The sequence below is a fragment of the Pseudomonas sp. P97.38 genome, assembly GCF_001269745.1.
Classification (GTDB): domain Bacteria; phylum Pseudomonadota; class Gammaproteobacteria; order Pseudomonadales; family Pseudomonadaceae; genus Aquipseudomonas; species Aquipseudomonas chlororaphis_E.
In genome coordinates, this window is sequence record NZ_LHVJ01000021.1 from 1 (window position 1) to 56,198 (window position 56,198).

Here is a 56,198-nt window from a genome sequence, read left to right on the forward strand (position 1 = left end):
GCTTGCTCGCGAAAGCGGTGTGTCATCCGATACATGTGTTGAATGACACACCGCTTTCGCGAGCAAGCCCGCTCCCACAAGGGGGCAGTGGTGGGTTTGAGGTAATAAAAAGCCCCTGAATCGCACGATTCAGGGGCTTGGGTCAGGCAGTCTTGCCTTCAGGCCGCTTCGATTTTGCGGCGGTTGTGCTCGACCTTTTCTAGGTACTGCTGAAGCTTTTGCTGTTCGGCCGCAGTGGTGAACAGGCCCAGCTTGCTACGACGCCAAAGGATGTCCTGGGCGTCGACGGCCCACTCATCGCTGCATAGGTAGTCGACTTCGCGGGTATAGAGGCCGCCGCCGAGGTGTTCGCCCAGGTCGGCGAGCGTCTGCACGCCTTCCAGCATGCGCCAGGTGCGGCTGCCATAGGTGGTGGCCCAGCGCCGGGCGATGTCGGTGGGCAGCCAGTCGAACTTGTCGCGGATGGCCGAGCACAACGCTTGCGGGGTGGTCATGTTCTCGCCGCCAGGAAGCGTGGCGACGGCGGTCCAGCTCGGGCGCATCTGGGTGAAGTACGGCGCCAGTTGCGCCATGGCCGACTCGGCCAGCTTGCGGTAGGTGGTCAGCTTGCCGCCGAACACCGAGAGCAACGGGGCTTCTTCACCGCCGCCGGAGAGCGCCAGGGTATAGTCCCGGGTCACGGCCGAAGGGTTGTCGGATTCGTCGTTGCACAGCGGACGCACGCCGGAATAGCTGTGCAGGATGTCGTCGCGGCTGATCTGTTTCTTGAAGTGGGCGTTGACCACTTTCAGCAGGTAATCGGTTTCACCTTCAGTGATGGCCACTTTGGCCGGATCGCCGGTGTATTCGCGATCGGTGGTGCCGATCAGGGTGAACTGGTTCAGGTACGGAATGGTGAACACGATGCGTTGGTCTTCGTTTTGAAGAATATGCGCATGTTCGCCTTCATAGAGTTTCGGCACGATCAGGTGGCTGCCCTGGATCAGACGAATGCCGTAGGGCGATTCCATCTTCAGGTCATCGCGAATGAACTTGGCCACCCACGGGCCAGCGGCATTCACCAGTGCCTTGGCGCGAATCGAAAACAGGCTGCCGTCGGCACGTTCCAGGTGCAGGTGCCACAGGCCTTTGCTGCGACGGGCGTTCACACAACGGGTGCGGGTGTGGATATGGGCGCCTTTTTCCCGAGCAGCCATGGCGTTGAGCACTACCAATCGGGCGTCGTCGACCCAGCAGTCGGAGTACTCGAAGCCTTTGGTGATCTCGCTTTTCAGCGCGCTGTCGGCGCCGAATTTCAAGCTCTTGGAGCCGGCGAGCTGTTCACGCTTGCCGAGGTGATCGTAGAGGAACAGGCCGGCGCGAATCATCCAGGCCGGACGCAAGTGCGGGCGGTGGGGCAGCACGAAGCGCATCTGCTTGACGATGTGCGGCGCCTTGGCCAGCAGCACCTCGCGTTCGGCCAGCGCCTCGCGCACCAGGCGGAACTCGTAATGTTCGAGGTAGCGCAGGCCGCCATGAATCAATTTACTGCTGGCCGACGACGTGTGGCTGGCCAGATCGTCCTTTTCGCAAAGGAACACCGAGAGACCGCGACCGGCAGCGTCCGCGGCAATCCCCACGCCGTTGATACCGCCGCCAATGACGGCGACATCGTAAACTTCGGCGAGAGGGGGCGTAGGCAAGGTAGAAGTGGGCATCGGCTGGCCTCGGGCTTTTTTCGTAATTTTTGAATTCGAACATTAATGTTCATTTGCGAAAATACTAGCCCATAAGAGCAGCAACGGCCAGTCGATTTCGATTGAAAAAACTGATCAAGGGAAGCTGAAAGGAAAATTTTCGAACAAAAAGGAGTTAGGCGAAGTGCTTTTGTGGCGAGGGAGTGTGCTCTAGCTCGGCTGCGAAGCAGTCGTAAGACCGGCTGGCGCGGTGTGCCGGAAAGATCGCGTCAGCTCTTCTGGGGCGGCTTCGCCACCCAGCGGGAGCAAGCTCCCTCGCCACAGGTATTTGGGAAGGGGTTAAACCACTTCCAGCCGAATCTTGTGCTGGTTCAGCAGTTGCACCAGGGCTGGCACCGGTTGCTGGTCGGTCACCAGGCAGTCGATGAGGCTGATCGGGCCCAGGCGAACCATGGCATTGCGCCCGAACTTGCTGGAGTCGGCCGCCAGCAGCACTTGCCGGGCGTTGGCGATGATCGCCTGGGACACTCGCACTTCCTGGTAATCGAAATCCAGCAGGCTGCCATCCTCATCGATGCCGCTGATGCCCACCAAGGCGAAATCGACCTTGAACTGGTTGATGAAATCGACGCTGGCCTGGCCCACTACGCCACCGTCTCGTCGCACGTTGCCGCCGGCGACCAGGACTTCGAAATCGTCCTTGGCACTGAGGATCGATGCCACGTGCAGGTTGTTGGTGATGACCTTCAAGTGGTTGTGATTGAGCAGTGCCCGGGCGATGGATTCGGTGGTGGTGCCGATGTTGATGAACAGCGAGGCGTGATCGGGGATCTGGGCGGCAATGGCTTCGGCGATGCGCTGCTTCTCGTCGCGCATCTGGTCGGCGCGCATGGCGTAGGCGGTGTTTTCCACGCTGGAATCGTAGGCGGCGCCGCCGTGGTAGCGGCGCAACAGGTTGGCTTCCGCCAGTTGATTGATGTCACGGCGGATGGTTTGCGGGGTTACAACGAACAACTGCGCCATTTCCTCGATGCTGACGTAGCCGCGTTCGCGGACCAGCTCGAGGATTTGCTGCTGACGGGGAGGCAGATTCATGGGCGTCCTTTGGGCTGCCGAAATATGCCCATGATGCCGCAGGAATCTGCTCCCGACCAGTTCAGACCCAGGTGTTGCTCAGGGTCGGCTTATTCGGCGTCTTCGTGGGGTTCCCAGTCGCGGGTGCGGCTGACCGCTTTCTGCCAGCCAGCGTAGAGTTTTTCCTTCGCCGGTTCGTCCAGTTGCGGTTCGAACTCGCGCTCGATCACTGCCTTGCCGCGCAGCTCTTCCAGGCTGCCCCAGAAACCGCACGCCAGGCCGGCCAGGTAGGCCGCGCCCAAAGCGGTGGTTTCCCGCATCTTCGGACGCTCGACCCGCGTACCCAGAATGTCGGCCTGGAACTGCATCAGGAAGTTGTTCGCCACCGCGCCGCCGTCCACACGCAGGGCCTTGAGACGCTCGCCGGAGTCCTGTTGCATGGCGTCGAGCACATCGCGCGTCTGGTAGGCGATGGACTCCAGCGCCGCACGGATGATGTGATCGACCCGCACGCCCCGGGTCAGGCCAAACAGCGCGCCCCGGGCATAGGGGTCCCAGTACGGCGCGCCCAGGCCGGTGAAGGCTGGCACCAGGTACACGCCGTTGCTGTCCTTGACCTTGTTGGCGAAGTATTCGGTGTCCAGGGCGTCGTTGATGATTTTCAGCTCATCGCGCAACCACTGCACCGTGGAGCCGCCATTGAACACCGCGCCTTCGAGAGCGTAGGCGACCTCGCCGCGTGGGCCGCAACCGATGGTGGTGAGCATGCCGTGATTGGACTTGACCGCCTTGTTCCCGGTGTTCATCAGCAGGAAGCAGCCGGTGCCGTAGGTGTTTTTCGCCTGGCCCGGCTCCACGCACATCTGGCCGAAAAGGGCGGCCTGCTGGTCGCCGGCGATACCGCCGATGGCAATGCCACTCTTGGTGCGGCCATAGATCTCTGAGGACGACTTCACTTCCGGGAGCATTTCCCGGGGGATGTCGAGGATCTCGAGCATCTTCGCATCCCACTCCAGCGTATGGATGTTGAAGAGCATGGTGCGCGAGGCGTTGGTGTAGTCGGTGACGTGGACCTTGCCGCCGGTGAATTTCCAGATGAGCCAGCTGTCGACGGTGCCGAACAGCAATTCACCGTTGCGGGCACGCTCGCGGCTGCCTTCGACGTTGTCCAGGATCCACTTGAGCTTGGTGCCGGAGAAGTACGGGTCGGTCACCAGGCCGGTGGTGTCGCTGATGTATTGCTCGTGGCCGTCGCGCTTGAGCTGCTGGCAGATTTCAGTGCTGCGACGGCATTGCCAGACGACGGCGTTGTAGATCGGCCGGCCGGTGGTCTTGTCCCAGACTACTGTCGTCTCGCGCTGGTTGGTGATGCCGATGGCAGCCACCTGGTCATGGTGCAGGCCGGCCTGGGCCAGGGCTTCGACCATCACGCCGCTCTGGGTGGCGAAGATTTCCATCGGGTCGTGTTCGACCCAGCCGGCCTGGGGGTAATGCTGGGCGAATTCGCGCTGGGCGATGCAGACCACGTTGGCGTCACGGTCGAAAATGATCGCGCGCGAGCTGGTCGTACCCTGGTCGAGGGCAATGATGTAGTTCTTGTTCTGGAGGTCGGTCATGTCGATTGCCTTGGGACGAAAATAAGGGCTGAGGCCATGGCGCACGCTCGAACGGGCAGGAGCGTGCGCCGACTGTTTTCAGGATGTTCTGGGCTTGCCGTCAATGGCCGGTTCTGCATCCTTTATAGCTGTCGTGGTGCTGGGCAGATGGCGGGCAATCAGCCCGCGATAGGCCGCAGCACCCAGGCATGCACCCAACAGCGGTGCAAAAATCGGAACCAGGAAGTATGGGATGTCGCGCCCACCGGTGAGGGAAATTTCACCCCAGCCTGTGACGAAAGTCATCAGTTTAGGGCCGAAGTCCCGAGCCGGGTTCATCGCGAAGCCGGTCAACGGCCCCATCGAACTGCCGATCACCGCAATCAACAGGCCGATCAACAACGGCGCCAGCGGGCCGCGGGGCAAGCCATTGTTATCATCGGTGAGGGACATGATCACCCCCATCAGGATGGCAGTGATGATCATTTCCACCACGAAGGCCTGGCCAGTGGAGAGGGCCGGGTGTGGATAAGTGGAGAATACCGACGCCAGTTCGAGGCTTGCCTCGGTGCCACGGATCATGTGTCGCGACTGTTCGAAATCGAAGAACAGGTTGCTGTACAGCGTGTACACCAGCAACGCGCCGCAGAAGGCGCCGGCGACCTGGCAGATGATATAGAAGGGCAGCTTGCGCTTTTCGAAGTCAGTGAAGAGGCACAGGGCGACGCTGACGGCAGGGTTCAGGTGCGCGCCGGAGATGCCTGCGCTGAGGTAGATCGCCATGCTGACGCCGACGCCCCAGATGATGCTGATTTCCCACAAGCCGAAACTCGCACCCGCGACCTTGAGCGCTGCAACGCAACCGGTCCCGAAGAAGATCAATAGCGCTGTCCCCAGGAATTCGGCCAGGCATTGGCTGGAAAGGGACGGCTGTTGTGAAGCAATGGTCATTCGAACCTCGGTTTTTGTTTTTTTCCGGGCGCGTTCGAGCAAGCTCTACAGCGCGATTTCCGCCGAGGCAGGATGCAGTCCTTGGCCTCGGGTTGTTGCTTGAGACAGGCGTTATGGCTTTCAGTTTCGAAAAAATATAGACAAGAAACGCTGGTGTCAAAGGTCGAAAGTGAACCGTCGGTCACATTTCAACTATTCGTGGCGTGAATGTCTGCTTCTTTGCCAAGCCCTCATCGACAGCGACACTGCGGCCCACAGCCTTTTGGCCAGTGATGGCTTAGAATCCATCCACTCTTTTTGATTTCCCTTTCAGGAGCGGTCATGACCCCCGCGTTGGATCTGTTGAAGAAAGTGCGCGCCGAACATCGTATCCACAGTTATGAACACGACCCCAAGGCAGCGTCCTACGGCCTGGAAGCGGCGGAAAAACTCGGACTGGAGCCGGCCCAAGTGTTCAAGACATTGCTGGCCGCCAGTGAAAAAGGTGAGTTGCTGGTGGCGGTTGTGCCGGTGGCAGGCAGCCTGGACCTGAAAGGCCTGGCCCACGCGGCAGGCGTGAAGAAAGTGGAGATGGCCGACCCGGCGGCGGCACAGCGTTCGACCGGGTATTTGCTTGGCGGCATCAGCCCGCTGGGGCAGAAGAAGCGCTTGCGCACGTTCATCGATACCTCTGCTGAACACTTCGACAGCATCTTCGTCAGTGCCGGCAGGCGCGGGCTGGAAGTGGAGCTGGCGCCTTCGGTGCTGGCAGAACACACCGGGGCGAAGTTCGCCGAGATCGGCCGCGCCTGAATCCAGGATGGGCACAGCGTCCAAGCGGAGGCTAGCCTGCTTGTCAGGGTTGCATGCGGTGTAGGGTGAAAATACTGCTGATCTGTCACTGGATACCACCGTTGCCGCCCTTCATGCTGGCGCATCAATAAAAAGGAGAAGGGCCATGCAGCTTGCGTTTCATCAGGTCGATGCGTTCAGTGACCGCCCGTTTGGCGGCAATCCGGCGATGGTCTATCGGCTCGACGCCTGGCTCGCCGATGATTTGATGCAGAAGATCGCCGCCGAGCACAACCTGGCGGAAACCGCGTTTGTGGTGCGTGAAGGCCAGCAGTGGCATATCCGCTGGTTCACGCCCACCACGGAAGTCCCGCTGTGCGGCCACGCGACGCTGGCCAGTGCCCATGTGCTGTTCGAGGTCTACCACGAAACCGCAGAGCGCCTGGAGTTCACTTGCCGGTCCGGTCCATTGAGCGTCACCCGCGACCAGGGCCGCTTATGGCTGGACTTTCCGGCCATCGTGCCTACCGAGCTGGGCGTGTCCCTGGCGGTCCAGAGCGCGCTGAACGTCGAAGCGGTGGACGTGCTGAGCTCCAACGAGCTGTTCGTCGTGCTGGAGTCGGAGCAGGCGGTGCTCGATTGCAAGCCGGACATGGCCGCGCTGGCAAAATTGCCTTGGCCGGGTGCAATCGTGACTGCGCCGGGCAGCAAGCATGATTTCGTCTCGCGCTATTTCGCCCCGGCGATCGGCATCAACGAAGACCCGGTGACCGGTTCGACCCATTGCAGCCTGATTCCCTACTGGTCCAAGCGCCTGGGCAAGCGAGGGCTGACGGCCTACCAGTGTTCGGCCCGGGGCGGGGCCCTGTTCTGCCGGCTGGAAGGGGAGCGGGTGAGGATTGGCGGCGACGCGAGGTTGGTGGCCAGCGGGACCCTGACACTGGGCTGATCAGAGCGAAGGCGCTTGCGTGGCGAGGGAGCAAACTCCCTTGCCACAAAGCCATCCGGACAATCGATGATCAATGGGCTGCGCTGTACCGCCGCACGCCGCTTTCCACCGCAGGCAGATGCGCCGCCGTGCTGCCCGAGGCCTGGAACAGCACCAGGTGCTCTGCCGCCACGCGGATACCGACGCGGGCACCGACCTGATGGTCGGCATGGCTCGGGAAGATCGACTCCAGTTGGGCGCCCGTCGGCAATTGCAGGCGATACAAGGTCGATGCGCCCAGGAATGTCTTGTCGACGATCTGGGCGGTGAGCGGGCTGTCCGGGGCGTAGACGATGTCGTCCGGTCGCAGCAATGCGTCCACCGCGGCGCCAATCGGCCAGGTGTAGGCCCGGTTACCGCGCAGGATGCCCAGCTCGGTCTGCACCGACTCGGGGCTTTCGAGGCGGCCACGGATGAAGTAACCCTGTCCGATGAAGCTGGCCACGAAGGGCGTCAGGGGTTCGTGATAGAGGTTGTAGGGCGTGTCCCACTGTTCCAGTCGACCTTCCTTGAACACCCCGACATGGTCGCTCACGGCGAACGCTTCTTCCTGATCGTGGGTGACCAGGATCGCGCTGGTGCCGCGGGCCTTGAGGATGTCCCGGACCTCATGGCTGAGCTTGCGTCGCAACTCGCCGTCGAGGTTGGAGAACGGTTCGTCGAGCAACAGCAACTGCGGCTCGGGCGCCAGCGCTCGGGCCAGGGCGACGCGCTGTTGCTGGCCGCCGGAGAGCTCATGGGGAAAACGCCCGCCAAGGTTCTTCAGGTTCACCAGCTCCAGCAGTTCCTCCACTACCCGCGCCTTGTTCGGATGCTTGCGAATGCCAAAGGCAATGTTCTCGCTCACACTCAGATGAGGGAACAACGCATAGTCCTGGAACACCATGCCAATGCGGCGTTTTTCCGGGGCTAGGGTGAAACCGGCGCGGGAGAGGGTTTGCCCGGCCAGTTGGATCTCGCCTTCGTGCACCGGCTCGAAACCGGCAATGGCCCGCAACGTGGTGGTCTTGCCGCAGCCAGACGAACCGAGCAGGCAACCGATGTCACCGGCATTGAGGTGCAGGTTGAGGTTCTGCACAACCCGTTGGCCCTGGTAACCACACGCCAGGTTGTGCAGATTCAGCAGCAGGGGCTGGCTCATGCGTGGCGGTACGCCGGCTCGACCAGGAACTCAAGCAGGGCCTTCTGTGCATGAAGGCGGTTCTCTGCCTGGTCCCAGGCCACCGAGCGCGGGTCGTCCAGCAGGTCGACGCTGATTTCTTCGCCACGGTGGGCCGGCAGGCAATGCATGAACAGCACGTCGGCATCCGCCAGGTCGAGCAGGGCGCGGTTGACCTGCAGTGGCGCGAACAGCTCCAGGCGCTTGGCGGTTTCTTCTTCCTGGCCCATGGAGGTCCAGACGTCGGTGCTCACCAGGTGCGCGCCGGCCACGGCCAGTTTCGGATCACGGACAATTGTCACTCGGTCCCCGGCCTTGGCGACCAGCCTGGCGTCGGGGTCGTAGCCTTCGGGGCAGGCAATGCGCAGTTGGAAGTCGAATTGCATCGCCGCTTCTATATAGCTGTTGCACATGTTGTTGCCATCGCCGATCCAGGCCACTGTCTTGCCCTGGATCGAGCCACGGTGCTCGAGGAAGGTCTGCATGTCGGCCAGCAGTTGGCAGGGGTGCAGGTCATCGGACAGGCCGTTGATCACCGGCACGCGGGAATGGGCCGCGAACTCGGTCAGGGTGCTGTGGGCAAAGGTGCGGATCATCACCGCATCCAGCATGCTCGACATGACGATGGCGCAATCGCTGATGGGTTCGCCACGGCCCAGTTGGGTGTCGCGCGGCGACAGGAAGATCGCCTGGCCGCCGAGTTGGATCATGCCAGCTTCGAAAGAGATGCGGGTGCGGGTCGATGACTTCTCGAAGATCATCCCCAGCACACGGTTTTTCAAGGGCTCGAACAGTACGCCGCGGTTACGCAGGTCCTTGAGCTCCACGCCTCGACGGATCACGCCGAGCAACTCTTCGGGCGTGAAATCCATCAGGGAGAGAAAGTGCCTTGCGCTCATGATTGACTACCTTTTTTTTGTTACTGACCGCAGATGCTCAAAGCCTTGTTCAGGGACAACGGGCGAGACCTGCGGCAAAAGCCGCACGGGGCGACGAAAATAGGGGAAGGCGCGATATTGACATTAAATGTCGCGTCTTACCAATAGGGCTACGGTTTTTGGGGATTCAGCGATGCCATCGCCGAGGTTGCAATGGCGGGTTGGGGGCCGTTTTCCTGACAGCAGCGCCTCTTTGTACACTGCCGTCGCGTTGCTTGGCAATCAAGCGGGGCGGGGCTTGGGCGACCCGCAAGAGGGTTTCGCCGCCCCGGGCAGGTGCCCACCTGCCCACCGGTGGCTGTGAAACATTTCCTAATGCAAGGGCCTGGGTTATAAATGAACCCCGCGTGACACAGGAGCCCCGAAATGGATTCGAAAGAGCAGCAACTGATGGAATTGCTAGGGCTGACGGCACGCACGCTGACGCACCTGACCGCTTCGGTGACGTCCATGTCATTCGAGTTGCTGCGCAGCGAGGATGAGGTAACCAAGGCCGCGGCCCGTCGAATGATCGATCGCATGGCCACCATCAGCGGCGGCATCGATGAACACTGGCGGCTGATTGGCGAGTTGACCGGCGACCCGGTCACCCAGGAGCTGGTGGAAACCGTCGAGGAGATCCAGTTGCTGGCACCGCCGCCTGACCGGTCTTGACGGCACTTCATCGGCGGGCCTGATGCCCGCCAATTCACAGGACGAACGTCGCTGGCGCCGCCGGGGATCACGCGCCATAGTTTTGTTCCCGCGGCCGACAGTGCCCGCTACGAATAAAACAGAGGCTGGCCATGACCAAGACTCTTCACCACCGTGCGTGCCATCTGTGCGAAGCCATTTGTGGCTTGACCCTCGAAACCACCGAAACCGAAGGCCAGGGCCTGGCGATCACCTCGATCAAGGGGGATGCGCTGGACAGCTTCAGCCGGGGTCATATCTGCCCCAAGGCGGTGGCCCTGCAGGATATCCAGAATGATCCGGACCGCTTGCGCCAGCCCATGCAGCGGGTCGGCAACGAATGGCAGCCCATTGCCTGGGACGCGGCCTTCGCCCTGGTCGCCGAGCGCCTGGCGGACATCCAGGCACGTCATGGCCAGAACGCGGTGGCGGTCTACCAGGGCAACCCCAGCGTGCACAATTACGGGCTGATGACCCACAGCAACTATTTCCTCGGCCTGTTGAAGACCCGCAGCCGTTTCTCGGCGACGTCGGTAGACCAATTGCCCCATCACTTGACCAGCCACCTGATGTACGGCCATGGCTTGCTGATCCCGATCCCGGACATCGACCACACCGATTTCATGCTGATCCTGGGCGGCAACCCGCTGGCGTCCAACGGCAGCATCATGACCGTGCCGGACGTGGAAAAACGCCTCAAGGCCATCCAGGCCCGTGGCGGCAAGGTGGTGGTGGTCGATCCACGCCGCAGCGAGACGGCCGCCATTGCCGACCAACATGTCTTCGTACGCCCCGGTGGCGACGCTGCGTTACTGCTGGGCTTGCTCAATACCTTGTTCGATGAAGGCCTGACCCGCGACAGCCATCTGCCGGTGGACGACCTTCATCGGGTGCGTGAAGCCGTCGAGCGGTTCACGGCGCAAGCGATGAGCCCGCTCTGTGCGGTGCCGGCGGCGCAGATCCGGCAGTTGGCCCGGGACTTCGCCGCCGCGCCATCAGCGGTCTGCTATGGGCGGATGGGCGTTTCGACCCAGGCCTTCGGTACGCTGTGCCAGTGGCTGATCCAGGTGATCAACCTGGTCACCGGCAACCTTGACCGCGTGGGCGGGGCCTTGTGCACCGAGCCTGCGGTGGATCTGGTGGCGACCACGTCGGGCGGGCATTTCAATCGCTGGCAGAGCCGGGTGTCCGGGCGCCCCGAGTACGCCGGGGAGTTGCCGGTGTCAGCCCTGGCCGAAGAGATGCTCACCGAAGGAGAGGGCCAGGTGCGTGCGCTGGTCACCGTGGCCGGCAACCCGGTGTTGTCCACGCCGAACGGGCGTCAACTGGAGCAGGCGCTCGACGGCCTGGAGTTCATGGTCAGCGTCGACTTGTACATCAACGAAACCACGCGGTACGCGGACCTGATCCTGCCCTCGACGTCGGCGCTGGAAAACGACCATTACGACACCACGTTCAATGTGTTCGCGGTGCGCAACGTGACCCGTTTCAACCGGGCGATCCTGCCCAAGCCCGAAGGCGCGTTGCACGATTGGGAAATTTTCGTCGGCCTGGCCAAGGCCTTCGCCGCCAGGACCGGCAAGGAACTCAAGCCCACCCTGCCGCCGGCGCAAATGATCGATTTCGGCTTGCGGGCGGGGGCGTATGGCGATGCGTCGCCACACAAGCTGTCCCTGGCAACGCTGTTCGATCACCCCCATGGCATCGACCTGGGTGCGCTCAAGCCCAACCTGGCGGGACGGCTGAAGACCGAAAACCAGCGCGTGCAGGCCGCGCCGGCCGTGATCCTGGCCGATATCGAGCGCTTTGCCGCCGTGCAGGCACCCGCACCGGACGAGTTGCTGATGATTGGCCGTCGTCATGTGCGCAGCAATAATTCGTGGATGCACAACTTCCATCGGCTGGTCAAAGGCAAGCCCCGTCATCAACTGCTGATGCACCCGGATGACCTGGCCAGCCGCAGCCTGGTCGATGGCCAGCGGGTGAAGGTCAGCTCCCGGGTGGGCACCATCGAAGTGGAAGTCCAGGGCAGCGCGGACATGATGAAAGGCGTGGTCAGCCTGCCACACGGTTGGGGTCATGCCCGGCCAGGCGTGCAGATGAGCATCGCCAGCGGCCAGCCGGGCTCCAGTGCCAACGACCTGACGGATGAGTGCCAGTTGGATGAGTTGTCCGGCAACGCGGCACTCAATGGCGTACCGGTGAAGGTCGCGGCTGCGTGAATTTGTCCCTGGGACAGCGTGCTCGGCTTTCCGTTACAATGCGTCACCGTGTCGACGACTTAAGTCGCAGAAGTTCAAGCCGAGGTGCTCCATGGATATCATCGAAACGATCAAAGACCAGATTGCCAACAACACCGTCCTGCTCTACATGAAAGGCGCGCCGAATGCTCCGCAATGCGGCTTCTCGGCCAAGGCTGCCCAGGCGGTGATGGCATGTGGCGAGAAGTTCGCCTACGTAGACATCCTGCAGAACCCGGAAATTCGTGCCAACCTGCCGAAGTACGCCAACTGGCCTACCTTCCCGCAACTGTGGGTGGGTGGCGAGTTGATTGGCGGCAGCGACATCATGATCGAGATGGCGGCTGACGGTTCGCTGCAGGATACGATCAAGGCCGCTGTGCGAGCCGCTGCGGAGAAGAAGAGCGAAGCCTGATTTACGATGGTCCATGTTTGCCGTACCTATTGTGGTTGGACAAGGACCATGTGGGAGCGGGCTTGCTCGCGAATGCGGAGGATCAGTCAGCGTTTGTTTATCTGATCTGGCGTTTTCGCGAGCAAGCCCGCTCCCACATTGGATTTGGCATGCCTGGGAATCCAGGCAATAAAAAGCCCCGCCTCTCAAAAGAGGGCGGGGCTTTTTAGTGGCTCATTGGCGGGGAACGTTATTCTTCGCCCATCTGCGATTGCAGGTAGTTCTCAAGACCCACTTTATCGATCAGGCCCAACTGGGTTTCCAGCCAGTCGATGTGCTCTTCCTCGGATTCGAGGATGTCTTCCAGCAGTTCGCGGCTACCGAAGTCGCCAACGCTTTCACAATGGGCGATGGCGGCTTTCAGGTCGGCGTGGCCGGTGCGCTCGATGCGCAGGTCGCACTCCAGCATTTCCTGGGTGTGTTCACCGATGTGCAGCTTGCCCAGGTCCTGGACGTTCGGCAGGCCTTCGAGAAACAGGATGCGCTTGATCAGCTTGTCCGCGTGCTTCATCTCGTCGATGGACTCGTGATACTCGTGCTTGCCCAGCTTGTTCAGGCCCCAATCTTCGTACATGCGCGCATGCAGGAAGTATTGGTTGATCGCGACCAGTTCATTGGCAAGGATCTTGTTGAGATGCTGGATGACTGTAATGTCGCCTTTCATGATGAGGCCTGCCCTGTAATAGCTGTGTATGGCGCAGAGTTTGAGCCGCGTATTGACCAGTGTCAAACCTAAGTTATTGAATAATAAATGAAAATTAATCGGAATAAGAATGTTTGTGTTCCGCGTCTTGACGCTAACCAATTGATTTACAGGCATAAAAAAACCGGACATGGTGTCCGGTTCCTTGAAGTGCTGTTTATTACGCGGCGGTAAATTCTACCGGGTAGGGAATGGCGGCTTGTGCCGTCTGCACCTTGGCGAGGGTTTCACGTACCACTTCCTTGGCCAGGCAGGCACATTTGCCGCATTGGCTGGCTACGCCGGTGGCCTGACGGACTTCGCGATAGCTGCAGCAACCTTCGTAGATTGCTTCGCGGATTTGTCCGTCGGTGACGCCAGTGCAGAGGCATACATACATAAGTGAGAACCGTCGCTGGTTGTGACTCAATTGAGACGGATCTTAATGTTAACGAGAATGATTGTCAAAGTGGTTTCTGAAACCCTCGGGCCAGAGCGGTGCCTGCCTGACGAACGGTTCTGCGCGAGGATCATTGCACGATCATGAGGCGAAACATTGATTTTTCAATGTCGCGGAAAAACCGTTGAAGACAGTCCAAATGCCCGGTGTATGATGGTCGGTCCTTGCAAAGCGGGTTCGTGTCACAGGGCTGTCGCCTGAGGGTGACAGGCTGGCCCGGACCTTGTTTTCACGTTACTACACCAGGAGATATCCAATGAGCGTACTCGTAGGCAAACAAGCCCCTGACTTCACCGTTCCAGCCGTCCTCGGCAACGGCGAAATCGTCGACAGCTTCACCCTGTCCTCGGCCATCAAAGGCAAATACGGCCTGGTGTTCTTCTACCCACTGGACTTCACCTTCGTCTGCCCGTCCGAGCTGATCGCGCTGGATCACCGCATGGACGACTTCAAGGCGCGCAACGTCGAAGTGATCGCTGTCTCGATCGACTCGCACTTCACCCACAACGCCTGGCGCAACACCCCGATCAACAATGGCGGTATCGGCCAGGTGAAATACACCATGGCTGCCGACATGAAGCACGAGATCGCCAAGGCCTATGACGTTGAGTCCGAAGGTGGCGTGGCTTTCCGTGGTGCGTTCCTGATCGACGACAAAGGCGTGGTTCGTTCGCAGATCATCAACGACCTGCCGCTGGGCCGTAACATGGAAGAGCTGATCCGTCTGGTCGACGCTCTGCAATTCCACGAAGAGCACGGCGAAGTCTGCCCGGCCAACTGGAAGAAAGGCGACAAGGGCATGACTGCATCGCCTGAAGGCGTTGCCGCTTACCTGGGCGAGCACAGCGACAAGCTGTAAGCGAACCCGGCATAAAAAAACCGGCCCTCGATGGGCCGGTTTTTTTTGGGTGTTCCAAAGCAGAACACGGGCTCCGTGGCGAGGGAGCTTGCTCCCGCTTGAGTGCGTAGCACTCACACAATCCTGGGGCGGCTGCTCCACCCAGCGGGAGCAAGCTCCCTCGCCACAAAGAGCCAGGCGGATAGTCAGTCGTCGAAATCCTGCCAGCCACCCATCTCCTTCCACCGATTGACGATGCCGCAGAACAGCTCGGCGGTCTTCTCGGTGTCGTAGCGGGCCGAGTGGGCCTCGCGGCCATCGAAGTCGATGTCGGCGGCTTGGCAGGCCTTTGCCAGGACGGTCTGGCCGTACGCCAGGCCGGCGAGGGTGGCCGTGTCGAAACTGGAGAACGGGTGGAACGGATTGCGCTTCATGTCCAGGCGCGCGACGGCGGCATTGAGGAAGCCCAGGTCGAAGCTGCTGTTATGCCCCACCAGGATCGCGCGCTTGCAACCGTTGGCCTTCAACGCCTTGCGTACGCCGCGGAAGATGTCGGTCAGGGCCGTTTCTTCGCTGACGGCCATGCGCAACGGGTGATCAAGCTTGATCCCGGTGAACTCCAGGGCCGCCGCTTCGATGTTGGCACCTTCGAACGGTTCGACGCGGAAGAAATAGGTGTGGTCCGGGAACACGAAGCCTTTTTCATCCATGCCGATGGTCGTCGCGGCGATTTCCAGCAGGGCATCGGTGGCGGAGTTGAAGCCGCCGGTCTCTACGTCGACGACAACCGGCAGGTAGCCGCGGAACCGGGCTGCCATCGGGTGGCGGGCACCGCCCGAACCACCATTGCCGTCCAGTTCGTCGTCGAAATGATCTTCACTCACGCGTTTTCCTCCAGCAGGCGCCAGCGCAGTTTTTCACCGGCGCGCAGCGGGATGACGGTCTGCTCGCCGAACGGCAGGCTGACGGGGGCGGTCCATTCGTCGCGGACCAGGGTAATGCGATCGGTGTTCGCCGGCAGGCCGTAGAAGCGCGGGCCGTGCAGGCTGGCGAAGCCTTCGAGCTTGTCCAGCGCATTGCGCTGCTCGAATGCCTCGGCATACATCTCGATGGCAGCGTACGCGGTGTAGCAGCCGGCGCAACCGCAGGCGGCTTCCTTGGCGTGGCGGGCGTGGGGCGCCGAGTCCGTGCCGAGGAAGAACTTGGCGCTGCCGCTGGTGGCGGCGTCGAGCAAGGCTTGCTGATGAGTGTTGCGCTTGAGGATCGGCAGGCAATAGAAGTGCGGCCGGATCCCGCCCACCAGCATGTGGTTGCGGTTGTACAGCAGGTGATGCGCGGTAATGGTCGCGCCCACGTTGGCCGGGGCTTCGTTGACGAACTGCACGGCGTCGCCGGTGGTGATGTGTTCGAACACCACCTTGAGGGTCGGGAAGCGTTCCACGACGCGGCGCATGTGCTCGTCGATGAAGATTTTCTCGCGGTCGAAGACGTCGATGTCGCCGCGGGTCACTTCACCGTGGATCAGCAGCGGCATGCCGACTTCGGCCATGGCCTCCAGCACCGGGAAGATCGTGTCGATGCGGGTGACGCCGGAGTCCGAGTTGGTGGTCGCGCCGGCCGGGTACAGTTTGGCGGCGTGGACAAAGCCACTGGCCTTGGCGTCACGGATCTCTTCGGGCTGGGTGCGGTCGGTGAGGTACAGCACCATCAGCGGTTCGAAGCGGCTGCCAGCCGGGCGCGCCGCGAGGATGCGCTGGCGATAGCCATCGGCCTCGGCGGCGTTGCGCACCGGCGGAACCAGGTTAGGCATGATGATTGCGCGCCCGAAGGTGCGCGCGACATCGGCGACGGTATGGGTCAACACAGCACCATCGCGAAGATGAATATGCCAGTCGTCGGGACGCAGCAGGGTCAGGCGGTCGGACATTGGGGGGCTTCCAGGCGGGTCAAACTCTGGGGAATGCTACCGGAAAAGACCGATTCAGGCACCCGCTATCAAGTTCTGGCGCCGGCGACCGATAGCCCCTACAGGTGTGCCACGAATCCGTGGGGTGCCTGGGACCTGCGTCAGACTCTCAGTAGGTGTCGAACTTTGTAATAAAGCCAGTGGAGCCTCCCGTGCGCCAGCGTTATCTAGCCTTGCTCAGTGTGTTTGCCAGCCTTCCCGCGATGGCGCTCACTTTCCAGACCCGTCTGGAGAGCATTGAGTGGACGGTCGAAGGCGACAAGTTCGAGTGCCGGCTGAGCCAGCCGATCACCGATTTCGGCAGCGGCGAATTCGTGCGCCGGGCGGGCGAACAGGCCACGTTCCGTCTCAAGGCCTACAACCCAATGCTGGGCGGCGGCTCCGCCACCTTGCTGGCGGCGGCCTCACCCTGGCAGCCGGGACGCGGCGACATCAACCTGGGTTCGGTGAGGATCGGCAGCGGCGACGTGCTGTTCAACAGTTCCCAGGTTCAGGCCGGGCGACTGATCAGCGGGCTGATGGAAGGTCGCAGCCCGGTGGTGCGCCGCAACAGCGAGGACGGGCGCGTCTCGGAAGTCCGCTTGCTGCCGGTGCGCTTCAACAAGGCCTTCAATGACTATCAAGGCTGCGTGGCCAAACTGTTGCCAAAGAACTTCGAACAGATCAAGCAGACCCAGATCGCGTTTCCCGGCGAGTCCATCGAGCTCGATGCCCGTGCCAAGGCGCAACTGCAGGTGATGCTCGACTTCATCAAGGCCGATCCGAGCGTCAATCATGTCGAGCTTGACGGTCACTCCGACAACAGCGGCAACCGCCTGACCAACCGTGAACTGTCGCGTCGCCGGGCCCTGGCGGTGCAGGAGTTCTTCAAGGCCAACGGTTTCCAGGAGTCGCAGATCACCGTGCGCTTCCATGGTGAGCGTTATCCTCTGGCGCCCAACACCACCGCCGCCAACCGGGCCAAGAACCGTCGCGTGGTCGTGCAACTGGCGCGTGTAGAGCCTGCCCAGGCACCGACACCAGCACCGGCGCCGGCTGTGCAACCGGCACCTGCGCCACCCGCACCGGCCGCCGCGCCGGCCAAGGTTCCGGCTCCCGCCGCCGCGCCAGCCAAGGCGCCTGCCGGGGCCACTGCGCGCACGTCCTGATCCCTCGTGGTCGTCGCGCGTTCGACATAATCTGTCGCTTCGTCGTCATAAGCTGTCGCGCCCCTGTAAATTATTCGCGCTGGACGTTAGACTTCACGGCTTTCCGTAGAACTCGTGGAGTGATGGCATGGCGGACGTAAACAAGGTCGTTCTGGCGTATTCCGGCGGCCTGGACACTTCGGTGATCCTCAAGTGGCTGCAGGACACTTATAACTGCGAAGTGGTGACCTTCACCGCTGACCTGGGGCAGGGCGAAGAAGTCGAGCCTGCACGCGCCAAGGCTCAGGCCATGGGCGTCAAAGAGATCTACATCGATGACCTGCGCGAAGAGTTCGTCCGCGACTTCGTGTTCCCGATGTTCCGCGCCAACACCGTCTACGAAGGTGAGTACCTGCTGGGTACCTCCATCGCCCGTCCGCTGATCGCCAAGCGCCTGATCGAAATCGCCAACGAAACCGGCGCCGACGCCATTTCCCACGGCGCCACCGGCAAAGGCAACGACCAGGTTCGTTTCGAACTGGGCGCCTACGCCCTCAAGCCAGGCGTTAAAGTCATCGCCCCGTGGCGCGAATGGGACCTGCTGTCCCGTGAAAAGCTGATGGACTACGCCGAGAAGCACGCGATCCCGATCGAGCGTCACGGCAAGAAAAAGTCGCCGTACTCGATGGACGCCAACCTGCTGCACATCTCCTATGAAGGTGGCGTGCTGGAAGACACTTGGACCGAGCACGAAGAAGACATGTGGCGCTGGACCGTCTCCCCGGAGAAGGCCCCGGATACCCCGCAATACCTGGAACTGACCTACCGCAATGGCGATATCGTCGCCTTGGACGGCGTGGAAATGAGCCCGGCCACCGTGCTGGCGACCCTCAACCGCATCGGTGGCGAGCACGGCATCGGCCGTCTGGACATCGTCGAGAACCGCTACGTCGGCATGAAGTCCCGTGGTTGCTACGAAACCCCGGGCGGCACCATCATGCTGCGTGCCCACCGCGCCATCGAATCGATCACCCTGGACCGTGAAGTCGCTCACCTCAAGGATGAGCTGATGCCCAAGTACGCCAGCCTGATCTACACCGGCTACTGGTGGAGCCCTGAGCGTCTGATGCTGCAACAGATGATCGATGCTTCCCAGGTCAACGTGAACGGTGTCGTGCGCCTGAAGCTGTACAAGGGCAATGTGATCGTGACCGGGCGCAAGTCCGACGACTCGCTGTTCGATGCCAACATCGCGACCTTCGAAGAAGACGGCGGTGCCTACAACCAGGCCGACGCGGCCGGCTTCATCAAGCTCAACGCCCTGCGCATGCGCATTGCGGCGAACAAGGGTCGCAAGCTGTTCTGACCCTGCCTGTTTAAAAAAACGGCCTGCCCTGCGCAGGCCGTTTTTTTGTGGGCTCCTTTTTTTGTGCAGGGATTATCCATCCTGCCCGGCCGTGGCCTCGCCTGCGCCCCGGTAAATGACGTAGACGATGATGCGGGTGGCTTGCCTGTCGTGTTTGGACCGTGTGCGTTGCGATTGCCCGCACACCACGCACCCGGGGCGCTGCTGCTTGCGTCTGGGGCGATGACATTGTTTCGGCAACGCCTGGTGTTTGTTTGTCCGGCGCAACATCCGTTTACGCCGGCCGGGTGAATCATCCAGGGTCTTGAGGAAATGTTTGCCCTTGGGAAAGTCGGAAGGTGAATACAACGAGCGGTAGTTGAAGTTCAGCGTGGTGAAAAACAGCAATAACAGATAAAACGGAAAACTGATCAGAAACCAAAGATAGTATTCGCGATCGTCATCATCCAGAAACGGCAGGGAGATAGCCGCAGAGGTTTCCGACAGCGTGGCGAATACAGCGATGAGGGTCATGGGGTTGGTAATGGTCTTCAAGGGTTTGTTCATGTGGTTTGCTCATACAATATGCTCGGTGAGTCAGTTGACGGATAGGGTTATTAATAACTAGTCCAATACCGCGGCGCTGGCAAGGTGTGAATGGACGCTGCCTTTATTTCTGTTTTTTTATATTGAACGCGCCTGGCACTTCGATGCGAGGCTATTTAATCAAGACTTTATCGATCCTATTAGCCACATGCCTCGCACCACCGGCCTGAGGGTGAAAGCGTGGCGTAATACGATTTGTCCACAGGTTAGCGGGAGGTTAAGAAAGGTCGCTTGCGGGCCGTCGAAAAATTCATGACACATTTTTTTTGGGTGAATTTGTAGGATTTTTCTGTATAGCTTGTAGGTTTCGTCTTTCGCTGCGAGCGGCCAGGGGGGGGCGGCATGCCAAGGTAGAAATGACTAGGCTATTGTGCGTGCTCTAAAAATTCGAACAGCGAAGTTGGATTTGCCCATGAATAAAGTGCTGATCGTGGATGATCACCCCGTCATTCGTCTTGCTGTACGTCTGCTGATGGAGCGTCATGGTTATGAAGTTGTGGCCGAAACGGATAACGGCGTCGATGCGTTGCAACTTGCGCGAGAACTTATGCCCGATATCGTCATTCTCGATATCGGTATTCCGAAGTTGGATGGCCTGGAGGTTATTGCCCGCCTGAGCGCCATTCCCTCAGCGATGAAAGTCTTGGTGCTGACGTCCCAGTCGCCTGGGCACTTCTCCATGCGCTGCATGCAGACGGGAGCGGCCGGGTATGTGTGCAAGCAACAGGACCTGACCGAGTTGCTGAGTGCGATCAAGGCCGTATTGTCCGGCTACAGTTATTTTCCCAACCAGGCGCTGCATACCGTGCGCTCCAGCCTGGGTAACGCCAGCGAATCGGACATGGTCGATCGTTTGTCCGGACGGGAAATGATGGTCCTGCAACAACTGGCGCGCGGAAAAACCAATAAGGAAATTGCCGATGGGATGTTTCTGAGCAACAAGACGGTCAGTACCTACAAGACGCGTTTATTGTTGAAGCTCAATGCGCGTTCGCTGGTCGATCTGATCGAGCTGGCGCAACGCAATGGGTTGGTGTGAGTCTGGCGGTCACCCATAGCCAATAAAAAAGCCTCCATCGGGGAGGCTTTTAGGTGTTTGGGAGCAAGCGGTCAAAGGTCAAAGTCGTAATCGGCCAACTGCTTCTGCAAGCGGCGTTCTTCCAGCAGATTATCAATGGTGCGGCGTTTGCTCAGGTTGGTTTTCGCCACTTCCACGACCACGGGTTCCGCGTCGTCGGACTCAACGGCGATGAATTCGTCTTCTACATCCAGTTGTTCTTTGCCAGTACTCATGGGTTCGACTCCAGGCTAAGACTGCCATTGGCGCTCCTTATATCGATAAACCACGGGCGGGTAAAAAAGATTTTTTCAATCGACAGATCAATAAAACCAATAGCGCCTCAATCGTCGGAGGTCTTGTGCTTGTATTCGCATAAATCTTCGATCCGACAGCTACCGCAGCGGGGCTTGCGTGCCAGACACACGTAGCGCCCATGAAGAATGAGCCAGTGGTGGGAATCCAAGAGGAACGCCTTGGGCACGAACTTCATCAGCTTGTTCTCCACTTCCACCACGTTCTTGCCGGGCGCCAACCCGGTGCGGTTGCTGACGCGGAAGATGTGCGTGTCGACCGCCATGGTCAGTTGCCGGAACGCGGTATTGAGCACCACGTTGGCGGTCTTGCGGCCGACGCCCGGAAGCGCTTCCAGGGCTTCGCGGGTCTGCGGGACCTCGCTGCCATGGCGCTCGATCAGCAGGCGACAGGTTTCGATGACGTTCTTGGCCTTGCTGTTGTACAGCCCGATGGTCTTGATGTACTCGGACAGCCCTTCGACGCCCAGGGCGTAGATCGCCTCCGGCGTATTGGCCACCGGAAACAGCTTGGCCGTGGCCTTGTTGACGCCGACATCGGTGGACTGGGCCGACAGAATCACCGCGATCAACAACTCGAACGGCGAGGAGTAGGCCAGTTCGGTTTTCGGTTCCGGGTTGTCTTCGTGAAGGCGACGAAATATTTCCAGGCGTTTGGCGGCGTTCATGGGCGCGGCGTGTCCTTGGTAGGTGAATGGGGTCTGGCGGCCGTCCAGGCCTGGCGGGCCGCCAGCAGCAAGCCGAGCAGGATGAACCCGCCCGGAGCCAGCGCGGCCAGGGGCAGGGCGCTGGCGATCAGCTCGCGCAGGGCGCCCAGGCCGAGCATCCAGAGGCCGAATAGGCCGGCAAGCCTGAGGCGAGCGGACAGACACCGCTCAACGAGGGCGTCTTGTTGTTCCAGCACCACGCCGCTCAAGGCGATCCAGCCCAGGTAAAGGCTCGACACCCGGTACGGTTCCGGCGCCCAGGCCTGGAGCACGAAGCCTGTACAAGCGGCCAGGGTAGCCGCCAGCACGGCACAGGCGAGCACGCGTTCATACGCGCTCAGGCGATGTCGGACACTTCCCATCACCGCACCTTGCGCAACGACGATCAAGGCCCAGGCCAGCCATACCCCCAGCGCACCGGCCAGCGAGTCGCTCGCGCCGATCAACGGGACGAGCAACAGCCCGCGCGTCAGGGCCCATGGCTTATTCATCCACGACCACTCCGGTCAGTTGAGCCTGGTGCTCGTCGAAGTAACGCAGCGTATCGTGAACCGCCTCCAGCACGGCTCGGGAGGTCACGGTCGCGCCGGCCAATTGGTCGAATTGTCCGCCGTCCTTTTTCAGTGCCCAGGCGCTGTCGTCAGTCTGCTGGCGTGATTGGCCGGTGAAGGTTCGCAGCCAGGCATTTGGCCAACCGGCAATGGCCGCGCCCAGTCCGGTTGTTTCGGACTGATGCAGAGTTTTCACCCCCAGCAGGCGGCCTTGCACGTCGATTGCGATCAGCAGTTCGATGCTGCCTTCATACCCCGTTGTCTGGCTGCGTAGCAGCACCGCGCTGGGTTGGCCGGCGCGGGTGGCCCGGTAGGCCTGTAGCAACGAGCTATGGGCCAGGAGCACGGCGGTCGTCATCACCGGCTGCGCCAATGGCTGATTGTCGTAGCGCTCGACTGGCAATACGTCGAGCAGGGCGCGGGTCTGCTGTGCTTGTCGCTGCGCCTCGATGCGCCCGGCCGTGCTCAGGTGCGTGAGGTAAGTGGCGCCGCTGCCGAGGGCAACCAGTGCGATCAGGAGGGCCACGCCGCCGGGGTTGTTCATGCCGGTTGCCGCCGTTGCCGTGCAGCGGCCAGACGCTCCAGCGCGGGGACGCCAAGGTTCATCAGCAACACCGCAAACGCCACGCCGTCGGGGTAGCCGCCCCAGGTGCGTATGGTGTAAGTCAGCAGTCCCACGCCGACCCCGAACAGCAAGCGAGCGAATGGCGCCTTGGCGCCCGAGACCGGTTCGGTCACGATGAAGAACGCCCCGAGCATGGTTGCGCCGGTGAGCAGATGAAACAGCGGCGAGCCATGGGAATCGGAGCCTGAGCCGTTCCAGCCGATCAGGCTGATGAGGAACAGGCTGGCCAGCATGCCCACCGGTGCGTGCCAACTGAACACCCGTTGTTGCAGCAGAAACAGGCCACCGGCCAGGAACGCCAGGTTGACCCATTCAGCGCCCCGGCCACCGAAATGGCCAAACGCCGGGTTGTGGGCGAACAGCTCGTCGATGGTCAGGCTCCGGTTGATTCGCAGGCTGTCCAGCGCGGTCGCCCCGGCCCAGGCGTCGGCTGCGGGCGGTGTGCCGAACACGTGTTGCAGGCCTTCCAGCAAGCCCACGGCGTGAGGCGCAGGCCATTGACTCATGTGGGCAGGAAACGCCACCAAGGCCAGGGCATAACCGAGCATGGCCGGGTTGAACGGGTTGCTGCCGACGCCCCCCCACAGGTGTTTGCCGAAAAGCAGGGCGCAGGCCACCGCCGTGACGGTCAGCCACCAGGGACCGTACGCCGGCAAGGCCAGGGCCAGCAGGGTGGCGCTGACCAGCGCGCTGCCATCGAACAGCTCGGGGGCGAGTGGCCGGCGGCGCAGACGCAGTACTGCGGCTTCGATCGCCAGTGCGGTGAGCCCCGCCAGCGCCAGGTTCAGCAAAATGCCCCAGCCCTGGAACCACAGCAGCGCCAGCGTCCCCGGCAGCGTCGCCAGCAGCACACGCTGCATGGCCTGGCGCAGTCGTTCGTCCATGGGCTCAGGGCTCGACATGGGCGTCCACCTGGCGCTCGGCGTCCTTCACCGCTTGCTCCAGTGCCGACACCTGGTCGTCCGAGGCCGCCGCCGCGCGGGCCTTGCTGAGCTCGGCGCGGCGCATGGCCAATTGGATCTTGGCCCGTTTCAGGTCGGCGTTCGGCGCGGGTGCCGGGGTTGGCGCTGGTGCTGGCGTGGTTTGCGGCGCGGCGCTTTCCAGTTGCATCAGGGCCTGCTCGGCCGCTTCGAACTGGCGCTGCAGCACGATCAGTTGCGATTGTTGCTCGAAGGTCGGCGGGTGGCCGAAGGCCTTCAAGGATTTATTCAATTGCGCCCGACTCATGGCCAGGTCGACCTTGGCCTTCTTCAAGGCGGCATCGGCGTTGGCGGCTTTCTGTGCGCGCACCCGTTCCAGCGCGGCTTGAACCGGGTCGAGCGCCTGGGGTTGAGCCGGGGCCTGGGCGGCGCGTTGGGTGCGGGCCAGGCGTTCGGCCTGGCGCTGCTCTTCTTCACGCCGCAAACGGGCATTGCGTTGCTCGAAGCGCCGCCGGGCATGGTTGCGCTTGGCCGCGCGGGCCTGGTGCTCCTCAAGGCTTGAGGCCAGGCCACCGACAATCGGCAGCACGTTTGCCGTCGGCAGGGGCCGCATCTCGATGCAATCGACCGGGCATGGCGCCACGCACAGGTCGCAGCCGGTGCATTCGTCGATGAGGACGGTGTGCATCAGCTTTGCCGCGCCGACTATCGCGTCCACCGGGCAGGCCTGGATGCACTTGGTGCAGCCGATGCATTCGGCTTCACGGATAAAGGCGATTTGCGCCGGGGCCGCGCCGCGGCTGGTGTCCAATTCCAGCACGGGTACTTTCATCAGCTCGGCCAGGGCCGCGATGGTTTCCTGGCCGCCGGGCGGGCACTTGTTGATCGGCTCGCCCTGGGCAATGCCCTCGGCGTAAGGCTTGCACCCCGGGTGCCCACATTTGCCGCATTGGGTTTGCGGCAGCAGCGCGTCGATACGTTGAATCAGGCTCATGTCTTGACCAGCCCGCGCAATCCAAGAAAGGCCACCGCCATCAGTCCGGCGCTGATCAACTGAATCGGCAACCCGCGAAAGGGCAGGGCAATAGCGTGAGTGAAGGTGCGCTGGCGCAGGTCCTCGAACAGGCCCAGCACCAGCCAGAAGCCCAGCCCGGCGCCCAGGCTCAGGGCGACGGCGTGGCCCAGGCCCTGGTCGTCCTCGCCATTGAGCAGCGTCACGCCGAGGACGCCGGCATTGCCCAGCAGCAATGGCCACAAGCCGTCGAACGGCCATGTCGGCCGCCAACGTGCCAGCCCGCGCAGCAGGGGGGCGATGAGCAATATGCTCAAGGGCAGCCAGACCAGCAGGCGCAACGCCGTCAGTTGGGCCGGCGCCAGCAGCCAGTGATCGAGCAGATAGCCCAGGGTGCCGACCACCAGCATCAGGCACGTCGTCGCCAACCCCAGGGCGTGGACCTGCCGCCTGCCATCGGTCGCCAGCAGTGGATCGACGCCCAGCGGCCAATGCAACACCAGGTTGTTGATCAGGGCCGCGCTGAACAATGTGAGAAGGAGGTCGGTCATGGGCGTATGGGTGAAGGGCCTGTTACACGATGAGGCATTATCCGCCACGCAGGCAGGGTGGGCCAGATATGAAAATCCCACAGCCGCCAGCAAGGCGACTGTGGGATCGGTGCAGCGTGCGGTTGCGTTACTTGATCCGCTGGCCTGGCTTGGCGCCGCTGTCAGGGCTCAGCAGGTAGATTTCCTCGCCGCCGGGGCCCGCCGCCATCACCATGCCTTCGGATACGCCGAAGCGCATTTTGCGCGGCTTGAGGTTGGCGATCATCATCGTCAGCCGGCCTTCGAGCTTGGCTGGGTCCGGATAGGCACTCTTGATGCCGGAGAACACGTTGCGCTGCTCATCGCCGATGTCCAGGGTCAGGCGCAGCAGCTTGTCAGCACCCTCGACGGCTTCGGCCTTGACGATCAGTGCCACGCGCAGGTCCACGGCGGCAAAGGCGTCGAACTCGATTTCCGGCGACAGCGGATCCTTGGCCAGTTCGCCGTTGCCGGTCGGGGCGCCGGTGTCGGTCTGGCTGGCGGCCAGGTCTTCCTTGGAGGCGTCGGTCATGGCTTGCACCTTGGCGGCGTCGATGCGGGTCATCAACGGCTTGAACTCGTTCAGTTGATGGTTGCTCAGCAGGGTCTGGTGATCGTTCCAGGTCAGCGGCGCGACATTGAGGAACGCCTCGGCGTCGGCGGCCAGCAGCGGCAGCACCGGCTTGAGGAAAATCACCAGCTGGCGGAACAGGTTCACGCCCAGGGCGCAGATCGCCTGGACTTCTTCCTGCTTGCCTTCCTGTTTGTTCAGCGACCACGGCGCCTTGTCGGCGATCCAGGCGTTGGCGCGGTCGGCCAGGGCCATGATCTCGCGCATGGCCCGGGCGAAATCGCGGGCCTCATAGGCTTCGGCGATGCTCGGCGCGGCGGCCAGGAACGCTTCGGTCAGCTCCGGTGCCGCATTGCCTGCCACCAGCACGCCGGCATTGCCCTTGTGGATGAAACCGGCGCAGCGGCTGGCGATGTTGACGACTTTGCCCACCAGGTCGGAATTGACCTTCTGCACGAAGTCGTCGAGGTTCAGGTCCAGGTCATCGACGCCACGGCCCAGCTTGGCCGCGTAGTAGTAGCGCAGGTATTCCGGGGACAGGTGGTCCAGGTATGTCCGGGCCTTGATGAAGGTGCCGCGGGACTTGGACATTTTCTGGCCGTTGACGGTCAGGTAGCCATGGACGTTGATGCCGGTCGGCTTGCGGAAACCCGCGCCTTCGAGCATTGCGGGCCAGAACAGGGCGTGGAAGTTGACGATGTCCTTGCCGATGAAGTGGTACAGCTCGGCGGTGGAGTCCTTGCCCCAGAACGCGTCGAAGTCTAGCTCCGGCGTGCGGTTGCACAGGTTCTTGAAGCTGGCCATGTAGCCGATTGGCGCATCCAGCCAGACGTAGAAGTACTTGCCGGGCTCATCCGGGATCTCGAAGCCGAAATACGGCGCATCGCGAGAGATGTCCCACTGTTGCAGGCCGGCGTCGAGCCATTCGGCGATCTTGTTGGCGACGGCGTCCTGCAGGGTGCCGCTGCGGGTCCAGGTTTGCAGCATCTGCTGGAAATCCGGCAGCTTGAAGAAGAAATGCTGGGAGTCCTTGAGCACCGGCGTGGCCCCGGAAATCGCCGACTTCGGGTCTTTCAGGTCAGTGGGTGCATAGGTGGCGCCGCACTTTTCGCAGTTGTCGCCGTACTGGTCCTCGGTGCCGCATTTCGGGCAGGTGCCCTTGATGAAGCGGTCGGCCAGGAACATTTTCTTTTCCGGGTCGAAATACTGGGTGATCGAGCGGGTCGCGATGTGCCCGGCATCACGCAGCTTGAGGTAGACCTGGCTCGACAGCTCGCGGTTTTCCTCGGCGTGCGTGGAGTGGAAGTTGTCGAAGTCCACCAGGAACTCGGCAAAGTCGGCGCTGTGTTCGGCCTGGACGTTGGCGATCAGTTGTTCCGGGGTGATGCCTTCCTTTTCCGCGCGCAGCATGATGGCCGAGCCGTGGGCGTCGTCGGCGCAAACATAGATGCATTGGTTGCCGCGATGCTTCTGGAAGCGCACCCACATATCGGTCTGGATGTACTCCAGCATATGGCCGAGGTGAATCGAACCATTGGCATAGGGCAGGGCGCTGGTGACGAGGATCTTGCGTGGCTCGGACATGGGGCTCGGCTACTTGATGAAACGGAGGTCGGCCACTATAAAGCGCCGGCGGCTTTTTTTCACCCTATGAGCCTGTTTCCGGATGCTGGTAGGGCCTGTGTGGCGAGGGAGCTTGCTCCCGCTGGGTGGCGAAGCCGCCCTTAAAGACGCTGTGTACCCTGACACCGTCAGCCTTGGTGCGACTGCTGCGCAGCCGAGCGGGAGCGAGCTCCCTCGCCACAAGGACATTCACACAGCAGTGTTTGGGTCGCCACAAAAGAATGGGCGGCGTAGGATAGCCGCCTGTTTTTCCAGTCTTGCTATCGGAGTTGCCCATGAGCGCCGTCAATCGCGCAGCGGTGGAAGCCGTCCTTCGCCAGTACACCGACCCCTACCTGAACCAGGACCCGGTCAGCGCCGGATGCGTGCGTGCCATCGATGTCCAGGGCGATCGCGTCCACGTCCAGTTGGAAATCGGCTACGCCGCCGACCTGTTCAAGAAAGGCTGGGCGCAAATGCTGCAGATGGCGATCGAAGGCCTGGATGGCGTGGCGGCCGCCCAAGTCGACATCACCAGCGTGATCGCCGCCCACAAGGCCCAGGCCCAGGTGCCGGGGCTGGCGAACGTCAAGAACGTGATTGCCGTGGCCTCGGGCAAGGGCGGCGTCGGCAAATCCACCACCGCCGCCAACCTGGCCTTGGCGCTGGCCCGTGAAGGGGCCAGGGTCGGGATCCTCGACGCCGATATCTATGGCCCGAGCCAGGGCATCATGTTCGGTATCGCCGAAGGCACCCGACCGCAGGTCAAGGACCAGAAATGGTTCGTGCCGCTCAAGTCCCATGGCGTGGAAGTCATGTCCATGGCGTTCCTGACCGATGACAACACGCCAATGGTCTGGCGCGGGCCGATGGTGTCCGGCGCCTTGCTGCAACTGGTGACGCAGACCGCCTGGGGCGACCTGGATTACCTGGTGATCGACATGCCGCCGGGCACCGGCGATATCCAGCTGACCCTGGCGCAGAAAGTCCCGGTGGCCGGCGCGGTGATCGTCACAACGCCCCAGGACCTGGCCCTGCTGGATGCGCGCAAGGGTGTGGAGATGTTCCGCAAGGTCAACATCCCGGTGCTGGGCGTGGTGGAGAACATGGCCGTGCACATCTGCTCGAACTGTGGGCACGCCGAGCATCTGTTCGGCGAAGGCGGCGGGGAAAAACTGGCGACTCAGTACGGCGTCGAACTGCTGGCCTCGCTGCCGCTGTCGATGCTGATCCGCGAGCAGGCCGACGGCGGCAAGCCCACCGTGAGCGCCGAGCCGGACAGCCAGATCGCCATGGTCTACCAGGAACTGGCTCGCCACGTAGGCGCGCGGATCGTGTTGCAGGAAGCCGCCATGCCGGCGATGCCGAACATCACCGTCAGCGACGACTGATCGCCTGAAAGGCAGAACCCTGTGGGAGCGGGCTTGCTCGCGAATGCGGTATGTCAGTGACACAAAAGTTGACTGATACACCGCATTCGCGAGCGAGCCCGCTCCCACAGGGGGGATGCGTTGCTGTCAGATCCGCAACCCGCCATCCATTTCCAGGATCCGGCCGGTGTAGTAGTCGTTCTCGAAGATGTACGCCGCCGAATGGGCGATTTCCTCGGGCTTGCCCATGCGTTTGAGCGGGATGCCCGAGGTCATTTTTTCCAGGGCCTCGGGTTTCATGCCCAGGGTCATTTCAGTCTCGATGAAACCCGGCGCGATGCCGGCGACACGAATGCCGTAGCGCGCCAGTTCCTTGGCCCAGGTCACGGTGGCGGCGGCCACGCCGGCCTTGGCGGCGGAGTAGTTGGTCTGGCCGACGTTGCCGGCGCGGGAAATCGAGGAAATGTTGATGATCGCGCCGCTGTTCTTCAGCTCGACCATTTTCGCCGCCACTTCGCGGGTGCACAGGAATACGCCGGTGAGGTTGACGTCGATCACGGCTTGCCATTGGGCCAGGCTCATCTTGCTCATTTCGCCGTCCTTGACCTTGAGCAGCAGGCCGTCGCGCAGGATCCCGGCATTGTTGATCAGGCCGTGGATCGCGCCGAAATCCTCGGCCACTCGGGCGACCATGTCGCTTACCTGTTCTTCATTGGCCACGTTGCACAGGTACGCCCGGGCCTCGACGCCTTTGGCCACGCACGCGGCCACGGCCTGGTCGAGTTTCTCCTGATTGAGGTCGACCAGGGCAAGCTTCGCGCCCCTGCCCGCCAGGTACTCGGCCATGGAGCGCCCCAGGCCCTGGCAACCGCCAGTGATAATGATTACTTTGTCAGTGAGTTGCATGTGCGTGTCCCGGGATGGCGGAGGGTTGAGGGAGTTCGGTTGCGGGCCTCTCTTCTGTAGCGGCTGGAGCGCGGCGTAGAGTTGCCCGATGGCACCTGGAAACATAGTCCAGCTGCCTGATCGTATTCAAGACGAATTTAGTCGAAGGAGTCATAAATTGAGCGTTGAAGCTGCCAAGCTTGCCCGAGAGCTGCTGCTCAAGGAATACCGTGGAGTGTTATCCACCCATTCCAAATCCATGCCCGGGTTCCCGTTCGGCTCCGTCGTGCCGTATTGCCTGGATGCGCAGGGCCAGCCGCTGATCCTGATCAGCCGCATTGCCCAGCACACCCACAATCTGCAGAAAGACCCCAAGTGTTCGATGCTGGTGGGCGAGCGGGGGGCGCAAGACGTGCAGGCCGTGGGGCGCCTGACATGCGTGGCACAGGCACGCAAACTTCAGGACAGCGCCGCCATCGAGGCCGCTGCCGAGCGCTATTACCGTTATTTCCCCGAATCGCAGAACTACCACAAGGCCCACGATTTCGACTTCTGGGTGCTCGACCCGGTGCGTCATCGCTACATCGGCGGCTTCGGTGCGATTCATTGGATCGACCAGGTCACCCTGGCCAATCCCTTTGCCGGCCAGGCCGAGGCGAGCATGATCGAACACATGAACGCCGATCACGCCAAGGCCATCGCCCATTACGTGACACTGGCCGGACTGCCGGACTGCGAGCCGGCACAGATGGTCGGCATCGACAGCGAAGGCATGCACCTGCGCATTGGCCAGGGGCTGTACTGGCTGGCGTTTCCCAGTCCTTGCAACACGCCGACACAAGTGCGCGAAGCCTTGGTTTACCTGGCTCACGCCGAGCAATGGCCGAAAAATGCAGAGGCGAACGCTTGAATTCACGAAAGGACGACGTCATTTAGGGTTTGATAGCAAGGCATTCTTGCGTTGAGGAACCTTTTGATGCGCCCTTTTTTGTTGCTCTTTCTGCTGTTCCCGGTGTTGGAGCTGTTCGTATTCGTCAAGGTCAGCGGTGCGGTCGGGTTTTTCCCGGCGCTGCTGCTGGTCATTCTCGGCTCGATGCTCGGCGTGTTCGTGCTGCGCATCGCCGGCCTCGCCACGGCATTGCGTGCCCGTGAAAGCCTGAACCGCGGCGAACTGCCGGCCCAGACCATGCTCGAAGGCCTGATGCTGGCCCTGGGTGGCGGCCTGTTGATCCTGCCAGGCTTCATCAGCGACGTGCTGGGCCTGGTCCTGCTGTTGCCGTTCACCCGGCGCATGCTCGCCAACAAGATGCGCCGGCGTGCCGAGGAGCAGGCGATGCGCCAGCGCGCGTTCGCCGATGACCTCCAGCCCCGTGGCGGTCCGGCCCCACGAGAGCCGGTGGGCCGCGAGCCGACGGTGATCGAAGGTGAATTCGAACACCGCGACTCCAAGTAAACCCTTCAACACGGCGCCTTCGGGCGCCGTGTTCGTTCAGGCGTGGACGTAAAAATTTTTCCACCCGGCCCTTGTAATCGCCTTGCGCGCCCCTATGTATGGGTCACCGCAAGGTTTCCGGTGGCAACACCGGACAGACTTCCGCGGTTCGACTGACGAACCGCAACCGGCTTCGCCGGCTTTGTTAAACCCGCCGGGACTACACCGGCCGATGAAAACCAAAAATTAGGAGAGATCGACAATGAAGCTTCGTCCTCTGCATGACCGCGTCGTCATCCGTCGCAGCGAAGAAGAGAAGAAAACCGCTGGCGGTATCGTCCTGCCAGGTTCGGCTGCTGAAAAAGCCAACCACGGTGAAGTTCTCGCTGTAGGTACCGGCCGCGTGCTGGACAGCGGTGAAGTGCGTGCGCTGGCCGTGAAAGTGGGTGACAAGGTTGTGTTCGGCCCTTACTCCGGCAGCAACACCGTGAAAGTCGACGGCGAAGACCTGTTGGTAATGAGCGAGAACGAGATCCTCGCTGTTATCGAAGGCTGATTTCCCCGCTCATTTTCCCGCTACTACACAGTATTTAAGGAATATCGATCATGGCTGCTAAAGAAGTTAAATTCGGCGATTCCGCCCGCAAGAAAATGCTCACCGGTGTCAACGTCCTGGCTGACGCAGTAAAAGCGACCCTGGGCCCGAAAGGCCGCAACGTGATCATCGAGAAGAGCTTCGGCGCTCCGACCATCACCAAGGACGGCGTTTCCGTAGCCAAGGAAATCGAACTGGAAGACCGTTTCGAGAACATGGGCGCGCAGCTGGTCAAAGACGTTGCCTCCCGTGCCAACGATGACGCCGGCGACGGCACCACCACCGCCACCGTCCTGGCCCAGTCGATCGTCAACGAAGGCCTGAAAGCCGTCGCTGCCGGCATGAACCCGATGGACCTCAAGCGCGGCATCGACAAGGCGACCATCGCCATCGTCAAGGAGCTCAAGGGCCTGTCCAAGCCTTGCGCTGACTTCAAGGCCATCGCTCAGGTAGGCACCATCTCCGCCAACTCCGACAACTCCATCGGCGACATCATTGCCGAAGCCATGGAAAAAGTCGGTAAAGAAGGCGTGATCACCGTTGAAGAAGGCTCGGGCCTGGAAAACGAACTGTCGGTCGTCGAAGGCATGCAGTTCGACCGCGGCTACCTGTCGCCGTACTTCGTCAACAAGCCGGACACCATGGTGGCCGAGCTGGACGGCCCGCTGATCCTGCTGGTCGACAAGAAGATCTCCAACATCCGCGAAATGCTGCCGGTGCTGGAAGCCGTTGCCAAGGCTGGCCGTCCTCTGCTGATCGTGGCCGAAGACGTTGAAGGCGAAGCCCTGGCGACCCTGGTCGTGAACAACATGCGTGGCATCGTCAAGGTTGCTGCGGTCAAGGCCCCTGGCTTCGGCGACCGCCGCAAGGCCATGCTGCAGGACATCGCCGTCCTGACCGGCGGTACCGTGATCTCCGAAGAGATCGGCCTGAGCCTGGAAAGCACCACCCTGGAGCACCTGGGTAACGCCAAGCGCGTCACCCTGTCCAAGGAAAACACCATCATCGTCGACGGTGCTGGCGTTCAAGGCGACATCGAAGCGCGCATCAGCCAGATCCGTGCCCAGGTTGCCGAAACCTCCTCGGACTACGACCGTGAAAAACTGCAAGAGCGCCTGGCCAAGCTGTCCGGCGGTGTTGCGGTGATCAAGGTTGGCGCCGGTTCCGAAGTTGAAATGAAAGAGAAGAAAGCCCGCGTTGAAGACGCCCTGCACGCTACCCGTGCAGCCGTTGAAGAAGGCGTGGTACCTGGCGGTGGTGTTGCGCTGATCCGCGCACTGGAAGCCCTGACCGAACTCAAGGGCGACAACGCCGACCAGAACGTGGGTATCGCTGTTCTGCGTCGCGCTGTTGAAGCGCCGCTGCGTCAGATCGTTGCCAACTCCGGCGACGAGCCAAGCGTCGTGGTCGACAAGGTCAAGAACGGCCAAGGCAGCTTCGGCTACAACGCTGCGTCGGGCGAGTACGGCGACATGATCGAAATGGGTATCCTGGACCCAACCAAGGTCACCCGTTCGGCCCTGCAGGCAGCAGCTTCCATCGGCGGTCTGATCCTGACCACCGAAGCGGCCGTGGCTGACGCACCGAAGAAAGAAGGTGCAGCTGCCGGCGGTATGCCAGACATGGGTGGCATGGGTGGCATGGGCGGCATGATGTAAGCCAGCCTTACCCTGTAGCGAAAAACCCCGCCTGCGAAAGCAGGCGGGGTTTTTTATTGCCGCTTATTGGGGGGCGAGCGTTACGCCGCTTTCGCGAGCAAGCCCGCTCCCACAGGTGATCTTGGGCGATCACCGGATTTGCGCCCACCCTGGTTCCCTGTGGGAGCGGGGCTTGCTCGCGAAGGGCCATCAGCCCCAGCATCGTTATCGCAGGCTCGCCCCTCTGAAAGATCCTCAGCCCCGGGCGGGGGCGGGCAGGGCTACGCGATCCGTCATGGCGGCGGGTCGGTAAAGAATGAAGTAGTAGCAGCCCAGGCAAATCAGCCAGCAGAACACCGCGGTCCAGACGTTGTGGGAAAAGAAGTGCGCCCCCTGCATCATCCTGCCGAGGGAAAACACCGTGCCCAGGCCGAGGGCCAGGACGAACGCGCGCCGGGCCAGGCGTGGCCGGCGGTCGCGCAGGACGAAGAACAGGGCAAACAGAGTAAAGCCGGTCGCGGCATGGCCGCCGGGCCAGCATCGGCCAGGCTTGTCGGTGGCCGGTCGCGGGCTCAGCAATTCGCTGTAGGTTTCCTTGCCGCCGAACTCCTTGAGGCTCCAGGGGCATTGCACGGCCGTCACGGCCTTCATCGGTGTGACGAACGACGTGGCCAGCGCCAGGGACAGGACCAGGCAGCCGAGTTCGCGTTTGAGTGGCTTGAGCCGGTCGACGAAAAAAGCGCTCAGGAAGCCGATAATGGCCAACACCGAAAAGGCGATGACCGCCTGCTTGGCGCGGTCGTGAAGGATGTTCTCCAGGAAGTAACTGTGGCGACCGATGAAGTTACCTGCGCTCGGATCGTAGAACATATGGGCCAGGTCCATGTCCAGATCGGTCCATTCCAGCAAAATCAGAATAACCGCTGTAACAGCGGGAATCCCCAGGTACAGCCAAAGGTTCAGTGGACGAGGAGCAAAGCGTGGAACGCTTGATGACATGACAGATCCTGCACAAAGAAAAGCGCCCCGGAACTTCAGTCCAGGGCAGTTCGGTTAACGTTCGCTGACTTGCTCGCCACCCTCCCTGGGTGCTTTCCAGCCAAGCAGCTGTTGCTTGAAGCCATAACTGGCGGTTTGGTAATAGGTCATCGCACGGCTGATCAACGGGTCGTCACCGGTCACCCGGGATTCGCGACTTTCGGCCAGGGCGTCGTCATGTCGGCGCAGGCCTTGGCGCGGACTGAGGATCGCCAGGTCCTTGCCGTCGAACAGGCCCAGATGCTGGTAATTGCCCAGGACGACGCGCGGTGGTAGCGGATTCTCCTGGAGCAGGTTACGCCCGAAGAACGTCGATTGGTAATCCAGGTTCAGCAACCCGAGCAGGGTTGGCGCAAGATCGATCTGACTGGCGAGCTGGTTGCTTTCCCGTGGTTCGATCAGCTTGGGTGCGTAGATGAACAACGGGATCTGGTAGTTGCGGATCGGCAGGTCTTCCTTGCCGGCACTGCCGGCCGTGTGATCAGCCACGAACACGAAGATCGTGTTATCGAACCACGGCTTTTGCCGGGCCTGCTCCAGAAACTGACCGATGGCGTAATCGGTGTACTTGACCGCCCCATCACGACCGTTGCCGGACTTGATGTCGATGCGGTTGTCCGGATAGGTATAGGGACGGTGATTGGAGGTGGTCATCAACTGCAACAGAAAGGGCTGGTGCCGGGCGTAATTGGCATCTGCCAGTTTCAAGGTTTGTGTGTACAGATCCTCATCGGCCATGCCCCAGGCATTCTTGAAGTGGATCTCGGACTCATCGACGCTGGTTTGATCGACGACACGATAGCCGTTGCCGCTGAAAAAGGCATTCATGTTATCGAAGTAGCCACGCCCACCGTAGACGAAGACGCTGTCGTAGCCGACCGCGCTCAGTTGCTGGCCCAGGCTGGCAAAGCCGCTTTCCCGGCCGATGCGCTTGACGATCGAACGCCCTGGGGTGGGTGGAATCGCCAGGGTGATGGCCTCCAGGCCGCGGTCGGTGCGGGTGCCGGTGGCGTAGAAGTTGTTGAAGTACAGGCTGTGCTTGCGCAGGGCATCCAGATTGGGTGTGAGGTTGCGGTTATCGCCATTGCTGCCCAGGTATTTGGCGCTGAGGCTTTCGATGGTCACCAGCACGATGTTCGGTGTGCGGGGCTGGCCGGGGTTGTCGATGATTCGCCGGATATCCAGAGGGTCTTGTGCGATGAACTGTGAACCGGGTTCGTTCAGTTCCGCGCGAATCTGCTGGGCCGCAGTCGCCGCAGGCAAGTGGCTGTAGAACTGTTCGTAGTCCAGTTCGTTGTTGCGGAACGCCGCGAAGAACTGATAGGGGCCGTTGCTCGCCAGTTCGTTCTGATAGGCATTGCCGCCCTGGGCGCGTGGTGCGTCCTGGCTGAGCCCTTGCAGGCTCAAGCCGGCGATCACCAGCAGGGCCGATGCGTTGAACAATCGCCCGCGCAAGGGCGGCAAAGGGGCGTCCAACGCGGCCTTGAGCGATTTGCGCAAGACCAGGCTCAAGCCCAGGGCGAGCACGGCGAGTACCGACAGCAACGTGCCGATCGGGTACGACTCCAGCACGTTGTTGAGCACCTCATCGGAATAGACCAGGTAGTCCACGGCGATAAAGTTGAAGCGCACGCCGAACTCATCCCAGAACAGCCATTCGGCCACCGAGGTGAACAACATGACGAATATGCTGACCGTCAGCAGCCCCTGAAGAAACCAGTGATGAGCGCGGCGGCGCCACAGGGAGGGCGGGCAGAGCAAAAGGTACAATCCCATCGGCAGGATCGCATAGGCGAGAAAACCCAGGTCATACAGCAGGCCAACGCCGAATATGGAAAACGCACCGCCTCCGGCCTCATCCAGGTGGGTCAGCAACAAAACGATTCGGGTCAGGAGAAACACCACCAGCCATGTACTGGCGATCAGCAGCAAATAGCGCATGGGCGCCATTTTAATAAAGTCCATTTACTACATTCCTTATATATCAATCCGATAGCGCGAGAGTCTTGCTCCTTCACTGTAGTCAGGTTGTGAATCGATAGTGAAAAACTCATTATTAATTTCATTGCGCCAAGAGCGTTGACTTACACCGCGTCCAGCCCTAGCCCTGAGTGGCTATTGGCCGTAAGCTGCGCGGGCCAAGACGGCCGTTCCCCGTATACGCAGAGGTGCCCATGCGAATTCTATTGGTCGAAGACAACCGCGACATCCTGGCCAACCTGGCCGACTACCTGGGGCTCAAGGGCTACACCGTCGATTGTGCCCAGGACGGTCTGTCGGGGTTGCACCTGGCGGCGACCGAGCACTACGACCTGATCGTGCTCGACATCATGCTGCCGGGCATCGACGGCTACACCTTGTGCAAGCGCCTGCGTGAAGACGCGCGCCGCGACACGCCGGTGATCATGCTCACCGCCCGGGACCAGTTGGACGATCGCCTGCAAGGCTTCAAGTCCGGAGCCGACGATTATCTGATCAAGCCTTTTGCCCTGTCGGAACTGGCGGCGCGGATCGAGGCGGTCATGCGCCGGGCCCAGGGCGGTGGACGGCGGGCGTTGCAGGTCGGTGACCTGAGCTATGACCTCGATACCCTGGAAGTGACCCGCGAAGGCAAGCTGCTCAAGCTCAACCCGGTCGGCCTGAAGCTGCTGGCGGTGCTGATGCAGAAAAGCCCCCATGTGTTGCGCCGGGAAATCCTCGAAGAAGCGCTCTGGGGAGATGATTGCCCGGACAGCGACAGCCTGCGCAGCCATGTCCATCAACTGCGCCAGGTGATCGACAAACCGTTCGAAAAACCCTTGCTGCACACTGTGCACGGCGTCGGTTATCGCTTGGCCGAGGGCCGCGATGGAGTTTAAGCAAAGCCTTGCCCAGCGGATCATCATCGCCTTTGCGTTGATGAGCGCACTGGTGGCGGGGGCGTTCGCCATGGGGATCGTGGCGACGGTCCACCTGGTTGAAGAAAAACTGATTTCCGCCGGGCTCGGTGGCGACCTGCAACGCCTGTTGCTGATGGACAGCGTCTCGGACTGGAACCATCGGCCGGAACCCGACCAGTTGTTCTATTTCAGCGGCGGTCCGGGGGATTTCGAGCTGCCCAAGGACCTGCGCCATCTGGAGCGCGGGTTCCACGAAGTGTTTCGCGAACAGTTGTCCTATCACGCCATGGTCGAGATCGTGGATGGCCGCCACTACGTCCTGCTCCAGGACCAGAGCGACTTCGAAGAGCGCGAACGGGTGCTGTTCGCCGTGGTGCTGGTGGGCTTTGTGCTCAGCCTGGCGCTGGCGGTGTTCCTGGGGTGGGTCCTGGCCCGTCGGGTGATGGCGCCCGTGGTGCGTCTGGCCCGGCAAGTGCGGCACCGCGACCAGTTGCTTGGGCTGGCCCCACCGCTGGCGCCGGATTACGCGGCCGATGAAGTGGGCGAACTGGCCGTGGCGTTCGACGCCACGCTGGGCCAACTGCGCCAGGCCTTGACTCGCGAGCGTTTGTTCACCAGTGATGTGAGCCACGAGTTGCGTACCCCGTTGATGGTCCTGGCGACCTCGTGCGAACTGTTGCTGGAAAACCCGGCGCTGGATCAGCGCGGTCGCACCCAGGTCGAGCGGATCAACCGCGCCAGTGAGGAAATGCGTGAGTTGGTCCAGACCTTCCTGATGCTCGCCAGGGCTCGGCGCGAAGACAACGGCATGTCCCCTCGGGCGACCCTCGCGCAGGTGGCCGAGAACCTTCTCGGGGTGTGGCGCGCGCCCATCGAATCCAAGGGCCTGACGCTGATCTTCGAACCGGGGCAGACCCTTGAGACGCTCTACAACGCCACCTTCCTGACCGCCGTGATGGGAAACCTGCTGCGCAACGCCCTGCACTACACCGACCAGGGGTTTATCCGTCTTTCGCTGACCGCCACCGGTTTCGTGGTGGAGGACAGCGGCGTGGGCATCCCCGAAGAGAAGCGCGAGGCGATGTTCGAGCCGTTCGTGCGCGGTAACGAGCAGCGCGGCGAGGGCTTGGGGCTGGGGCTGTCGTTGGTGCAGCGGATCTGCGAAAACCAGGGCTGGACCGTGAGCCTCAGCACGATGGAGCCTAACGGCTGCCGTTTTGAAGTGCAGTTGAACCCGACGGGATAAGGGGGCTTGTGGACAAATCTTGTAACTATTGGTGGCATCAACATGACTTTGTTTTCACAAAGAGATGACATGCCGATTCATAAGGTGGGGCCCATGTGTAATGGAGGCCCCCTCAATGTCCAAACCCATCAAGCTGGATTTTTCCGAGAAATACGACGAGCAGCATGCTCGCAAATACTTCCATAAGCATCGCAGCGGCATAAGCCGTCGCTTGTCCAACCAGCGGGATCAACAGCTGGCTCGCCGAGCGTTGGCGCTTGTCGGCGATCCGGGGCTGGTGTTGGACCTGCCTTGCGGTGCCGGGCGTTTCTGGTCTTTGCTGGCCGAAAAACCGAACCGGGTGATCATCGGCGCCGACAATTCCGAGGCCATGCTCAAGACGGCCATGACATCTCAACCGGCCGATGTGGTGAAACGGGTACAACCCTTGCACACATCTGCGTTCGACATTGCCTTGCCTGATAACGCCGTCGACAGCATTTTTTGCATGCGGCTGCTGCACCACATCGGTGAATCCGCGCATCGCCTGGCGATCCTCAAGGAATTCGAGCGGGTCAGCCGCGACAGCGTGATTGTTTCATTGTGGGTCGACGGTAATTTCAAGGCCTGGAAACGCAAGCGCCAGGAACGCACCCGTGGGCAGAAAGACTACCAGAATCGATTTGTGTTACCGGTTGCTACAGTAGAAGAGGAATTTCGCCAGGCCGGGTTCCGTATTCAGGAACGACTGGATTTCCTACCGCTCTATGCCATGTGGCGAGTTTATGTATTACGCAAGAGGTAAAAGCATGGTTGTGCAGGTAGCAGAGGCATCAGGTATCCCCCGCGACAGTTTCGATTATTTTTGGAGCTTGCAGGGTGAGTGGGTGGAGGAGCCCAACGTACGACGTGGCGGCGAGAGCGGCGTACAACGGATCACCAGCAAGGACGGCGACTTGCTGTATGCCAAGCGCCAGACCGGGCACATCTATCGCAGTTGGCTGCACCCGTTCGGGCGTCCGACGGTATTGCGCGAGCAGGACGCGCTCCTGGCGTTGCCTCGACTCAATGTCCGGGTGCCCGAGCTGGTGTTCTGTGGAGCCCAGCCGGACCCCGAGCATAAATGGCGGGCGTTATTGGTGACCCGTGCGCTCGAAGGTTTCGAGGAGATCGAACACTGGTATGCCGGTGGCGGTCGCGAGCGTCATGGCGAAGCGGTGCATGACCAGCTCCTCCAGGAACTGGCCGGGAACCTGGCCCGCATGCACAGGGGGCGTTGGCAACACAGCTGCATCTACATCAAGCACGTCTTCGTGCGCGTGACCGGGGAGGGCGAGGCGGCCAAACCTGAAGTGGCGCTGCTGGATCTGGAGAAGTGCCGCCGGCGCATGACGGCCCGGCAGGCGGCCTCCCATGACATGAAGCAGTTGCGTCGCCATTCGTCGTTCAGCGACGCCGACTGGAAAAAACTCGTCTACTTTTATGAGACGGCGTTTGGCAGCGCTATCAAAGGTTTATAGCGATGAAACTAGAAATTGCTAGAGGTGTGTTTTTAGTTGGAGCCCTGGCAGTTGCGTCGATGGCGGTGGCTGTGTGGGAGCAGCCACGTTCGCAGATCCTCAACGTTTCCAAGGCGGATGCGCAGTGCCCTTTGCCACGGGTGGCAAAGGTCAGCGAAGTGACCCGGCCAGACAATGATCTGCTGCTGTTCATGTTCAGTCTTTCCCAAGGGATGAGGCCGCAGAGTTGAGGATGATGACGTCTAGATAAAGGCCTCGCGTGTGCGAGGCCTTTTTTTTGGGGGCTTGGCCGAAGCTGCTGCCGTGGAAGACCGTCGGTCGGAGGGGACCGCTTCGCGCTCCAGCGGGAGCAAGCTCCCTCGCCACAAGAGCCAAAGCCAAAGCCAAAGCCAAAGCCTAGAGGCTCCAGCGCAAAAGATCAGAGACTGACGTGTTCTCGGTTCTTGTCCGGTTTGGCCAGCAGCGTGTAGACGCAGGGCAGCACGAACAGGGTGAACAAGGTGCCAATCGACATCCCGGTGGCGATGACCGTACCGATGTCGAAGCGGCTTACCGCCCCCGCGCCTGTCGCGAGGATGAGCGGTACCATGCCGAACACCATTGCCGCGGTGGTCATCAGCACCGGCCGTAGACGGATCGAGGCGGCCTGTTCCACCGCTTCCCTTGGGCTCAGGCCCTGTTCCTTGCGCAACTGGTTGGCAAACTCGACGATCAGGATGCCGTGCTTGCTGATCAGGCCGATCAGCGTCACCAGACCCACCTGGGTGTAGATGTTCATGCTCGACCAGCCCAGGAAGAGCGGAATCAAGGCGCCGCAAATCGACAGAGGCACCGTCACCAGGATCACCAGCGGGTCGCGGAAGCTTTCGAACTGGGCGGCCAGCACCAGAAAGATGATCGCCAGGGCCAGGCCAAAGGTGACCCACAGGGCGCTGCCTTCCTGTACGAACTGTCGTGAAGCCCCGGCGTAATCGAAGGCGAACCCTGCCGGCGCTTCTTCCCGGGCGATCTGGCGGACCGTCTCGATGGCTTCGCCCATGCTCACGACGGGAAAGCCCGAGATCGTGACCGCATTGAGCTGCTGGAACTGGTTCAACTGCCGTGGCCGTGCCCGATCGCTGACCTTGATCAGGGTCGACAGCGGCAGCAACTCGCCCTGGGTGTTCTTCACGTAGTAGTTGTTCAGCCAGTCGGGGTTGTCGCGAAATGGCCGTTCAACCTGGGCGATGACCTTGTAGCTGCGTCCTTCGAGGGTGAAGCGGTTGATCTCGGCTTCCCCCAGCAAGGTCGCGAGGGTGCCGCCCAGATCTTGCATCGAGACGCCCATCTGGGCCGCCTTGGCGCGGTCGATATCGACCACGACTTCAGGTTTGTCGAACGCCAGGTCGATGTCCATGAAGGCGAATTTGCCGGACGCCATCGCGCGGTTCTTCACCCGTTCGGCGATTTGCAGCAGGGTGGCGTAATCCTTCGGAGAGTTGATGACGAAGGCGAACGGCAGGCCTTCGCCGGTGCCCGGCAGCGATGGCAGGTTGAAGCCGAAGATCTGCAAGCCGGGGATGTTTTCGAGCTTGGCCTGGACGTCGGGCAGGATGTCCATCTGGGTGCGGCTGCGCTCGTTCCAGGGCTTGAGCAGGAAGCCGCCGATGCCGGACTGTACGCCGTTGTAGCCGTTGATCTGGAACGAGGAGTAGTACTCGGGGAACTCCTTGAAGATCGTGATGAAGTGATCGGTGTAGGCGTTCAGGTAGTCGAGGTTGGTCGTTTTCGGCGAGTTGGCCATCATGAAGATGATGCCCTGGTCCTCGTCGGGGGCCAGTTCGGACTTGGTGAACATGATCAGCACCGGGATCAGGAGCAGGATGATCACGGCGAACACCAGCACCACCGGGCGCGCATCGAGGGTGCCATGGAGCATGCGCTGGTAGCGACCCTTCAGGCGTTCGAAGACCATGTCCAGGCGGTGGGCCAACCCCGTGGGGTTTTCGTCGTGGCGCAGCAGCATGGCGCACATCATGGGCGACAGCGTCAGGGCGACGATCCCGGAAATCACCACCGCCCCGGCCAGGGTGAGGGCGAACTCCTTGAACAAGGCCCCCGTCAGCCCTTCGAGCAGGCCGATCGGCGCATACACCGCCGCCAGGGTGATGGTCATCGAGACCACCGGCATGGCGATTTCCCGTGCACCTTCCAGTGCGGCGTCGAAGGGGCTCTTGCCTTCCTCGATGTGCCGGTGGATGTTTTCCACCACCACAATGGCATCGTCCACCACCAGGCCGATGGCAAGCACCATGGCCAGCAGCGTCAGCAGGTTCATCGAGTAGCCCATCAACTGCATGAAGAACATCACGCCGATCATCGACAGCGGGATGGTCACCACCGGGATCAGCACCGAGCGCAGGGCGCCCAGGAACAGGAACACCACGACGATGACGATCAGCACCGCCTCGAACAGGGTCTTCACCACTTCGTCGATGGAGGCCTGGATGAACAGGGTGGCGTCGTAGGCGATCTCGGCCTTGAGGTTGGTCGGTAGCTGGGCCTCCAGCTCCGGCATGAGCTTGCGCACCTCCTTGATCACGTCCAGCGGGTTCGCGCCCGGCGTGGCCTTGATCCCGATGTACACCGAGGGGGTGCCGCCGAAGGAGCTGATGGTGTCGTAGTTCTCGGCGCCCATTTCCACCCGCGCCACATCCCGCAGCAATACGCGGCTGTCGCCCTGGGTCTTGAGCGGGATCGCGGCGAAGGCTTCGGCGGACTTGAGTTCGGTGTTGGCGTTGATGCTGGTGACCACGTACTCGCCTTTTACCTCGCCGGCGGCGGAGAGGAAGTTCTGCTGGCGCACGGCATTGGTCACGTCGGTGGCGGTCAGGCCGAAACCGGCGAGCTTGACGGGGTCGAGCCACAGGCGCATGGCGAAGACCTGGTTGCCGAGGATCTCGGCTTCGGCCATGCCCGGCAACGTCGCCAGCTTGGGCTGGATCACCCGTGACAGGTAGTCGGTGATCTGCGGGTTGTTCAGTTCCTTGCTGAAGAAGCTGATGTACATCAGCGCGGAGGCGTCGGCGGCCTCACGGCTGAGTACCGGGTCCTCAGCGTCCTGGGGTAACTGGTTCTTGACCTCGTTGGCCTTGGCCAGCAGTTCGGTGAAGAGCCGGTCGCTGTTGGAGCCGATGCGGGCGTAGACCGAGATCACCGAGAAGTTCTGGCGACTGACCGAGGTCATGTAGTCGATGCCTTCGGCACTGGCCAGGCTTTGCTGCATCGGCTGGGTGATGTAGCCCTGGATGGTCTCGGCGTTGGCTCCGGGGTAGGCGGTGGTCACCGTGATCAGGGCGTTTTCCATCTGCGGGTACTGGCGCAAGGGCAACTTGCTCCAGGCCTGGAAGCCCAGCAGCACGATCAACAGGCTGACCACGGTGGCGAGCACCGGGCGGCGGATGAACGGATCGGTAAAAGCCATGGGGATTCCTTGATCAGTCCGCGCGCGGCGGGCTGTTCTGTTCGGTCAGGGTCTTGTCGTCGCCGATGGCGATGGTCGTACCGTTGTCGAGCTTGATCTGGCCGGCGATCACGACCTGTTCACCGCTCTGCACGCCTTTGGAAACCAGGACCTTTCCATCACGGCGCTCACCGGTCTCGACGAAGCGCCGCTCGGCGATCAACACCGGCTGGTCCTTGTCATCCTTCTCGACGCTGCCGTCGGCGGCCTTCTTTTGCGTGACCACGTACATGGAGTTGCCATAGAGGGTGTAGGTCACGGCGCTTTCCGGCACGACGACAGCATTGGCCACCTCCGGCAGGATCACCTGCAGGTCGGCGAACATGCCCGGCAGCAGCTTGCCATCGGGGTTGGCCAGGGTCGCGCGCACCAGCACATTGCGGGTGCTGTCCTCGACCTTGGGGTTGATCGCGCTGATGGCGCCGACGAAGGTTTGCCCGGGATAGGCCGCTACGGTGACATTGACCGGCTGGGCAACGGCGAGCCTGGGCACCGTTTGCTCGGGCACGTAGAAATCCACATACAGGCTGCTGAGGTCTTGCAGGGTGGCGATGACCGTGCCGCTGGCCAGATAGTCGCCGACGTCCACCCGGCGAATGCCGATGGTGCCGTTGAAGGGCGCGAGGATCTGTTTCTTGGCCAGCGAGGCCTTGAGTTGATTGACCGTGGCCTGGTTCTTTTTCATTTGCGCCGAGAGTCGGTCGAACTCGCCCTTGGAGATCGCCTGGCTGCCGACCAGTTGTCGGCCGCGTCCGAAGTCCAGTTGAGACAGGCCAAGGTCGGCCTCGGCGGTTTGCAGCAAGGCACTTTCGACGTCGCTGTCGAGTTGCAGGAGCGGTTGGCCGACCTTGACCTTCTGCCCGGACTGGAACAGCACCTTCTGCACGGTCCCGGAATTTTCCAGGCTCAGGTCGACACCTTGCAGGGCCTTGAGGCTGCCGACGGCGGGCAGGCGGGCCTGCCAGGGCTGCTCGGTAGCCGTGGCCACGGCCACGCTGACCGGTGGTTTCGGCGCAGAAAACATCTGGATCTGCTGATAGACGGAGAAGGCCTTGTAGCCAGCCAGCAACAGCACCACCAGCAGGACAACACCCAACATGATCAGCATGCGGCGTCGCAGCATGTTCCACTTCCTTGGAGAAAACCGAGAGAAAAGACAATCAGGCGGGCACATTACTCCGAGTGCGGCAGGGTTTCCAGACGGACATGGGCGCTGTGTCGTGTGGGATTATTCCTGGATTTACGGGCGCTTGGCGCCCGTACGCTGCACATTGGCCTCAGACCAGATGCAAATGGTTGTCCCAGAGCCCCGCGGGCAGATCGAGCGGCTTTGCAACCAGTTGTGTCTGCCGGCAATCGTAGTAGCGGCAACGCCCCTGGCCCGACGTGACGACGAAACCGTCGGCCACGGCGCCCACGCCCGCGCAATCTGGCAGGGGGGCATCCAGGCGCGCTTCTCCGGTGTCCAGGTCCCAGATGAAGAAACGGTTGCCACGGGGCGCGGTCAGGGCTACCAGGCGCAGCTCGCTGTGCACGGCGACACTGGCGGTGTAGTGCCCCATCGCCTGCAATTGCTGCTCGGGCACCGGGAAGGCCTGGAACGGCTCGCCCGGTCGCTTGATCGCCACCAGTTGCGAAGACTCGTGGGCATCGCCCATGAACTGCTGGCCGGAAACGATGGTGCCGTCGCTGGCAACCCCCAGGTGGCGTACGCTGTTCATCGCCTGGGGCAGGGTTTCCTTGCTCAATAGCGTGCCGTCGCGCTGCATCAGCACCAGGCTCGGTTCCATGGCATCGAGGTTCATCTCGACCCGGCTCTCGGCTTCGGTCCGGATGCCACCGTTCGCCACCACCAGGGTCTCGCCGTCGGGCATCCAGGACACCTGGTGCGGGCCGATGCCGTGGGTGGGGATTTCGCCGCTGTGGACCAGCCGTTCGCCTTCGAATCGGTACACGCCCAGCAGGCCGCGCCCCGGATCGCGGGTGTCGTTCTCGGTGGCGTACAACCACTCGCCACCGCGGTGGATCACTGCGTGACCATAGAAATGCCGGTCGGGCAGCGAGGTGACGGTTTGCAGCAGCGTGCCGTCGCGCAGGTCGATCAGGTAGCTTTCGGTGCCTGGGCGACGGGCGACGAACAAAGCGATCGGCCGGGTGGGGTGGTTGATGATGTCGTGGCAGCGCTGGCCGACCTGGGTGGCGAACGCCCGAGTGCCGTCCAGTCGATAGCCCACGGCGTAATGCCGGCCATCACCATCGTCTCGTGCCGAAAGCAGCAGCGGTTGCTTGTCCTTTTGCTTGAACAGCGTCCAGCCACCCAGGGTAACGGCGCCGAGCAGCAAGCTGCCCAGGGCCAGGGCCTGACGTCGAAGCATGATCAGTCACCGTCGTTGGCGTTGAAGCCCAGTTGAACGCCCAACGCCTTGGCCAGTTCGCCTTCGTGCAGGCGGTGGACGACGTTGAGGCTGTCGTACAAATCGTTGAGTTGCTGGCGCCCGGCGTCGTCGTTGAGCATTTCGGTCAGCGAACGCTGGCTGCTGGCGAACAGTTTCAGTGAGGCATCGTAGGCGGCATCGATCTTGTCGGCCAGTGGCTTTTGCTCGCTGGGCAACAGGCCGCGCAGACCCTTGTTGTCCACGCCTGCCCAGACGGTCCGGGCCGCGCTCAGGCTGGCTTCCAGGCCCTGCAGCGACGACTGGCTGCGCCAGGCGTCGGCCTGGAACGGTTGCGGCACCCCTTTGCTCTGGCGGCCCATCGGCGTGCCGAGTTTTTTCTTCAGGGTGTCGAGGGCGGTGACCTGGACCCGCAGCAAGTCGGCGATGGCTTCATGGGAGTCGGCGTAACGCTGGTTCGGGAACTTGCTCATCTGGGCGAGCATGCCGTCGTTGGTGTTCCAGCGCGACAGGATCTCTTCGGCCAGTTGTTTCTGGCGTTCGCCGATGGCGATCAGCAACGGGCAATACTTGGCCTTTTGCGTGGCGTCGGCCATGTCGATCTTGGCGTCGAACAGCAGGTACTCGTAGGCCGACAGGCCTTGGACCACGACACTGGACTTGGCCAGGCCGGCGGCGTCGATCTGCGGTTCGCTGTTGATCAGTTGCTCGACCTGACGGCCCACCAGGTTTTTCTTGTCCGGCCAGAACTGCACTTGCCAGGCGCGATTGCCTTCAGCCAGTGGGCCGATGAGCAGCGGTTGCAGCTCGGCCCAGGCTTTTTGCGCCTTGAGGAAATCGGCGCGGGCGGTTTCCAGGGTTTCCTTGCCTTGGCAGAACGCCAGGGCGCTGCTCGCCAGTTGCCGGTCGGCGTCGACCCAGCGGCTGTAGGTCGGCAGGATCACTTGCTTGGCGATGGCTGCCGAAGTGACCGCTTGCGGGTCCTGGGGCGAGCAGGCGCCGAGGGCCAGGGCGGCGAGGCTGGTGAACAACAGCTTGGGACGGAACATGTCGGGCTCCCGTGGTCGGAGAATGCGTTTAAAGGGAATTCAGGAAGGCCAGCAACGCGGCGCGTTGCCCGGCATCGAACGATAGAACCTGGCGCTGCGCCGCTTGTGCTTCGCCGCCATGCCACAGCACGGCTTCGAGCAGGTTGCGGGCGCGCCCGTCATGCAGGAACTGGGTATGGCCGTTGACGGTTTCGGTCAGGCCGATCCCCCACAAGGGCGGCGTGCGCCAGTCGCGGCCACCGGCCTTGAATTCGCTACGGTTGTCAGCCAGCCCCTCACCCATGTCGTGCAACAGCAAGTCGGTGTAGGGGCGGATCACCTGGTTGGCCAGCTCCGGCTCGGCCGCATTGGCGGACGTGGTGTATTTGGGCGTGTGGCAGGATTGGCAGCCGGCCTGGAAAAACAGATTCTTGCCCGCCAGCACGTCGGGCGAGTTCACCTCGCGGCGGGCTGGCACGGCGAGGTTGCGGCTGTAGAACAGCACCAGCCGAAGGATGTTGTCGCTGGCCTCCGGTTCGCCGTCCGGGCCGTTGCCATTGGGCGCGCGCCGGCAATCGACCTGGGTTTCGGTGCAGTCGTCGAAGGGACGCAGGCGGGTGGTCAAGCCCATGTCGCCCGAGAAGGCGTGGACATTCTGCTGGTTGAGGTTGGGTTGCCCGGCCTTCCAGCCGAATCGCCCCAGGACGGTTTTCTGCTGGGCATCGTCCCAGACACGGTTGGGGCGGCCGGCGATGCCGTTCTTCGCCTGCGCCTGGGCCTGGGCGTTCGCCAGGATGGCTTGCTCGGGGATGGCCTCCAGCAACCCAAGGCCGATCATCGGCGGTGCGACGCGAGCGGAGAAACGCGTATCCGGGTGCATCGGCCCGTAGCCGAGCTGGGTGATCTGCAGGGTGGGTTTGCGAAGTTCCACCAGGGTGCCGTCCTTGAAGCGTACCGGGACGGGGCTGTAGTCGACCCGCACCTTGCCTTCGGGCACCACGCCGGGCACGGACATGTCCTGCAGCTGGCCGCCATAGACCGGTTCGGGCACCACCCCCAACTGTTCGATGACCTTGGCGTAGGGCGGCGCGTCGGGAATCGACAGGCGCACCAGCATGGACACCGCCGTGGTGGCGTCCGGCGCGGGTGGATGACCGCGACCGTCCTTGATGTGGCAGTTCTGGCAGGCGTTGGTGTTGAACAACGGCCCGAGGCCATCGCGGGCGGTAGTGGTCGACGGGGCGATCACCCAGGGGCTTCGGAAGAAGCTGTTGCCGACGCTGAAATCCACGCGCCTCGACGGCGGCAGGTTGGCCGAGGGCAGGGAGAAGGCGTTCTGGTCGGTCTTGCGGACCGTCGCTGCGCCACCGGACCGCGCTTCACCGGGCTCGGCCTGGGTAAAACGCGGGGCATCGTCGCAGGCACTCAGGCCCAGGGCCATGAACAGTGCGCATAGACGAAGAGGCAACGACGGCATCGGGCAACCTGGGAGATGAATGAAACGAGGGCGCAGAGTCTAACAGGGCGGGGCAGTTTGAATAAGAGGGATTATCGTTTGGTTCAGTGTGACGGACACGGTTTCATGTGGGCTTGCTCGCGAAATCGGTGGCTCAGGTTGCGTGGATGACGGTTGTGCCGGCGTCTTCGCGAGCGAGCCCGCTCCCACAGGGCGCCGCGTTCGCCGCAGGCCCGGTGTGGAGCAGCGTAGCCAATCGCTTAAGGCTGAACGACCGCGCCGGGCACCAACGGCAGCTCCAGGCTGGCGATGAAGCCGCCCCCAGGATGATTGTCCAGCACCAGCGCGCCACCGTGACGCTCGGCGGCGCGGCGGGCGATGGCCAGGCCCAGGCCGTGACCGGCGGCGGTCTGTCCGGGCGCGCGGTAGAACGGTTCGCCCAACTGGCCCAGGTGTTCGGCTTCCACCCCCGGGCCGTGGTCACGCACGCTGATGATGATCCGCTCCCCCTGGCGCAGCGCGCGCATTTCGATCGGCTGGCCGACGGGGTTGAAGCGCTGGGCGTTGCGCAGCAGGTTGTCCACGGCCCGTTCGATCATGGTCGGCCAGCCCTTGAGGTTCAGGTTCGGCTCAGCGTTCAACTGCACGCTTTGTTCTGTCGACGCCAACTGCGCATCTTTTTGCAGGTTGACCAACAGGCTGTTCAGCTCGATGTCCTCGGCGCTGGCGTTGTCGGCATCGACCCGGGCCAGGACCAGGATCTCACTGATCAGCGCTTCCAGGCGATCGCATTCGCGGGTCAGGCGCGGCCAGAGTTTTTCGCGCTCCTCGGGGCTTGCCCGTTCCGCCAGCGCCAGGGCAATGCGCAGCCGGGCCAGGGGCGAACGCAGCTCGTGGGATACGTCGCGCAACAGTTGCCGCTGGCTGCCGATCAGGCTTTGCAAGCGGGCCCCCATGCGGTTGAAGTCGGTGGCCAGCACGCCGAACTCGTCTCGCCGGGCGGCCAGCTTGGCCAGGCTATTCTGCTGGTAGGTGGCCTGGCCGAGGTCGTGCACTGCGCCCCGCAGGCGGCTCAATGGGCGAGTGATGGAGAGCGTCACCAGCAGGCTGAACAAGGTCAGCACCACCAGCGCGATCCCCAGGGCACTGAGGGGCCAGAGCAGGCTGCCACGGTGCCAGGCGTCCAGTTCGGGGTGGGGAATGCGATAGATGAACAGGTACGTGTCGCCGCTCTTGGCGCTGGTGAATTCGTCGGTCAGCCGTCGCCAGGGCAGGCGCCGGTCGTCGTTGTTCTGCCGAGCCTCGAACGCCGCGGCGCGGCGCGGGAAGGTGCCGCGCACCACCGGGTCGCCGCTTTCGTTGAGCACCTGGACGTCGATGTGGTACTGGCGCTTGCGCTGTTGCAGGATCTCCTGCGCGGCGTCCTCGCCCTGGCTCTCATAGGTTTGCGTCCATTCTTCGGCCAGGGTGTTGAGTCCCGGGTGGCGACTGAGGATCCACGCGTCCTGGTTCAGCATGTGGCCCATGAGAATCGACAGCCCGGCAACCAGGGCGATGGCCAGCCAGAAACTGGCCAGGATGCGCCAGAACAATGAACGCACGGTAAATCCTCGAAAACAAAGAAAGCCCAACGGCGGTTTGCCGTTGGGCTGGATGACTTCAACGCATTATTGCGCTTTTTGCGGCTGTTGCGCTTTCCAGGCCTTGAATTCGGCCCATTCGGCGCGACGCTCGGCCTGTTTCTTCTGGATCGCGTCGAACTCTTTCTGCTGTTCAGGCTTGAGCAGCCCGCGGATCTGGGCATCGACTTTTTCATGCCGGGCTGCCATTTCGTCCTGCATGGCTTTCTGGTCGGCTGGCGACAATTTGGCCAGGTACTTTTCTACCAGCTCGCGGCGTTCGTGGCGTTGTTCGGCCATGATCTTGCGGATCTGCTGGCGCTGTTCGCGGCTCAGGTCCAGTTGGCTGTAGGGGCCTTTGTCGTGCATCTGGCCACCGTGACGCGGGCCGTCCATCGGGCCCATCGGGCCGGGGCCTTCAGGCATGGCCATGGCAACGGTGGGCAGGGCGGCTGCAAACATCAGAGCGATAAGGGTCTTGCGCATGGTGTTTCTCCTTGTCTCGTTCCCGGTCAGTTCCGGATGTGTGCAGATTACGCAGAGCAAGGTCAGCGGCGGTCAGGGCTGGGTAAAGCTTGGGTAAAGACGGTTTGGGATGATCCTGACAAAACGATCGGTACAAACCCCGTGGCGAGGGAGCTTGCTCCCGCTGGAGGGCGAAGCCCTCCCCGTGCAATGACAGTGTTTGGCCTGGTGGGCCACAGGGTGAGATTTTGGGGCTACTTCGTAGTCCGGCGGGAGCAAGCTCCCTCGCCACAAGGGATCGGGGATTTTCTAGAGGCTGTAGTAGTAACCCCGGCTGCGCAGCGCCACGATGCGCGGGCGGCCGTCGGGGTGGGGGCCGATTTTCTTGCGCAGGTTGCTGACATGCATGTCGAGGCTGCGATCGTAGAGGGTCAGCTTGCGGCCCAGGGCGATCTGCGCCAGTTCCTGCTTGTCCAGCGGCTCGCCCGGTTGCTTGAGCAAGGCTTCGAGCAGGCGGCTTTCGGAAACGGTGAGGGTCTGTTCCTGTTCGTCGATGCTGACCACTCCGCGTACCGGGCTGAAGGTCAGGTCGCCCAGTTCGATCTGGCTGGACACTGCCGTCGGATGGCTGCGGCGCAACACGGCGCGCAGGCGGGCGGTGAGTTCACGTGGGTCGCAGGGCTTGGCCAGGTAATCGTCGGCGCCCAGCTCCAGGCCCAGGATGCGGTCCAGCGGTTCGCCCCGGGCCGAGAGCATCACCACCGGCAATTCCGGGTGGTCGTTGCGCAATTGCTTGAGCAATTCCAGGCCGCTGCCATCGGGCAGCATCACATCGAGCACGACTGCCGCGGGGGAGGCTTCGGCCAGCGCCTTACGGGCACTCTGGCCATCGTGGCAGGCCCGGACCTGAAAACCTTCCTGGCCCAGCCAGCTCACCAGGAGCTCACACAGCTCCTGGTCATCATCTATCAGTAACAGCTCGCTCATGACTCACTCAATTTAGCCATTGCCGACGTCGTCTGCGTCCACCGCTGGCAAAGATACCGCAGAGCAGGGCCAATAGCGCTACCCCGGCACCAATCACGAACCATTGTTGCTGATCGGTCAGCAGGCGCGGCAGCGGGCTCGCCTGGGCTTCCTTGAGTTGCAGTTTCAGGCGCTGGTTTTCCTGGCGCAACCGGCCCAGCAAGGCACTTTCGCGCTCGCCGTCGGCGTTTTGCAGTTGTTTGCTCAGTTCTTCACGCTGGCGCTCGCTGTCTTTCAAGCGCTGCTGCAGCTCGGCGATCTGGCTACCGGCGCTCAGGGACAAGGGCGCCGAATGACTGCCCTCGGTGCTTTCCTCGCCATGGGCGGGTGCCCCGATCGCCAACGTGACCAACAACAGGCACAACGGACCTTTGCGCATTGCAACTCCTGGATTCCAATCGAGATTAGACAGGTTGTCGGCAGGCAAACGAGAACAATGAGCAGTTGAGCGCGATGAGCCGTGCAGGCTCATTGCACCTGGGGGGATTTACGGCAGGACTTGCTTGAACGGCTTGACCACGACGCTGGCGTAGACGCCGGCCTTCACGAACGGGTCGGCCTCGGCCCAGGCTTGTGCGTCGGCGAGGGAGTCGAACTCGGCCACGGTCAGGCTGCCGGTGAAGCCGGCGGCGCCTGGGTCATTGCTGTCTACGGCCGGATGCGGGCCGGCCAGCACGACGCGGCCTTCGGCCGTGAGCTGTTGCAGGCGCTCAAGGTGCGCGGGGCGAGTGGCCAGGCGTTTTTCCAGGGAGTTGGCGACGTCGGTGGCAATGATTGCGTAGAGCATGTCAGTCCTCGGTGTTTGGCGTGGTGGTGTCGGTATCGTGCAGGTGACGGGACAGGTAGATGCCCTGGCCAATCAGGAACAACAGCGTCATGCCCAGGCTGCCGAAGACCTTGAAGTCGACCCAGTAGTCCTGGAACGTGAACGCCACGAACAGGTTTGCCGCCCCGCAGAACAGGAAGAAGGCGATCCAGGCGATGTTCAGCCGGGTCCAGATCACGTCCGGCAGGCTCAGGGCGTGGCCCATGATGCGCTTGATCAGCAGGCGGTCGCCGATGAAGTGGCTGCCGATGAAGGCCAGGGCGAACAGCCAGTTGACCACCGGGGCTTTCCATTTGAGGAAGGTTTCGCTGTGGAAGGCCAGGGTCAGGCTGCCGAACACCAGGCAGGCGATCAGGGTCAGCCACTGGCTCTTTTCCAGCTTGCGTTGGGAGATGAACAGCGCGCCGTAGACCACCAGGGAGCTGATGATCAGCACCGCGGTGGCGCTGTAGATACCGCCTACGGTCAAGGATTGACCGGCGATGTCGACGCTGCGCGGATCAAGTTTGTAGACGACGAAAAACAGCAGCAGCGGGATGAAATCGATGAATTGTTTCACAGTGGCAGCCAGGAGCGGGATGTGGCGGCATAATAACAAACATCCTTGGCCGCGATAGGGCCAGCTGATTTGAGGTAACAAACTCTCGTGAATGTTGATTTGCACTGCCATAGCACGGCCTCCGATGGCGCCCTGGCGCCTGCGGTTCTGGTGGCGCGGGCGTTCGAGCACGGCGTGCGAGTCCTGGCCCTGACCGACCACGACACCCTCGAAGGCCTCGAAGAGGCCCGCGACGCCGCCACGGCGTTGGGCATGCAACTGGTCAACGGGGTCGAGCTGTCCTGTACCTGGGGCGGGGCGACCATTCACGTGCTGGGCTATGGTTTTGATGTGAATGCGCCGGCGCTGGTCGAGGCCCTTGCGCAACTGCGCGACGGCCGCTGGCTGCGGGCGCAGGAGATCAGCCGCAAGCTCGAGCTCAAGGGCATGCCCGGTGCGCTGGAGGGCGCCCGGCAGATCCAGCAGGAACTGGGCGACAGCGGTAACGCGCCGGCCCGGCCGCACTTTGCCGACTGGATGGTGCGCGAGGGGTTCGTCAAGGATCGCGCCGAGGCGTTTCGCAAATGGCTGGGGGCCGGCAAGCTGGGGGACGTCAAGCAGCATTGGCCGACCCTGGAAGAGACCGTCCAGACCCTGCGAGCGGCGGGTGCCTGGGTCAGCCTGGCGCATCCGTGGCACTATGATTTCACCCGTAGCAAGCGTCGCCGCCTGGTTGCCGACTATATTCAAGCAGGGGGCCATGCCATCGAGGTGGTCAATGGCCACCAACCGGCCGAGCAGGTCGGCAGCCTGGCGATCCTGGCCCGTGAATTCGGTTTGCTGGTGAGCGCCGGAAGTGATTTCCATGGCCCTGGGGGCTGGTCCGAGATCGGCGAATATCGCCCGTTGCCGGAAGATCTGCCACCACTATGGTGTAGATTCAAACATGATCCCGTTACCGCCGCCGTCTGAACAGGTAGAACACGTGAGTCAATTTTTCCAGATTCATCCGGAAAACCCGCAACCGCGCCTGATCAAACAGGCCGTCGAGATCATCCGTAGCGGTGGCGTGGTGGTCTATCCCACCGACTCGGCCTACGCCATCGGTTGCCAGATCGGTGACAAGAACGCCGTCGAACGGGTCCGGCGCCTGCGCCAGCTCGACGACAAGCACAACTTTGCGTTGATCTGCAGCGACCTGTCCCAGTTGGGGCTGTTCGCCAAGATCGACACCGGCACCTTCCGCCTGCTCAAGGCCCACCTGCCGGGGCCGTATACCTTCATTCTCAACGCCACGCGGGAAGTGCCGCGGCTGTTGCTGCACCCGAAGAAACGCACCATCGGCCTGCGGGTGCCGAGCCACCCCATTGCCCTGGCGCTGTTGGCCGAGCTGGGCGAGCCGCTGATGAGCGTGACGCTGATCATGCCCGGTGACACCGAGCCGATGACCGATCCCTACGAGATTCGCCAGTTGCTCGAGCACCAGGTCGAGCTGATCATCGACGGTGGCTTCGGCGGCATGAAGGCGTCCACCGTGATCAACCTGGCCGACGGCGAGCCGCAGGTGGTGCGGGTCGGCTGCGGCGATCCGGCCCCGTTCATGGCCGAGGCCTGAATGTCGGCTGTGCAAACCCCTGTGGACAGCGCGGACAGCCAGGCCGGTGCGCAACAGGAGCTGCCGTTCGCCATGGTCTACGGCCAGGCGGTCCTGGAGATGCCCCTGGACCTGTACATTCCGCCGGACGCGCTGGAAGTGTTCCTCGAAGCCTTCGAGGGCCCGCTCGACCTGCTGCTGTACCTGATCCGCAAGCAGAACATCAACATCCTCGACATCCCGGTGGCGGAAATCACCCGCCAGTACATGGGGTATGTCGAGCTGATGCAGTCGGTGCGCCTGGAGCTGGCGGCCGAGTACCTGGTGATGGCGGCCATGCTCGCCGAGATCAAGTCGCGGATGCTGTTGCCGCGTTCGGCCGAGGTCGAGGAAGAAGAGGACGACCCGCGCGCCGAACTGATCCGCCGCTTGCAGGAGTACGAGCGCTTCAAGGTGGCGGCGGAAGGCATCGACGGCTTGAGCCGTGTCGGCCGCGATGTGCTGGTGCCCAAGCTGGATGCCCCTGAGGCCCGGGCGCGCAAGTTGTTGCCGGATGTCAGCCTGGAAGAGCTGCTGATGTCCATGGCCGAGGTCCTGCGCCGAGGCGATATGTTTGAAAGTCATCAGGTCAGCCGCGAAGCGCTGTCCACCCGCGAGCGCATGAGTGACGTGCTGGAGCGGCTCAAGGGCGGCGGCTTCGTGCCGTTCGTCGAGTTGTTCACCGCCGAGGAAGGGCGGCTGGGCGTGGTGGTGACGTTCATGGCGGTGTTGGAATTGGTCAAGGAATCCTTGGTCGAGCTGGTGCAGAATGAGCCGTTCGCAGCGATCCATGTGCGGGCACGAGCCGAATAACGAGCAAATCAATGAATCTGACTGAACCCCGCGAGCTGGCCCCCTTGCTTGAAGCTTTCCTGTTGGCTTCGGGAAAGCCGCAATCGATGGAGCGCCTGTTCGAGCTTTTCGAGGAAGGCGAGCGGCCAGAGCCGGCCGTGTTCAAGAAAGCCCTGGCGCTGCTGGGTAAATCCTGCGAGGGACGGGCCTTCGAGCTCAAGGAAGTGGCGTCCGGCTATCGCCTGCAGATCCGCGAGAAGTTCGCCCCCTGGGTCGGGCGCCTGTGGGAAGAGCGGCCGCAGCGCTATTCCCGGGCCATGCTCGAAACCATGGCGCTGATTGCCTATCGCCAGCCCATCACCCGCGGCGAGATCGAGGATGTGCGGGGGGTGGCGGTCAACAGCCACATCGTCAAGACGCTGCTGGAGCGAGAGTGGATCCGCGTGGTCGGCTATCGCGACGTGCCGGGCAAACCGGCGATGTTCGCCACCACCAAGGCCTTCCTCGATCATTTCAACCTGAAGAACCTGGATGACTTGCCGCCCTTGGCCGAGCTTCGGGAAATCGAGCCTGAACCGGTGCTGGAGTTCGACGATGCACCGGTGCCCCAGGGCTTGCAGGACCTTGCCGACGCCAGCGCCGAGCCGGAGGAGCCCAAGGAGGAGACCAGTTTCCACTCATTGCTGCTGGAACTGGACACCATGGAGGAAGGCCTGAAAACCGATTTCGACGACCTGCTGCGCGAGGGCCCGGTGCCCGCCGGCGAGACGCCCGAGGCTGATGTTGAACCGATAGCCGAGGTTGAACCCAACCCCGAAGAAGACATCCTCGGCGTGGCCCAAGCCCGGGAAAAACTGCTGGCCGCCGTC

Annotated in this window: 55 protein-coding genes and 1 pseudogene (1 of these 56 running past the window's edge); 23 read left to right on the plus strand and 33 right to left on the minus strand. The window is 62.2% G+C overall.

The window, feature by feature from the left end:
• Positions 1-158: 158 nt before the first annotated feature.
• The 4 genes from glpD to AD664_RS16850 all read right to left on the minus strand — a co-directional run bounded on the left by glpD (position 159) and on the right by AD664_RS16850 (position 5,296).
• Positions 159-1,697, minus strand: coding sequence for a glycerol-3-phosphate dehydrogenase (gene glpD, locus AD664_RS16835; protein ID WP_053148034.1), 1,539 nt, complete (start codon positions 1,695-1,697; stop codon positions 159-161).
• A gap of 318 nt (positions 1,698-2,015) precedes the next feature.
• On the minus strand, positions 2,016-2,771 hold the full coding sequence (locus tag AD664_RS16840; protein ID WP_053148036.1) for a DeoR/GlpR family transcriptional regulator: 756 nt from the start codon (positions 2,769-2,771) through the stop codon (positions 2,016-2,018).
• 89 nt (positions 2,772-2,860) lie between these two features.
• On the minus strand, positions 2,861-4,366 hold the full coding sequence (glpK, locus tag AD664_RS16845) for a glycerol kinase GlpK (RefSeq protein WP_042730395.1): 1,506 nt from the start codon (positions 4,364-4,366) through the stop codon (positions 2,861-2,863).
• A 78-nt stretch (positions 4,367-4,444) separates the two neighbouring features.
• Positions 4,445-5,296, minus strand: coding sequence for an MIP/aquaporin family protein (locus tag AD664_RS16850; RefSeq protein WP_042730396.1), 852 nt, complete (start codon positions 5,294-5,296; stop codon positions 4,445-4,447).
• Positions 5,297-5,617: 321 nt separating this feature from the next.
• Here AD664_RS16850 and ybaK point away from each other — a divergent pair, with 321 nt between their 5' ends.
• Together ybaK and AD664_RS16860 are read left to right on the plus strand one after the other, a co-directional pair.
• Positions 5,618-6,088, plus strand: coding sequence for a Cys-tRNA(Pro) deacylase (ybaK, locus tag AD664_RS16855; RefSeq protein ID WP_053148038.1), 471 nt, complete (start codon positions 5,618-5,620; stop codon positions 6,086-6,088).
• 145 nt (positions 6,089-6,233) lie between these two features.
• Positions 6,234-7,016 (plus strand): PhzF family phenazine biosynthesis protein, encoded by a 783-nt coding sequence (locus AD664_RS16860; RefSeq protein ID WP_042730398.1) that lies wholly within the window; start codon positions 6,234-6,236, stop codon positions 7,014-7,016.
• Positions 7,017-7,086: 70 nt separating this feature from the next.
• Here AD664_RS16860 and AD664_RS16865 read toward each other — a convergent pair whose 3' ends face one another.
• Positions 7,087-8,196, minus strand: coding sequence for an ABC transporter ATP-binding protein (locus AD664_RS16865; protein ID WP_053148041.1), 1,110 nt, complete (start codon positions 8,194-8,196; stop codon positions 7,087-7,089).
• Positions 8,193-9,113, minus strand: coding sequence for an ornithine carbamoyltransferase (gene argF / locus AD664_RS16870; protein WP_053148044.1), 921 nt, complete (start codon positions 9,111-9,113; stop codon positions 8,193-8,195). The genes AD664_RS16865 and argF overlap by 4 nt, the downstream gene beginning before the upstream one ends.
• A 405-nt stretch (positions 9,114-9,518) precedes the next feature.
• Between argF and AD664_RS16875 the strand changes: the two genes are divergently transcribed.
• From AD664_RS16875 to grxD, 3 genes are all read left to right on the plus strand, one after another.
• A complete protein-coding gene (locus AD664_RS16875) occupies positions 9,519-9,806 on the plus strand; it encodes a hypothetical protein (protein ID WP_053148046.1) in 288 nt (95 codons plus the stop codon).
• Between the two features lie 131 nt (positions 9,807-9,937).
• Positions 9,938-12,046 (plus strand): molybdopterin oxidoreductase family protein, encoded by a 2,109-nt coding sequence (locus tag AD664_RS16880; RefSeq protein ID WP_042730402.1) that lies wholly within the window; start codon positions 9,938-9,940, stop codon positions 12,044-12,046.
• A gap of 91 nt (positions 12,047-12,137) precedes the next feature.
• On the plus strand, positions 12,138-12,479 hold the full coding sequence (gene grxD, locus AD664_RS16885) for a Grx4 family monothiol glutaredoxin (protein WP_053148048.1): 342 nt from the start codon (positions 12,138-12,140) through the stop codon (positions 12,477-12,479).
• 229 nt (positions 12,480-12,708) lie between these two features.
• Here grxD and bfr read toward each other — a convergent pair whose 3' ends face one another.
• Together bfr and AD664_RS16895 are read right to left on the minus strand one after the other, a co-directional pair.
• Positions 12,709-13,182: a bacterioferritin gene (gene bfr / locus AD664_RS16890; protein WP_042729347.1), complete on the minus strand. Its 474-nt coding sequence runs from the start codon at positions 13,180-13,182 to the stop codon at positions 12,709-12,711.
• 199 nt (positions 13,183-13,381) lie between these two features.
• Complete coding sequence (locus tag AD664_RS16895; protein ID WP_042729348.1) at positions 13,382-13,600, minus strand: bacterioferritin-associated ferredoxin; 219 nt, start codon at positions 13,598-13,600, stop codon at positions 13,382-13,384.
• Between the two features lie 316 nt (positions 13,601-13,916).
• Between AD664_RS16895 and AD664_RS16900 the strand changes: the two genes are divergently transcribed.
• Positions 13,917-14,519, plus strand: coding sequence for a peroxiredoxin (locus AD664_RS16900; protein WP_042729349.1), 603 nt, complete (start codon positions 13,917-13,919; stop codon positions 14,517-14,519).
• 185 nt (positions 14,520-14,704) lie between these two features.
• Here AD664_RS16900 and rnt read toward each other — a convergent pair whose 3' ends face one another.
• Together rnt and pyrC are read right to left on the minus strand one after the other, a co-directional pair.
• Entirely contained in the window at positions 14,705-15,382 is a 678-nt protein-coding gene (gene rnt / locus AD664_RS16905; RefSeq protein WP_039591753.1) for a ribonuclease T, read from the minus strand.
• Complete coding sequence (gene pyrC / locus AD664_RS16910; RefSeq protein ID WP_053148050.1) at positions 15,379-16,425, minus strand: dihydroorotase; 1,047 nt, start codon at positions 16,423-16,425, stop codon at positions 15,379-15,381. Before pyrC ends, rnt begins: the two co-directional genes overlap by 4 nt.
• 191 nt (positions 16,426-16,616) lie before the next feature.
• On the opposite strand from pyrC, the gene AD664_RS16915 reads away from it, so the two are divergent.
• Together AD664_RS16915 and AD664_RS16920 are read left to right on the plus strand one after the other, a co-directional pair.
• Entirely contained in the window at positions 16,617-17,612 is a 996-nt protein-coding gene (locus AD664_RS16915) for an OmpA family protein (protein ID WP_053148052.1), read from the plus strand.
• A 127-nt stretch (positions 17,613-17,739) separates the two neighbouring features.
• Entirely contained in the window at positions 17,740-18,957 is a 1,218-nt protein-coding gene (locus tag AD664_RS16920) for an argininosuccinate synthase (protein ID WP_024779511.1), read from the plus strand.
• A gap of 288 nt (positions 18,958-19,245) precedes the next feature.
• On the opposite strand, the pseudogene AD664_RS27680 reads toward AD664_RS16920, so the two are convergent.
• Positions 19,246-19,503 (minus strand): annotated as a pseudogene (locus AD664_RS27680) (hypothetical protein); the annotation flags it as partial.
• A 451-nt stretch (positions 19,504-19,954) separates the two neighbouring features.
• On the opposite strand from AD664_RS27680, the gene AD664_RS16930 reads away from it, so the two are divergent.
• The gene (locus tag AD664_RS16930; protein WP_042729353.1) at positions 19,955-20,581 is read left to right on the plus strand and encodes a response regulator transcription factor; all 627 of its coding nucleotides are present in this window, start codon (positions 19,955-19,957) and stop codon (positions 20,579-20,581) included.
• Between the two features lie 71 nt (positions 20,582-20,652).
• Here AD664_RS16930 and AD664_RS16935 read toward each other — a convergent pair whose 3' ends face one another.
• From AD664_RS16935 to metG, 8 genes are all read right to left on the minus strand, one after another.
• Positions 20,653-20,835, minus strand: a complete 183-nt coding sequence (locus AD664_RS16935) for a PA3496 family putative envelope integrity protein (RefSeq protein ID WP_042729354.1) — start codon at positions 20,833-20,835, stop codon at positions 20,653-20,655.
• A gap of 107 nt (positions 20,836-20,942) precedes the next feature.
• Positions 20,943-21,581, minus strand: coding sequence for an endonuclease III (nth, locus tag AD664_RS16940; protein WP_053148056.1), 639 nt, complete (start codon positions 21,579-21,581; stop codon positions 20,943-20,945).
• On the minus strand, positions 21,578-22,111 hold the full coding sequence (locus tag AD664_RS16945) for an Rnf-Nqr domain containing protein (protein WP_053148058.1): 534 nt from the start codon (positions 22,109-22,111) through the stop codon (positions 21,578-21,580). Before AD664_RS16945 ends, nth begins: the two co-directional genes overlap by 4 nt.
• A complete protein-coding gene (locus AD664_RS16950) occupies positions 22,104-22,715 on the minus strand; it encodes an RnfABCDGE type electron transport complex subunit G (RefSeq protein WP_053148060.1) in 612 nt (203 codons plus the stop codon). Before AD664_RS16950 ends, AD664_RS16945 begins: the two co-directional genes overlap by 8 nt.
• Positions 22,712-23,698, minus strand: coding sequence for an RnfABCDGE type electron transport complex subunit D (locus AD664_RS16955; protein WP_053148062.1), 987 nt, complete (start codon positions 23,696-23,698; stop codon positions 22,712-22,714). Before AD664_RS16955 ends, AD664_RS16950 begins: the two co-directional genes overlap by 4 nt.
• Positions 23,685-24,710: an electron transport complex subunit RsxB gene (rsxB, locus tag AD664_RS16960; protein WP_053148064.1), complete on the minus strand. Its 1,026-nt coding sequence runs from the start codon at positions 24,708-24,710 to the stop codon at positions 23,685-23,687. Before rsxB ends, AD664_RS16955 begins: the two co-directional genes overlap by 14 nt.
• Entirely contained in the window at positions 24,707-25,279 is a 573-nt protein-coding gene (locus AD664_RS16965) for an Rnf-Nqr domain containing protein (RefSeq protein ID WP_053148066.1), read from the minus strand. The genes rsxB and AD664_RS16965 overlap by 4 nt, the downstream gene beginning before the upstream one ends.
• A 127-nt stretch (positions 25,280-25,406) precedes the next feature.
• Positions 25,407-27,452, minus strand: a complete 2,046-nt coding sequence (gene metG, locus AD664_RS16970; protein ID WP_053148068.1) for a methionine--tRNA ligase — start codon at positions 27,450-27,452, stop codon at positions 25,407-25,409.
• A gap of 314 nt (positions 27,453-27,766) precedes the next feature.
• On the opposite strand from metG, the gene apbC reads away from it, so the two are divergent.
• Complete coding sequence (apbC, locus tag AD664_RS16975; RefSeq protein WP_053148070.1) at positions 27,767-28,861, plus strand: iron-sulfur cluster carrier protein ApbC; 1,095 nt, start codon at positions 27,767-27,769, stop codon at positions 28,859-28,861.
• A 126-nt stretch (positions 28,862-28,987) separates the two neighbouring features.
• Here the strand turns inward: apbC and AD664_RS16980 are convergent, their stop codons facing one another.
• Entirely contained in the window at positions 28,988-29,746 is a 759-nt protein-coding gene (locus AD664_RS16980) for an SDR family oxidoreductase (protein WP_053148073.1), read from the minus strand.
• 157 nt (positions 29,747-29,903) lie between these two features.
• Here AD664_RS16980 and AD664_RS16985 point away from each other — a divergent pair, with 157 nt between their 5' ends.
• From AD664_RS16985 to groL, 4 genes are all read left to right on the plus strand, one after another.
• Entirely contained in the window at positions 29,904-30,635 is a 732-nt protein-coding gene (locus tag AD664_RS16985) for a HugZ family protein (protein ID WP_042729364.1), read from the plus strand.
• A 66-nt stretch (positions 30,636-30,701) separates the two neighbouring features.
• Entirely contained in the window at positions 30,702-31,178 is a 477-nt protein-coding gene (locus AD664_RS16990; protein ID WP_053148074.1) for an FxsA family protein, read from the plus strand.
• A 241-nt stretch (positions 31,179-31,419) separates the two neighbouring features.
• Positions 31,420-31,713, plus strand: coding sequence for a co-chaperone GroES (locus AD664_RS16995; RefSeq protein WP_042729366.1), 294 nt, complete (start codon positions 31,420-31,422; stop codon positions 31,711-31,713).
• Positions 31,714-31,763: 50 nt separating this feature from the next.
• Positions 31,764-33,410, plus strand: a complete 1,647-nt coding sequence (gene groL, locus AD664_RS17000; protein ID WP_053148076.1) for a chaperonin GroEL — start codon at positions 31,764-31,766, stop codon at positions 33,408-33,410.
• Between the two features lie 234 nt (positions 33,411-33,644).
• On the opposite strand, the gene AD664_RS17005 is transcribed toward groL, so the two are convergent.
• Together AD664_RS17005 and AD664_RS17010 are read right to left on the minus strand one after the other, a co-directional pair.
• Complete coding sequence (locus AD664_RS17005) at positions 33,645-34,388, minus strand: phosphatase PAP2 family protein (protein WP_053148078.1); 744 nt, start codon at positions 34,386-34,388, stop codon at positions 33,645-33,647.
• 54 nt (positions 34,389-34,442) lie between these two features.
• Positions 34,443-36,392 carry an LTA synthase family protein gene (locus AD664_RS17010; RefSeq protein WP_053148080.1) on the minus strand — a complete coding sequence of 650 codons (1,950 nt, stop codon included), beginning with the start codon at positions 36,390-36,392 and terminating at the stop codon, positions 34,443-34,445.
• 209 nt (positions 36,393-36,601) lie between these two features.
• Here AD664_RS17010 and colR point away from each other — a divergent pair, with 209 nt between their 5' ends.
• The 5 genes from colR (at position 36,602) to AD664_RS17035 (ending at position 40,281) form a co-directional block, all read left to right on the plus strand.
• Positions 36,602-37,285 carry a two-component system response regulator ColR gene (colR, locus tag AD664_RS17015; protein WP_024779529.1) on the plus strand — a complete coding sequence of 228 codons (684 nt, stop codon included), beginning with the start codon at positions 36,602-36,604 and terminating at the stop codon, positions 37,283-37,285.
• Positions 37,275-38,552, plus strand: a complete 1,278-nt coding sequence (locus AD664_RS17020; RefSeq protein ID WP_042729369.1) for a HAMP domain-containing sensor histidine kinase — start codon at positions 37,275-37,277, stop codon at positions 38,550-38,552. The genes colR and AD664_RS17020 overlap by 11 nt, the downstream gene beginning before the upstream one ends.
• 115 nt (positions 38,553-38,667) lie before the next feature.
• Positions 38,668-39,336 carry a class I SAM-dependent methyltransferase gene (locus AD664_RS17025; protein WP_053148082.1) on the plus strand — a complete coding sequence of 223 codons (669 nt, stop codon included), beginning with the start codon at positions 38,668-38,670 and terminating at the stop codon, positions 39,334-39,336.
• Positions 39,337-39,340: 4 nt separating this feature from the next.
• The gene (locus AD664_RS17030; protein ID WP_053148084.1) at positions 39,341-40,051 is read left to right on the plus strand and encodes a lipopolysaccharide kinase InaA family protein; all 711 of its coding nucleotides are present in this window, start codon (positions 39,341-39,343) and stop codon (positions 40,049-40,051) included.
• Between the two features lie 2 nt (positions 40,052-40,053).
• Positions 40,054-40,281, plus strand: a complete 228-nt coding sequence (locus tag AD664_RS17035; RefSeq protein WP_053148085.1) for a hypothetical protein — start codon at positions 40,054-40,056, stop codon at positions 40,279-40,281.
• A 188-nt stretch (positions 40,282-40,469) separates the two neighbouring features.
• On the opposite strand, the gene AD664_RS17040 is transcribed toward AD664_RS17035, so the two are convergent.
• The 11 genes from AD664_RS17040 to AD664_RS17090 form a co-directional block, all read right to left on the minus strand.
• Complete coding sequence (locus AD664_RS17040) at positions 40,470-43,514, minus strand: multidrug efflux RND transporter permease subunit (protein WP_053148087.1); 3,045 nt, start codon at positions 43,512-43,514, stop codon at positions 40,470-40,472.
• Between the two features lie 13 nt (positions 43,515-43,527).
• Entirely contained in the window at positions 43,528-44,676 is a 1,149-nt protein-coding gene (locus AD664_RS17045; protein ID WP_042731592.1) for an efflux RND transporter periplasmic adaptor subunit, read from the minus strand.
• A gap of 154 nt (positions 44,677-44,830) precedes the next feature.
• Complete coding sequence (locus AD664_RS17050; RefSeq protein WP_053148089.1) at positions 44,831-45,928, minus strand: DUF1513 domain-containing protein; 1,098 nt, start codon at positions 45,926-45,928, stop codon at positions 44,831-44,833.
• Positions 45,929-45,930: 2 nt separating this feature from the next.
• Positions 45,931-46,995: an imelysin family protein gene (locus AD664_RS17055; RefSeq protein WP_053148091.1), complete on the minus strand. Its 1,065-nt coding sequence runs from the start codon at positions 46,993-46,995 to the stop codon at positions 45,931-45,933.
• Positions 46,996-47,023: 28 nt separating this feature from the next.
• On the minus strand, positions 47,024-48,451 hold the full coding sequence (locus AD664_RS17060) for a di-heme oxidoredictase family protein (protein WP_053148093.1): 1,428 nt from the start codon (positions 48,449-48,451) through the stop codon (positions 47,024-47,026).
• A gap of 239 nt (positions 48,452-48,690) precedes the next feature.
• A complete protein-coding gene (locus AD664_RS17065; protein ID WP_053148095.1) occupies positions 48,691-50,031 on the minus strand; it encodes a HAMP domain-containing sensor histidine kinase in 1,341 nt (446 codons plus the stop codon).
• Positions 50,032-50,097: 66 nt separating this feature from the next.
• The gene (locus tag AD664_RS17070; protein ID WP_053148097.1) at positions 50,098-50,535 is read right to left on the minus strand and encodes a Spy/CpxP family protein refolding chaperone; all 438 of its coding nucleotides are present in this window, start codon (positions 50,533-50,535) and stop codon (positions 50,098-50,100) included.
• Positions 50,536-50,823: 288 nt separating this feature from the next.
• Positions 50,824-51,501: a response regulator transcription factor gene (locus AD664_RS17075; RefSeq protein WP_042729507.1), complete on the minus strand. Its 678-nt coding sequence runs from the start codon at positions 51,499-51,501 to the stop codon at positions 50,824-50,826.
• 7 nt (positions 51,502-51,508) lie between these two features.
• On the minus strand, positions 51,509-51,919 hold the full coding sequence (locus AD664_RS17080; RefSeq protein WP_042729506.1) for a translation initiation factor 2: 411 nt from the start codon (positions 51,917-51,919) through the stop codon (positions 51,509-51,511).
• A 108-nt stretch (positions 51,920-52,027) separates the two neighbouring features.
• Positions 52,028-52,327 (minus strand): YciI family protein, encoded by a 300-nt coding sequence (locus AD664_RS17085; RefSeq protein ID WP_042729505.1) that lies wholly within the window; start codon positions 52,325-52,327, stop codon positions 52,028-52,030.
• A 1-nt stretch (position 52,328) separates the two neighbouring features.
• Positions 52,329-52,925 (minus strand): septation protein A, encoded by a 597-nt coding sequence (locus AD664_RS17090; RefSeq protein WP_042729504.1) that lies wholly within the window; start codon positions 52,923-52,925, stop codon positions 52,329-52,331.
• An 87-nt stretch (positions 52,926-53,012) separates the two neighbouring features.
• Here AD664_RS17090 and AD664_RS17095 point away from each other — a divergent pair, with 87 nt between their 5' ends.
• The 4 genes from AD664_RS17095 to scpB form a co-directional block, all read left to right on the plus strand.
• Complete coding sequence (locus tag AD664_RS17095) at positions 53,013-53,876, plus strand: PHP domain-containing protein (protein ID WP_053148099.1); 864 nt, start codon at positions 53,013-53,015, stop codon at positions 53,874-53,876.
• A 13-nt stretch (positions 53,877-53,889) separates the two neighbouring features.
• Positions 53,890-54,519 (plus strand): L-threonylcarbamoyladenylate synthase, encoded by a 630-nt coding sequence (locus AD664_RS17100; protein WP_042729509.1) that lies wholly within the window; start codon positions 53,890-53,892, stop codon positions 54,517-54,519.
• Between the two features lie 132 nt (positions 54,520-54,651).
• The gene (locus AD664_RS17105) at positions 54,652-55,350 is read left to right on the plus strand and encodes a ScpA family protein (RefSeq protein WP_172679738.1); all 699 of its coding nucleotides are present in this window, start codon (positions 54,652-54,654) and stop codon (positions 55,348-55,350) included.
• 11 nt (positions 55,351-55,361) lie between these two features.
• Positions 55,362-56,198, plus strand: partial view of an SMC-Scp complex subunit ScpB gene (scpB, locus tag AD664_RS17110; protein ID WP_053148101.1) — the 5' portion only. It continues 108 nt past the right edge of the window; 837 of the gene's 945 nt are visible here — the first part of the coding sequence; it begins with the start codon at positions 55,362-55,364; the stop codon falls past the right edge of the window.

Coding starts and splice junctions, on each gene's coding strand:
- groL (WP_053148076.1), top strand. CDS start 31,764: ATGGCTGCTAAAGAAGTTAAATTCGGCGATTCCGCCCGCAAGAAAATG.
- AD664_RS16955 (WP_053148062.1), bottom strand. CDS start 23,698: ATGTCGAGCCCTGAGCCCATGGACGAACGACTGCGCCAGGCCATGCAG.
- argF (WP_053148044.1), bottom strand. CDS start 9,113: ATGAGCGCAAGGCACTTTCTCTCCCTGATGGATTTCACGCCCGAAGAG.
- AD664_RS17025 (WP_053148082.1), top strand. CDS start 38,668: ATGTCCAAACCCATCAAGCTGGATTTTTCCGAGAAATACGACGAGCAG.
- AD664_RS17075 (WP_042729507.1), bottom strand. CDS start 51,501: ATGAGCGAGCTGTTACTGATAGATGATGACCAGGAGCTGTGTGAGCTC.
- AD664_RS17010 (WP_053148080.1), bottom strand. CDS start 36,392: ATGGACTTTATTAAAATGGCGCCCATGCGCTATTTGCTGCTGATCGCC.
- AD664_RS17030 (WP_053148084.1), top strand. CDS start 39,341: ATGGTTGTGCAGGTAGCAGAGGCATCAGGTATCCCCCGCGACAGTTTC.
- grxD (WP_053148048.1), top strand. CDS start 12,138: ATGGATATCATCGAAACGATCAAAGACCAGATTGCCAACAACACCGTC.
- bfr (WP_042729347.1), bottom strand. CDS start 13,182: ATGAAAGGCGACATTACAGTCATCCAGCATCTCAACAAGATCCTTGCC.
- AD664_RS16980 (WP_053148073.1), bottom strand. CDS start 29,746: ATGCAACTCACTGACAAAGTAATCATTATCACTGGCGGTTGCCAGGGC.
- AD664_RS17080 (WP_042729506.1), bottom strand. CDS start 51,919: ATGCGCAAAGGTCCGTTGTGCCTGTTGTTGGTCACGTTGGCGATCGGG.
- AD664_RS16850 (WP_042730396.1), bottom strand. CDS start 5,296: ATGACCATTGCTTCACAACAGCCGTCCCTTTCCAGCCAATGCCTGGCC.
- glpK (WP_042730395.1), bottom strand. CDS start 4,366: ATGACCGACCTCCAGAACAAGAACTACATCATTGCCCTCGACCAGGGT.
- AD664_RS16875 (WP_053148046.1), top strand. CDS start 9,519: ATGGATTCGAAAGAGCAGCAACTGATGGAATTGCTAGGGCTGACGGCA.
- colR (WP_024779529.1), top strand. CDS start 36,602: ATGCGAATTCTATTGGTCGAAGACAACCGCGACATCCTGGCCAACCTG.
- AD664_RS17055 (WP_053148091.1), bottom strand. CDS start 46,995: ATGTTCCGTCCCAAGCTGTTGTTCACCAGCCTCGCCGCCCTGGCCCTC.
- AD664_RS16995 (WP_042729366.1), top strand. CDS start 31,420: ATGAAGCTTCGTCCTCTGCATGACCGCGTCGTCATCCGTCGCAGCGAA.
- AD664_RS17020 (WP_042729369.1), top strand. CDS start 37,275: ATGGAGTTTAAGCAAAGCCTTGCCCAGCGGATCATCATCGCCTTTGCG.
- AD664_RS17045 (WP_042731592.1), bottom strand. CDS start 44,676: ATGCTGCGACGCCGCATGCTGATCATGTTGGGTGTTGTCCTGCTGGTG.
- AD664_RS16990 (WP_053148074.1), top strand. CDS start 30,702: ATGCGCCCTTTTTTGTTGCTCTTTCTGCTGTTCCCGGTGTTGGAGCTG.
- AD664_RS16935 (WP_042729354.1), bottom strand. CDS start 20,835: ATGAGTACTGGCAAAGAACAACTGGATGTAGAAGACGAATTCATCGCC.
- glpD (WP_053148034.1), bottom strand. CDS start 1,697: ATGCCCACTTCTACCTTGCCTACGCCCCCTCTCGCCGAAGTTTACGAT.
- rsxB (WP_053148064.1), bottom strand. CDS start 24,710: ATGAGCCTGATTCAACGTATCGACGCGCTGCTGCCGCAAACCCAATGC.
- AD664_RS16950 (WP_053148060.1), bottom strand. CDS start 22,715: ATGAACAACCCCGGCGGCGTGGCCCTCCTGATCGCACTGGTTGCCCTC.
- AD664_RS16840 (WP_053148036.1), bottom strand. CDS start 2,771: ATGAATCTGCCTCCCCGTCAGCAGCAAATCCTCGAGCTGGTCCGCGAA.
- AD664_RS16895 (WP_042729348.1), bottom strand. CDS start 13,600: ATGTATGTATGCCTCTGCACTGGCGTCACCGACGGACAAATCCGCGAA.
- AD664_RS17035 (WP_053148085.1), top strand. CDS start 40,054: ATGAAACTAGAAATTGCTAGAGGTGTGTTTTTAGTTGGAGCCCTGGCA.
- ybaK (WP_053148038.1), top strand. CDS start 5,618: ATGACCCCCGCGTTGGATCTGTTGAAGAAAGTGCGCGCCGAACATCGT.
- AD664_RS16930 (WP_042729353.1), top strand. CDS start 19,955: ATGAATAAAGTGCTGATCGTGGATGATCACCCCGTCATTCGTCTTGCT.
- AD664_RS16880 (WP_042730402.1), top strand. CDS start 9,938: ATGACCAAGACTCTTCACCACCGTGCGTGCCATCTGTGCGAAGCCATT.
- AD664_RS16945 (WP_053148058.1), bottom strand. CDS start 22,111: ATGAATAAGCCATGGGCCCTGACGCGCGGGCTGTTGCTCGTCCCGTTG.
- AD664_RS17050 (WP_053148089.1), bottom strand. CDS start 45,928: ATGCTTCGACGTCAGGCCCTGGCCCTGGGCAGCTTGCTGCTCGGCGCC.
- AD664_RS17060 (WP_053148093.1), bottom strand. CDS start 48,451: ATGCCGTCGTTGCCTCTTCGTCTATGCGCACTGTTCATGGCCCTGGGC.
- AD664_RS17040 (WP_053148087.1), bottom strand. CDS start 43,514: ATGGCTTTTACCGATCCGTTCATCCGCCGCCCGGTGCTCGCCACCGTG.
- AD664_RS17085 (WP_042729505.1), bottom strand. CDS start 52,327: ATGCTCTACGCAATCATTGCCACCGACGTCGCCAACTCCCTGGAAAAA.
- nth (WP_053148056.1), bottom strand. CDS start 21,581: ATGAACGCCGCCAAACGCCTGGAAATATTTCGTCGCCTTCACGAAGAC.
- AD664_RS16920 (WP_024779511.1), top strand. CDS start 17,740: ATGGCGGACGTAAACAAGGTCGTTCTGGCGTATTCCGGCGGCCTGGAC.
- pyrC (WP_053148050.1), bottom strand. CDS start 16,425: ATGTCCGACCGCCTGACCCTGCTGCGTCCCGACGACTGGCATATTCAT.
- AD664_RS16900 (WP_042729349.1), top strand. CDS start 13,917: ATGAGCGTACTCGTAGGCAAACAAGCCCCTGACTTCACCGTTCCAGCC.
- AD664_RS16860 (WP_042730398.1), top strand. CDS start 6,234: ATGCAGCTTGCGTTTCATCAGGTCGATGCGTTCAGTGACCGCCCGTTT.
- AD664_RS17070 (WP_053148097.1), bottom strand. CDS start 50,535: ATGCGCAAGACCCTTATCGCTCTGATGTTTGCAGCCGCCCTGCCCACC.
- apbC (WP_053148070.1), top strand. CDS start 27,767: ATGAGCGCCGTCAATCGCGCAGCGGTGGAAGCCGTCCTTCGCCAGTAC.
- metG (WP_053148068.1), bottom strand. CDS start 27,452: ATGTCCGAGCCACGCAAGATCCTCGTCACCAGCGCCCTGCCCTATGCC.
- AD664_RS17005 (WP_053148078.1), bottom strand. CDS start 34,388: ATGTCATCAAGCGTTCCACGCTTTGCTCCTCGTCCACTGAACCTTTGG.
- AD664_RS16865 (WP_053148041.1), bottom strand. CDS start 8,196: ATGAGCCAGCCCCTGCTGCTGAATCTGCACAACCTGGCGTGTGGTTAC.
- AD664_RS16965 (WP_053148066.1), bottom strand. CDS start 25,279: ATGACCGACCTCCTTCTCACATTGTTCAGCGCGGCCCTGATCAACAAC.